Source organism: Alloalcanivorax marinus (assembly GCF_016785095.1).
Taxonomy (GTDB): Bacteria; Pseudomonadota; Gammaproteobacteria; order Pseudomonadales; family Alcanivoracaceae; genus Alloalcanivorax; species Alloalcanivorax marinus_A.
Genome location: NZ_JAEKJB010000009.1, coordinates 171,128 through 228,798, shown reverse-complemented (window position 1 = coordinate 228,798; position 57,671 = coordinate 171,128). Strand labels below are relative to the sequence as shown.

General features: G+C 65.1%; 47 protein-coding genes and 1 pseudogene (2 of these 48 running past the window's edge). 27 read left to right on the top strand and 21 right to left on the bottom strand.

Annotated elements, in window-relative coordinates; translation table 11 throughout:
- From JF515_RS12735 to JF515_RS12725, 3 genes are all read right to left on the bottom strand, one after another.
- On the bottom strand, nt 1-245 hold the beginning of the coding sequence (locus JF515_RS12735) for a c-type cytochrome (RefSeq protein WP_203104813.1). The gene continues 1,363 nt to the left of window position 1, outside the view; the window shows 245 of its 1,608 coding nt (coding positions 1-245); its start codon is at nt 243-245; its stop codon lies beyond the left edge, outside the window.
- Nucleotides 246-348: 103 nt separating this feature from the next.
- Nucleotides 349-1,878: an AMP-binding protein gene (locus tag JF515_RS12730; protein WP_203104812.1), complete on the bottom strand. Its 1,530-nt coding sequence runs from the start codon at nt 1,876-1,878 to the stop codon at nt 349-351.
- A gap of 48 nt (nt 1,879-1,926) precedes the next feature.
- Nucleotides 1,927-2,706, bottom strand: coding sequence for a crotonase/enoyl-CoA hydratase family protein (locus JF515_RS12725; RefSeq protein WP_203104811.1), 780 nt, complete (start codon nt 2,704-2,706; stop codon nt 1,927-1,929).
- 83 nt (nt 2,707-2,789) lie between these two features.
- Between JF515_RS12725 and JF515_RS12720 the strand changes: the two genes are divergently transcribed.
- The 3 genes from JF515_RS12720 (at nt 2,790) to JF515_RS12710 (ending at nt 13,180) form a co-directional block, all read left to right on the top strand.
- Nucleotides 2,790-3,659: a PaaX family transcriptional regulator C-terminal domain-containing protein gene (locus JF515_RS12720; RefSeq protein ID WP_203104810.1), complete on the top strand. Its 870-nt coding sequence runs from the start codon at nt 2,790-2,792 to the stop codon at nt 3,657-3,659.
- A gap of 168 nt (nt 3,660-3,827) precedes the next feature.
- Nucleotides 3,828-10,061 carry a carboxypeptidase regulatory-like domain-containing protein gene (locus JF515_RS12715; RefSeq protein WP_203104809.1) on the top strand — a complete coding sequence of 2,078 codons (6,234 nt, stop codon included), beginning with the start codon at nt 3,828-3,830 and terminating at the stop codon, nt 10,059-10,061.
- Between the two features lie 23 nt (nt 10,062-10,084).
- Nucleotides 10,085-13,180, top strand: coding sequence for a transglutaminase-like domain-containing protein (locus JF515_RS12710; RefSeq protein WP_203104808.1), 3,096 nt, complete (start codon nt 10,085-10,087; stop codon nt 13,178-13,180).
- Nucleotides 13,181-13,808: 628 nt separating this feature from the next.
- Here JF515_RS12710 and JF515_RS12705 read toward each other — a convergent pair.
- Nucleotides 13,809-14,240: a PaaI family thioesterase gene (locus JF515_RS12705; RefSeq protein WP_203104807.1), complete on the bottom strand. Its 432-nt coding sequence runs from the start codon at nt 14,238-14,240 to the stop codon at nt 13,809-13,811.
- On the bottom strand, nt 14,237-14,857 hold the full coding sequence (locus tag JF515_RS12700) for a TetR/AcrR family transcriptional regulator (protein WP_203104806.1): 621 nt from the start codon (nt 14,855-14,857) through the stop codon (nt 14,237-14,239). The genes JF515_RS12705 and JF515_RS12700 overlap by 4 nt, the downstream gene beginning before the upstream one ends.
- Nucleotides 14,858-15,095: 238 nt before the next feature.
- Here JF515_RS12700 and JF515_RS12695 point away from each other — a divergent pair, with 238 nt between their 5' ends.
- On the top strand, nt 15,096-15,479 hold the full coding sequence (locus tag JF515_RS12695; RefSeq protein ID WP_203104805.1) for a DoxX family protein: 384 nt from the start codon (nt 15,096-15,098) through the stop codon (nt 15,477-15,479).
- 137 nt (nt 15,480-15,616) lie between these two features.
- Here JF515_RS12695 and JF515_RS12690 read toward each other — a convergent pair whose 3' ends face one another.
- Together JF515_RS12690 and purT are read right to left on the bottom strand one after the other, a co-directional pair.
- On the bottom strand, nt 15,617-16,018 hold the full coding sequence (locus tag JF515_RS12690; protein WP_203104804.1) for an NINE protein: 402 nt from the start codon (nt 16,016-16,018) through the stop codon (nt 15,617-15,619).
- 50 nt (nt 16,019-16,068) lie between these two features.
- The gene (gene purT / locus JF515_RS12685) at nt 16,069-17,250 is read right to left on the bottom strand and encodes a formate-dependent phosphoribosylglycinamide formyltransferase (protein ID WP_203104803.1); all 1,182 of its coding nucleotides are present in this window, start codon (nt 17,248-17,250) and stop codon (nt 16,069-16,071) included.
- A 228-nt stretch (nt 17,251-17,478) separates the two neighbouring features.
- Here purT and tadA point away from each other — a divergent pair, with 228 nt between their 5' ends.
- Nucleotides 17,479-17,949, top strand: a complete 471-nt coding sequence (gene tadA / locus JF515_RS12680; protein ID WP_203104802.1) for a tRNA adenosine(34) deaminase TadA — start codon at nt 17,479-17,481, stop codon at nt 17,947-17,949.
- Between the two features lie 24 nt (nt 17,950-17,973).
- On the opposite strand, the gene mltF is transcribed toward tadA, so the two are convergent.
- A complete protein-coding gene (mltF, locus tag JF515_RS12675) occupies nt 17,974-19,395 on the bottom strand; it encodes a membrane-bound lytic murein transglycosylase MltF (RefSeq protein WP_203104801.1) in 1,422 nt (473 codons plus the stop codon).
- Nucleotides 19,396-19,657: 262 nt separating this feature from the next.
- Between mltF and purL the strand changes: the two genes are divergently transcribed.
- From purL to JF515_RS12660, 3 genes are all read left to right on the top strand, one after another.
- Complete coding sequence (gene purL / locus JF515_RS12670) at nt 19,658-23,560, top strand: phosphoribosylformylglycinamidine synthase (RefSeq protein ID WP_203104800.1); 3,903 nt, start codon at nt 19,658-19,660, stop codon at nt 23,558-23,560.
- On the top strand, nt 23,560-24,267 hold the full coding sequence (locus tag JF515_RS12665; protein WP_203104799.1) for a PaaI family thioesterase: 708 nt from the start codon (nt 23,560-23,562) through the stop codon (nt 24,265-24,267). Before purL ends, JF515_RS12665 begins: the two co-directional genes overlap by 1 nt.
- 117 nt (nt 24,268-24,384) lie before the next feature.
- Nucleotides 24,385-24,708: a YqfO family protein gene (locus JF515_RS12660; RefSeq protein WP_203104798.1), complete on the top strand. Its 324-nt coding sequence runs from the start codon at nt 24,385-24,387 to the stop codon at nt 24,706-24,708.
- A gap of 92 nt (nt 24,709-24,800) precedes the next feature.
- On the opposite strand, the gene JF515_RS19415 is transcribed toward JF515_RS12660, so the two are convergent.
- The 3 genes and pseudogenes from JF515_RS19415 to JF515_RS12650 all read right to left on the bottom strand — a co-directional run bounded on the left by JF515_RS19415 (nt 24,801) and on the right by JF515_RS12650 (nt 30,538).
- A complete protein-coding gene (locus tag JF515_RS19415) occupies nt 24,801-27,806 on the bottom strand; it encodes an InlB B-repeat-containing protein (protein WP_238401047.1) in 3,006 nt (1,001 codons plus the stop codon).
- A 1,641-nt stretch (nt 27,807-29,447) separates the two neighbouring features.
- Nucleotides 29,448-29,495: pseudogene (locus JF515_RS19730) on the bottom strand (hypothetical protein); the annotation flags it as partial.
- A 476-nt stretch (nt 29,496-29,971) separates the two neighbouring features.
- On the bottom strand, nt 29,972-30,538 hold the full coding sequence (locus JF515_RS12650; RefSeq protein ID WP_194298354.1) for an NUDIX hydrolase: 567 nt from the start codon (nt 30,536-30,538) through the stop codon (nt 29,972-29,974).
- Between the two features lie 196 nt (nt 30,539-30,734).
- Here JF515_RS12650 and JF515_RS12645 point away from each other — a divergent pair, with 196 nt between their 5' ends.
- From JF515_RS12645 to rssA, 4 genes are read left to right on the top strand one after another with little or no spacing between them, the layout of a single operon-like run.
- Complete coding sequence (locus JF515_RS12645) at nt 30,735-31,316, top strand: CoA pyrophosphatase (RefSeq protein WP_203104796.1); 582 nt, start codon at nt 30,735-30,737, stop codon at nt 31,314-31,316.
- Entirely contained in the window at nt 31,313-31,849 is a 537-nt protein-coding gene (locus JF515_RS12640; protein WP_203104795.1) for a gamma carbonic anhydrase family protein, read from the top strand. The genes JF515_RS12645 and JF515_RS12640 overlap by 4 nt, the downstream gene beginning before the upstream one ends.
- Entirely contained in the window at nt 31,830-32,051 is a 222-nt protein-coding gene (locus tag JF515_RS12635) for a DUF1289 domain-containing protein (protein ID WP_203104794.1), read from the top strand. Before JF515_RS12640 ends, JF515_RS12635 begins: the two co-directional genes overlap by 20 nt.
- The gene (gene rssA / locus JF515_RS12630) at nt 32,048-33,022 is read left to right on the top strand and encodes a patatin-like phospholipase RssA (RefSeq protein ID WP_203104793.1); all 975 of its coding nucleotides are present in this window, start codon (nt 32,048-32,050) and stop codon (nt 33,020-33,022) included. Before JF515_RS12635 ends, rssA begins: the two co-directional genes overlap by 4 nt.
- 45 nt (nt 33,023-33,067) lie before the next feature.
- Here rssA and JF515_RS12625 read toward each other — a convergent pair whose 3' ends face one another.
- The 3 genes from JF515_RS12625 to JF515_RS12615 form a co-directional block, all read right to left on the bottom strand.
- Nucleotides 33,068-34,348, bottom strand: coding sequence for an HlyC/CorC family transporter (locus tag JF515_RS12625; RefSeq protein ID WP_203104792.1), 1,281 nt, complete (start codon nt 34,346-34,348; stop codon nt 33,068-33,070).
- Between the two features lie 74 nt (nt 34,349-34,422).
- Nucleotides 34,423-35,202, bottom strand: a complete 780-nt coding sequence (locus JF515_RS12620) for a helix-turn-helix transcriptional regulator (protein WP_203104791.1) — start codon at nt 35,200-35,202, stop codon at nt 34,423-34,425.
- Nucleotides 35,199-36,002, bottom strand: a complete 804-nt coding sequence (locus JF515_RS12615; RefSeq protein ID WP_203104790.1) for a cytochrome C assembly family protein — start codon at nt 36,000-36,002, stop codon at nt 35,199-35,201. The genes JF515_RS12620 and JF515_RS12615 overlap by 4 nt, the downstream gene beginning before the upstream one ends.
- Before the next feature lie 164 nt (nt 36,003-36,166).
- Between JF515_RS12615 and ffh the strand changes: the two genes are divergently transcribed.
- From ffh to rplS, 5 genes are all read left to right on the top strand, one after another.
- A complete protein-coding gene (gene ffh / locus JF515_RS12610; RefSeq protein WP_203104789.1) occupies nt 36,167-37,615 on the top strand; it encodes a signal recognition particle protein in 1,449 nt (482 codons plus the stop codon).
- A gap of 150 nt (nt 37,616-37,765) precedes the next feature.
- Nucleotides 37,766-38,026, top strand: coding sequence for a 30S ribosomal protein S16 (rpsP, locus tag JF515_RS12605; protein ID WP_203104788.1), 261 nt, complete (start codon nt 37,766-37,768; stop codon nt 38,024-38,026).
- Between the two features lie 2 nt (nt 38,027-38,028).
- Nucleotides 38,029-38,559: a ribosome maturation factor RimM gene (rimM, locus tag JF515_RS12600; protein ID WP_203104787.1), complete on the top strand. Its 531-nt coding sequence runs from the start codon at nt 38,029-38,031 to the stop codon at nt 38,557-38,559.
- A complete protein-coding gene (gene trmD / locus JF515_RS12595; protein WP_203104786.1) occupies nt 38,559-39,344 on the top strand; it encodes a tRNA (guanosine(37)-N1)-methyltransferase TrmD in 786 nt (261 codons plus the stop codon). Before rimM ends, trmD begins: the two co-directional genes overlap by 1 nt.
- Before the next feature lie 14 nt (nt 39,345-39,358).
- On the top strand, nt 39,359-39,715 hold the full coding sequence (gene rplS / locus JF515_RS12590) for a 50S ribosomal protein L19 (protein ID WP_203104785.1): 357 nt from the start codon (nt 39,359-39,361) through the stop codon (nt 39,713-39,715).
- A gap of 168 nt (nt 39,716-39,883) precedes the next feature.
- Here the strand turns inward: rplS and JF515_RS12585 are convergent, their stop codons facing one another.
- The gene (locus tag JF515_RS12585) at nt 39,884-40,135 is read right to left on the bottom strand and encodes a GlsB/YeaQ/YmgE family stress response membrane protein (protein ID WP_203104784.1); all 252 of its coding nucleotides are present in this window, start codon (nt 40,133-40,135) and stop codon (nt 39,884-39,886) included.
- 129 nt (nt 40,136-40,264) lie between these two features.
- On the opposite strand from JF515_RS12585, the gene xerD reads away from it, so the two are divergent.
- From xerD to JF515_RS12550, 7 genes are all read left to right on the top strand, one after another.
- On the top strand, nt 40,265-41,191 hold the full coding sequence (xerD, locus tag JF515_RS12580; protein WP_203104783.1) for a site-specific tyrosine recombinase XerD: 927 nt from the start codon (nt 40,265-40,267) through the stop codon (nt 41,189-41,191).
- 67 nt (nt 41,192-41,258) lie between these two features.
- Nucleotides 41,259-41,996 (top strand): DsbC family protein, encoded by a 738-nt coding sequence (locus JF515_RS12575; RefSeq protein WP_203104782.1) that lies wholly within the window; start codon nt 41,259-41,261, stop codon nt 41,994-41,996.
- Nucleotides 41,997-42,125: 129 nt separating this feature from the next.
- Entirely contained in the window at nt 42,126-43,316 is a 1,191-nt protein-coding gene (gene alaC / locus JF515_RS12570) for an alanine transaminase (RefSeq protein WP_203104781.1), read from the top strand.
- 15 nt (nt 43,317-43,331) lie between these two features.
- Entirely contained in the window at nt 43,332-44,633 is a 1,302-nt protein-coding gene (locus tag JF515_RS12565) for a homoserine dehydrogenase (RefSeq protein ID WP_203104780.1), read from the top strand.
- A 21-nt stretch (nt 44,634-44,654) separates the two neighbouring features.
- A complete protein-coding gene (thrC, locus tag JF515_RS12560; protein ID WP_203104779.1) occupies nt 44,655-45,749 on the top strand; it encodes a threonine synthase in 1,095 nt (364 codons plus the stop codon).
- A gap of 244 nt (nt 45,750-45,993) precedes the next feature.
- A complete protein-coding gene (locus JF515_RS12555) occupies nt 45,994-47,127 on the top strand; it encodes a hypothetical protein (protein ID WP_203104778.1) in 1,134 nt (377 codons plus the stop codon).
- Nucleotides 47,128-47,305: 178 nt separating this feature from the next.
- Entirely contained in the window at nt 47,306-48,874 is a 1,569-nt protein-coding gene (locus JF515_RS12550; RefSeq protein WP_203104777.1) for a BCCT family transporter, read from the top strand.
- Between the two features lie 106 nt (nt 48,875-48,980).
- Here JF515_RS12550 and JF515_RS12545 read toward each other — a convergent pair whose 3' ends face one another.
- Nucleotides 48,981-50,207: a serine hydrolase domain-containing protein gene (locus JF515_RS12545; RefSeq protein WP_203104776.1), complete on the bottom strand. Its 1,227-nt coding sequence runs from the start codon at nt 50,205-50,207 to the stop codon at nt 48,981-48,983.
- A 134-nt stretch (nt 50,208-50,341) separates the two neighbouring features.
- On the opposite strand from JF515_RS12545, the gene JF515_RS12540 reads away from it, so the two are divergent.
- Both JF515_RS12540 and JF515_RS12535 read left to right on the top strand, forming a co-directional pair.
- Entirely contained in the window at nt 50,342-50,659 is a 318-nt protein-coding gene (locus JF515_RS12540; RefSeq protein WP_203104775.1) for a DUF962 domain-containing protein, read from the top strand.
- Nucleotides 50,656-51,084: a group III truncated hemoglobin gene (locus JF515_RS12535; RefSeq protein ID WP_338015217.1), complete on the top strand. Its 429-nt coding sequence runs from the start codon at nt 50,656-50,658 to the stop codon at nt 51,082-51,084. Before JF515_RS12540 ends, JF515_RS12535 begins: the two co-directional genes overlap by 4 nt.
- Before the next feature lie 110 nt (nt 51,085-51,194).
- On the opposite strand, the gene JF515_RS12530 is transcribed toward JF515_RS12535, so the two are convergent.
- The 3 genes from JF515_RS12530 to trmH all read right to left on the bottom strand — a co-directional run bounded on the left by JF515_RS12530 (nt 51,195) and on the right by trmH (nt 53,984).
- Nucleotides 51,195-52,565, bottom strand: a complete 1,371-nt coding sequence (locus JF515_RS12530; protein ID WP_203104774.1) for a DegQ family serine endoprotease — start codon at nt 52,563-52,565, stop codon at nt 51,195-51,197.
- A gap of 68 nt (nt 52,566-52,633) precedes the next feature.
- On the bottom strand, nt 52,634-53,299 hold the full coding sequence (locus tag JF515_RS12525) for a class I SAM-dependent methyltransferase (RefSeq protein WP_338015216.1): 666 nt from the start codon (nt 53,297-53,299) through the stop codon (nt 52,634-52,636).
- The gene (gene trmH, locus JF515_RS12520) at nt 53,283-53,984 is read right to left on the bottom strand and encodes a tRNA (guanosine(18)-2'-O)-methyltransferase TrmH (protein ID WP_203104773.1); all 702 of its coding nucleotides are present in this window, start codon (nt 53,982-53,984) and stop codon (nt 53,283-53,285) included. Before trmH ends, JF515_RS12525 begins: the two co-directional genes overlap by 17 nt.
- Before the next feature lie 164 nt (nt 53,985-54,148).
- Between trmH and JF515_RS12515 the strand changes: the two genes are divergently transcribed.
- The gene (locus JF515_RS12515) at nt 54,149-55,348 is read left to right on the top strand and encodes a CaiB/BaiF CoA transferase family protein (RefSeq protein ID WP_203104772.1); all 1,200 of its coding nucleotides are present in this window, start codon (nt 54,149-54,151) and stop codon (nt 55,346-55,348) included.
- On the opposite strand, the gene JF515_RS12510 is transcribed toward JF515_RS12515, so the two are convergent.
- Nucleotides 55,341-56,957, bottom strand: coding sequence for a hypothetical protein (locus JF515_RS12510; protein WP_203104771.1), 1,617 nt, complete (start codon nt 56,955-56,957; stop codon nt 55,341-55,343). The genes JF515_RS12515 and JF515_RS12510 overlap by 8 nt on opposite strands.
- Before the next feature lie 78 nt (nt 56,958-57,035).
- Nucleotides 57,036-57,671, bottom strand: the 3' portion of a protein-coding gene (locus JF515_RS12505; RefSeq protein ID WP_203104770.1) for a GMC family oxidoreductase. Its footprint extends 957 nt past the window's final position; 636 of the gene's 1,593 nt are visible here — the last part of the coding sequence; its start codon lies beyond the right edge, outside the window; it ends in the stop codon at nt 57,036-57,038.

Sequence of the window (57,671 nt, the reverse complement as noted above, 5' to 3'; positions counted from 1 at the left end):
GCCGCCAGATCGTGCATTTGCTTGGCCAGATAGCCCGCCGGCAGGCCGGCCAGGGACGGGAAGCCGGCGGCGTTGCCGTGGCCGTCCGGCCCGTGGCAGCTGGCACAGGGGGCCACGCCAGGGGCGCCCTGGTTGGCCAGGGTTTCGCCGGAGACGGCGGCGGTGGCGGTAAACGGCAGGCCGGCCAGCACGGCGGCGGCCAGCAGGGCCCGGAAGGTCAGCAGGAACAGGGTTGTTCTTTTCATTGGGTGGCTCCCTGACGCGGTGGTGGAAGGGGAGTTGCCTGCGGGCAATTTTGCGTCAAGGAGCCGTGAAGGTAAAGTTTGATTATATGCTTATTCTTATTGGTTATTTCCCTGCCTCGGCATATTGATCCCGCAGGGCCTTGCGGTTGAGCTTGCCCACGGCGGTCTTGGGGATGGCGTCGGTGAAGATCACCCGGCGCGGTTTCTTGTAGGACGCCACCTTTTCGGCCACGAAGGCGATCAGGGCGTTCTCGTCCATGCTCTGGCCGGGTTTGAGCGCCACCACGGCGGTCACCGCCTCCACCCATTTTGTGTCCTGGACGCCGATCACCGCGCACTCCGCCACCGCCGGGTGGGCCATCAGCACGTCCTCCACTTCCCGGGGGTACACGTTGTAGCCGCCGGTGATGATCATGTCCGAGGTGCGGTCCTTGAGGTGCAGGTAGCCGCGTTCGTCGAACGCCGCCACGTCCCGGGTGCGCAACCAGCCGCCCTCCATGAACATTTCCTGGTTCAAGGCCGGGGCGTTGTGGTAGCCGGCCATCATCGACGGCGCGCGCACCGCGATCTCGCCAGGCTCGCCGGCGGGCACGTCCTGGCCGGCCTCGTCCACCAGCCGGATTTCCACGTCCAGGGACGGCCGGCCGCAGGCGCCCAGCAGCTCGTCTTCGTGGTCCTCGGGGCGCAGCACCGCGATGGTCAGCGGGCACTCGGTCTGGCCGTAGTACTGCCAGAATTTCTCCCGGCCCCACAGTTGCATGGCCTGCTCGATCACCGGTCTTGGCATGGGCGAGGCGCCGTAGATCACCTGGCGCAAGTGGCTCACATCGGTGGTTATGAAGCGGGGATGGCCGAGCAGCATCTGCAGCATGGTGGGCACCATGTTCACGGCGGTGATGCGTTCCTTCTCGATCAGATCAAGGAAGGCGTCCGGGTCGAAGCCGGGCATGATCACGGTACGCGCGCCGCGCAGCCAGAACGGCAGCACGAACACGCCGGAAGCGTGAATCAGGGAGGCAGCGTGCAACATGGCGTCGTCGCGCTGCACATTGACCAGATTCAGCAGCACGTTACGACAGATGCCCGCGTAGGACGCCTGGGTGTGCTGGGCCGCCTTAAGGGTGCCGGTGGTGCCGGAGGTGAACAGCGTCAGGATCACGTCGTCCGGTTCCACTGTCACGTCCGGCGCCGCCGCGCTGCAGTGCGCGGCGGCGGCCAGCAGATCATCGCCCACGGCGTCGGCGCCGATGCCGTGGCACACCAACCCCGGGCGCGCCTCGCGCAAGGCCGCCGCCCGTTCCGCCAGGTCGGCGCCGTACAGCAGCACCCCGGCGCCGGTTTCCTCCAGCATGCGGGCGTGCTCCTCCAGGGACAGGCGGGCGTTCAACGGTACCCGGTTGATGCCCGCCTTCACGCAGGCGAAATCCACCGGCACGCTGTACAGGCCGTTGTTGAGCAGCAGGGCGACCCGGTCGCCCCGTTGTAGGCCCCGTTCGATCAGGGCATGGGCCAACTGGTTGCTCAGCGCCTGGGTTTCGCCGAAGGTCAGGCTCTCGTTGCCGAACACGATGGCGGTGCGCCCCGGATTGTAGCCGGCGCCGCGATGAATCAGGTCCAGATAGGTGGTGCTCATCAGACTCTCCCCTTGTAGTTCTGCCCGTTGTTGTTCGGGATGGTGTCGTTATTCGAATTCGCCGTGGCGGCCGGCGCCCTTGGCGAAGCGGTCCGCGCCGGCGATGGCTTCCTCGAAGACGATCGGGTAGCCGCCGGCGCCTTCCCGGCGCAGCGCCTCCGCCAGATCGTGGTCCCACTGGCCGTAGGCGGAGGCCCGATCCGCCTTCATGCACTGTTGCGGGAAGCCGGCGATCTGGCGGGCCAGGGCCTCGGCGGCTTCAACAGCGGTGCCGTCGTCCACCACCCGGTTGGCCAGGCCCATTTGCAAGGCTTCCTCGGCGCCCACCGGGCGGCCGGTAAGAATCATGTCCAGGGCGCGGCCCTGGCCGACGATGCGCGGCAGGCGCACCGTGCCGCCGTCGATCAGCGGCACCCCCCAGCGCCGGCAGAACACGCCGAACACCGCCGAGCGTTCCGCCACGCGCAGATCGCACAGCAGCGAAAGTTCCAGACCGCCCGCCACCGCGTGGCCGGACACCGCCGCGATCACCGGCTTGCTCAGCATCATGCGGCTGGGCCCCATGGGGCCCGGGCCGGTACCCTGGGGCTCCACCTCGTTGCGCCGCTCCGGATCGCCCAGGGCGGCCAGGTCGGCGCCGGCGCAGAAGGTGCCGCCGGCACCGGCCAGCACCGCCACCCGCGCTTCTTCGTCGGCCTCGAAGGCCTCGAAGGCGGCGCGCAGCGCGGTGGCGGTGGGCCGGTCCACCGCATTGCGTTTCTCCGGGCGGTTGATGATGATCGTGCGCACCGGGCCGTTGGTGCGGGTCAGAACAAGGGATGCGGACACGGCGGACTCCTCGCGACCGGGTCGGATACCCGGTTTATTACATGTTTTGTCTATTTGTTCCAAATTAGGATATATTTCAAAGAATGTCCAGATCAGACAGTTCAAGTTATAAAAAGATCGGTACGAAAACCGGCCAAAAAGCCGGTGCACGGAGCCGGGCCGCCGATCCTCCCCTCGCCGCTGGCGACCTGGTACTGGACCTGCTCTCCACCCACGACGCCCACCAACTGACCGTGGCTGCCCTGTGCCACGCCGCGGAAATCTGCGGCGTGCGCCCTCAGAACGTGCGTGTCGCGCTCAACCGCCTGTTGGCTCAGGGCAAGCTGGACAGCCCGGAACGAGGCCTCTACCGGCTCGACACCGGCGGCAGCGGGCTATTCGCGGAAGTGGCCAACTGGCTGCGCCGTGAGCAGCAAGCGGTGCCCTGGCGGGGAGGCTGGGCGGCGGTGCTCGACAGCGCCGTGCCGCGCGGTGAAAAAACCGCCTGGCGCCGGCACGAACGGGCCCTCACCTTGCGCGGCCTGCGCAAACTCGGTGACACCGGCCTGCGCCTGCGCCCGGACAACCTGACCGGCGGCATCGACGGCCTGCGCCACGATCTGCGGCGACTGGGCCTGGCCGACGGCGCCCGGGTGTTCCGCGCCGCCGACTTCGACGCCACCGACGAACAAGCCGCCCGCGGCCTGTGGGATACCGCCGCCCTTGGCCGTCAGTACCGCGACATGGAAAAGCGCCTCGCCACCAGCCACCGCAAGCTGGCCCGCCAGGCACCGGAACAGGCCGCCCGCGACAGCCTGCTCCTCGGCCGCGCCGCCATCCGCTGCATCCTCCACGACCCGCTGCTCCCCGACGAACTCATGGGCCAGGCCCCGCGCCACCGCCTGATCGAGCGCATGGGGGCCTACCAGCGTGATGCCAAGGCGATCTGGATGACGTTGCTTGACGCGGTTTGACGAGGTTCACGTTTTCGCCCAAAAACCGTTAAGACGCGCTTTTTTCCTACAGCGGCCTTAAGAGATTTCTTACAAGCGCGGCGCCGTTCCGTTGCTAACCTCCCGGGTGCAAATGTTTGCTTTCTGTCCACTGGGGGACGGAGGGCCAGGACAATCTGGGGGAAAGGCATGGAAACGCCGCTGGCCAGCCATGGAGGCTGGTTTCGTCTTGTCGTCTGTTTTTGTTTTTTGTTCATCCTGCCGCTGAACGGGCAGGCCGGTCCCGCCGAGGGGCGGCAATGGCTGCTCGGCCAGATTCAGCAGGATGGGTCGCTGAACAGTGAGGCCACCCTGGCCACCGCGTTCCAGGCCACCACGGAGAGCGTGGAAACCTTTCGGATTCAGCCGGACGCGGAGCCCGGCGACCTCTCCGGCGTCGCCGCCTATCTGGCCGCCGCCGCGCCGGACCGGAGCGCCGAGAATCTGGCCCGGCGCCTGATCGCTTCGCACGCTCTGGGGCTGGATTTCAATGCCGATCGGCAGGCGCTGATGGCCAGGCAACGTGCCTATTCCGGTTTTGGCGCGTTTCCCGGCCACGATGCCGACGCGGTCAGTACCGCCTTCGCCTTGCGGGCCTTGCACCGGCTGGGCGTGACCCAGGAGCCCGCGGCGTATTCGCTTCAATACCTTCTCGACAGCCAGCTCGACAGCGGCGGCTGGGCACTGGACGGTGAGAATGCCCAGGTGCAGACCACCGCCCTGGCCATGCATGCGCTCTGGCTATACCGCAACCAGTACCAGGTGGCCGCCGCGCTCGACGCGGCCCAGTCGTTTTTGCTCGGTGAGCGTGTCGGAGACCTGTGGGCGGATACCGAACAATCGGCGCTGGCCTTGATCGCCCTTTTGTCCCGGGCCGTGGATCGTTCCCCCTATGAACCGGCGTTACAGGCTCTGGCGAACCGTCAGAATCCCGCCGGGGATTTCGATGGCGATGTCCACGCCACCGCGCTGGCCCTTCGGGTATTGGCGCTGGGATCGCTTCCTCCGCGGGATCTCACCCGGCTCACCGGCAGTCTGGTGGACGCGCAAACCGGCCAGCCCCTGGCGGATGGCCGGGTAAGTCTTTCCGGCAGTGATACCCGGGAAGCCCGGACCGGCGCCGATGGCGCCTTTCTGTTCGAGAACCTGCCCACCGGCCAGTATCGGATCGAGGCGGGCAAGGCCGGCTACGGTACCCTGGTGCTCAACACCGTGGTGCAAACCGGCGACAAGCGGGATCTGGGCAGTCTGGCTCTGGACGTACGGCAAACCGATCCCGACACCGGCGAACCGGTGTCCACCGGACTTCTTCGCGGGCGGGTGACCGCCAGCGAAGACGGCGCCGCCCTGGCCGGCGCCACCCTGACGTTGGGAGGCTCCGGTCGCTCCGTGACCACGGGCCCCGACGGCCGCTACGTGATCGGTGACATCGCCGCCGGTCCGGTCACGGTGACCGCCTCCGCGCCGGGTTATCGGACTGCCGTGGGCAGCGCCGAGATTCAGGCGGGGCAGACCCTGGTGTTCTCGCCGGCCTTGCGTGTCGCCGTGACGCTGGGTGTGAACGTGGAGGGCCGGGTCACGGCGCAGGCCTCCGGTGACGCGGTGGCCGGCGCGCTGGTTAGCGCCCGGGTCGGTGATACCACGAAATCCGTGAGCACGGACGCACAAGGCGATTATCGCCTGACCAGCTTGCCCGCCGGGGAGGTGGCGCTCACCGTCAACGCCGATGGCTATGCCTCCGTGTCTGGTCAGGCGCAAGCCGACGACGGCGATACCTTGTCATTCTCGCCACGGCTTGTCCCCGTGGGCGAGCCGCCGGTTTCCCTGCCCGGCGGTTTCCGTGGCGTGGTCGTGGACGGCATCACCGGGCGAGGTATCGAAGGCGCTGAAATCCGGGTGGAGTACGAAGGCGGCTCCGAGAGCCAGGTCACCGACGCCGACGGTCACTTCCTCATCGATACGCTGAGCGCGGGGGACGTCGGTTTGATCATCAGTGGCCCGGGCCATGCATCGGTCAGCGCGACGGCGCGGGTGGAAGCCGGCTTCATCAGCGATGTGGGCGAGGTGGAACTCACTCCCCTGGACGAGGCGGTGAACAGTGTCGCCGGCCGGGTGGTGGATGTGCGTACCGGCGAGCCACTGGAAGGCGTGCTGGCCCAGGTTAAATCGGGGGCCTCCTCATCCACGGTGGTGGCCGAGGCTCTCAGTGGTCCGGACGGCGGTTTCGAAGTGCTTGGATTGCGTCTGGACGACTATGTTCTGGTGCTGTCGCTCACCGATTACCAGGATCTCTCGGTTCCCTTCCTGATCGCTTCCGGCGGTGTACTGGAAATGGGCGAGCTGCGCATGCGGCCGCCCGGTATCGATGCCCTGCTGCCGGATCTGGCCATACAGAGCACCGCGACCGGTGGCCTCTCTTCCGACCCGGATACCTTCGCGGCCAGTGGCGATCTGGACGTGGTGGTCATTAACCGCGGTAACACGGCGCTGGATCAGAGTTTCCGCGTGTTGGCCTTCAGTGACCGGGATCGCGATGGCGCCTTCGACCCGGACACGGATGTAGCGCTCGGGGAACAGATCGTCGACGGGGCGCTTGATGTGGATACCACCCGACTGATCTCCATTGCCGTGGACGGGCCTCTCCCGTTCCGCGATGCACCGATCACGGTGATGCTTGACGCCGATGAAGCGATCTCCGAACTGTCCGAGACCAACAATCTGGAAAGTACCGCCGGGGAGTGTGTGAACAACCAGAAGCCGTATCTGGATCTGGCCTTGTGCCTGGATGCGTCCGGCAGCGTCAGCCGTTCCGAGTTCCAACTGCAATTGGAAGGCACGGCCCGGGCCATCGAGAACCCGGATATCGTGCCACGTGACGGTTCGGTGCGGCTTTCCCTTCTGCAGTTCAGCAGCTCGGATCGCCTGGAAATCAACCCGACGCTTGTCGAGGAAGATAATGTGGCCGATCTGGCGGATGCCATCCGGGCGGTGCCGAAAATGGGCGGCGGCACTTCCATCCATCAGTGTATTGATGGCGCCGCCAACACCATCACCCAGACCACGCCGGCGGCGGCGCTGCGAGTGATTGACGTCTCCACCGACGGCCAGTCCAGCCAATCCTCCGCCGTGGCCGCCGCCAATCGCGCCCGTGATGGCGGCGTGGATGTGCTCAATGCCATTGGCGTGGGCAGTGGCGCCAACGAAAACCTGCTCAACGCCATCGTTTTCCCCGAACCGGTGGGCGGCGACCGTGGCTTCGTGCTGATGGTCGACAGCTACGAGGAATACATTGAGGGCATCGCCGGCAAGATCGCCAAGGAAACCCGTATTCCCGATCTTACCGTGGGCGGCCTGAAACTGGTGGATCACGGAACCGGCGAACCGGTCAGTGTGGAAGTAGTGGTCGGCAACGCCGGCTCCGCGGCGATCACCGAGGACATTACCGTCACGTTCTTCGACGGCGACGCCAACACCGGCGAGGTAATCGGAGAGGTCACGTTGCAAGAAGGCATCGAAGCCGGCGCTTTCCGCACCGTCGGCCTGGACGATGTGCCGGTGGCGGCCCTGCACAATGGCACCGTGCGCGCCGCTGCTGAAATCGCCGGCAACGTGTCGGAGTGCAATACCGGCAACAACGGTGTGAACATCCCGGTCACCGTGCAGCGGGGTGAAGTGTCCCTGGGACTGTCGTCCAGCGCGCCGTCACCCATGGAATTGCTAGGGATTGATGCTCTGGTCGGCAATATCGGCGCGGTGGCCGGCGACTATCGGGTAACGCTGCGTATCGAGGATACCAATGGGGTGTTGGTGGCGGACCTTGGAGAGCACGCCGTCGACGAACTGGCCGCCGGCCAGCAGTACCAACACACCGAGGAATGGGATACCGGTGTCACGCTGACCGGTGCTTATCGGGCCGTGGCCGACCTCTATAACGCCTCGGGCCGTCTGCTGGACAGTGACCAGGCCGCTTTCCGGATCACCGAGGAGGGGGACCCGTTCGATCCGGTGGCGGCGGTCCGGGTTGGCGCGGACCGGGCCGAATACCGTCTCGGTGATACCGTGATGATCGAGAGTTCGCTGAGCAACACCAGCCTCGGCACACCGATCCCGGCCCCCCGTTATCGCCTTGTGGTGGCCGGCCCTGACGGGCAGGTGGTGCTGAGCGAGGAGACCACGTTGAGCGGCCTGGCCATTGGCCAGGTGCTGACCCTGCCGGACCGGCTTACTCTGGCTGACCTTCCGGTCGGTGACTACGCGGTAACCGGTACCCTGTTCGCCAGTAACGACCAGGTGCTCGCCCGGGACCAGGCCGGTTTCTCGGTCGCCGCCGATCCGCTCCGTGCCTTGCAGGGCGGTGTCTCCGTCGAAGCAGAGTCGGTCTTCCTGGGCGATGCCCAGAGCTGCCACTTCCGACTGCGTAACAGCGGTGAACAGGTCCTGGAAGACATCGGCGTGCGGCGGGCGCGTGTCGACCTGGATAACCAGATCGAGCTTGCGGATGAAGACGCCACGGTGACCCTGGCGCCTGGTGAGGAAAGGACCTTCACGGATACCTTCAGCACCGCCGGGTTCAATCTTACCCGCCACGCCTGCGTGCTTCAGGTCGCCCACGACGGCGAAAGCCGGGATCTCGGCAACGCCACCTTCCAGATCACCGAACCGCCCGTGTCCCTGGAGGCCGGCCTTAGCCTGAGTGGTGGCCCCCGCCTGCTGGTGTTGGTGGATAAGAAGGTGTCCACCTGCATGGCGGTCAGGACCCTGACTCTCGAAGCCGTTTTCCCGGAGACCTTGTCGCCCTTCGCTCTGGTTCACGCCAAGGTGCTCGGTCGGCATTTCCGGATAGAGGACATGGAGTCCGCCACGCCCCGTTTCTTCGATGGTCCGGTGAACCATGGTGATGGCCACAATGTGGATCTTACTTTGATGGATCTTGACCGGGAGCGGTTGACGGTACGGCTGCAAGGCGAGGGTCTGGTCGACGGTGACTATTCCCTTAAAGCGTTCTATCCGGCCTTCCTGTTCCTGCACAAAGACCTGGATAGTGGCGAAGTTCACTTTGAATGCGGTGAGCCTCCGCGACCGGGTGACGTGCTGGGCGATTTCAAGGTCACCGAGGTGGAGCTGGTGGAAAAATTGCGCCGGGACGGCGGTGAGCCGGAAGTGCCCGTGATCGCCGCGCAACGCCAATGGCTTGATGACACCCTGGCCGAGCGGGATTACACCCTGGTGGACTCCCTGGATGCCTTCGGAGCGGCGGTACGCTCTGGCGATTATCAACAATACCTGCTGTTGGCTGACCGTATACCGGTGGAGCACTGGACCGCCAAACAACTCCGGGAGGCGGTGAATCGTGGCGAAGGGCTGGTTTACGCCGCCGGCAATCTGCCCGAGGCCCGCCCGCTGCATGAAGCCTTGGGTATCCAACCTCACCGTGAACGGCACGGGTTCGGCTGGCACCACCATCATGAGCCGCGCCAGGGCGATTACGCCGACGGCGTGTTGATGGAGCGCTCGCCGCTGGGCGATGCCGGTGTCCTGCCGTTTGCTCTCAACCGTGAGCTGGCGCTGGTGCATCGCGGGAACAGCCACGTGGCCGGTCATTACCAGAACCTGCGTCTGGGCGGCGGCCATGGCCGTGGCCGTCACTGCCCGTTGTACCCCGTCGAGCATCCGGCGGTGACGTATCGGGATTACGGCCAGGGCCGGACCGTGTTCGCCGGCTTCGACCTCGCCGCGGAAGGCACCGCCGAGCCCTCCACGCAGCGCTATGCCGAGTTGCTCGACGGCATGCTCGCCTTCACCGAAACCGACCTGACCATCACGCGCTCCGGCGCCGTGGTGCCGGTCACCCTGACGGTGGAGAACAACGGGCCGGCGGTGGCCGTGGAAGCGCGCCTGACGCTGGAAGACGGCGGCGAGGTACTGACGACGCTGCCGCGAACCGGCAATGGCCAACCGGTCTGGCAATTCGAGCTGGCGGAGAGAGAAACGCGCTCCCTGCGTGCCTGGGTACGCCCGGATTATCGGCAGGGCGTGAGCGACCTTTCCGCAACGTTGCAAGCGAGCGCGCCAAGCGGTGCCGCCAAGACCTTTGAAGAGGCCCTGCGCATCGAACTGCGCGCGGACGCCCCCGAGACCCTGCCAGCGATTGAATCCTCGGTTCGTCAGGCGCTCTGGCAAGCACCCTGGGACCTGGCTCTGAAACACGCGGCGCTGAGCCTGCATCAAGCCGGCCACGCCCGGGAGCATGGCCGAACCGGGGATGCGATCAAACTGGCGCTTAAAGCCACCACGTCGTTGCAGGCATCCCGGCACCGGGATGCCGATGAATTGCGACGTCGCCTGGACTGGGTGATCTGGGCTCTCAACAAGGAAGGGAACTAGGGGGAATCATGCAAGGACGACAAATGAACACCACGATGACGGATCGCAACAGTTCCGAAAGCCACGCGACGCCAGCCATGGAGCGGATGCGATACGCTCGGCGGTTCTGTCGAACCACCGCTCTGGTCGCGGTGATGATGCTGCTTAACGCGGTGATCTGGCCCTCCTGGGCGGTGGCCGTGGAAGTGGGACGCCAGAAAGAAGCGCAGGCGCAAGCCAGCTGGGAGGCACGCCATCAGTCCCTGGAGCAGGTTCTCCTTGGTATCCGCCAGGAAGCCAGGGACGGGCGCTCTATGATGGCGGATACCCTCGCCGAACAAAATCAGGGGTTCCTGGGCAAGGCCCGTTCGCTGTTTGGTATCGAACAGGCGCCCGCCGAGGCGCTGCCTCGTCTTCAATGGCTATCACAGCGGGCGGCCAACCTGCACGAGCAAGCCCTGGCCTCCTTCGATGAAACCGAGGCGCATCTGCGCAAGAAGGATCTGCCGCGGCGTATTCTCGACCGCAATGATCGCGCCCGCGAAGAATACCAACAGGCTTATGCCACCATGCGGGAAACGCTGGATCAGGCCCTCGATTCCGGTTCGCTCGAAGAGCAGGAAGAGGCCATGGCGGCGTTGGTCGACTTCATGGACCGTTTCACCCTGGACAAGCCCCGCGACCCCTTCGACCCGAACAAACTGCCCTGGCGCACCCCGGACCCGGACAAGACGCCGACCCCGGCGCGTTCCGCCGAGGCCCTTAGCCAGCGCACTGGTTTGCCGCTATTTGAGCAAGGGCTTGAACTCGCCAGCCTGAATAACAACGCCGCCCTGAGCGTGGCGCCGGGCGCCCCCACGGACGAGGCCCTGGCCGCTACCCTGGACGCGCCGCAAACGCCGGCCATGCAGGCCAAAGCCGCCGAACTCGACCACGACCCGGTTCGCATCTACCAATGGGTGCGCAACAACATCGAGTTCATCCCCAGCTACGGCTCCATTCAAGGCGCCGAGTACACCCTGGAACTGGGTAAAGGCAATGCCTTCGACACCGCCAGCCTGCTCATCGCCTTGCTGCGCGCCTCCGATATCCCGGCCCGCTACGCCATGGGCACCGTGCGCATCCCCGCCGACCAGGTCATGAACTGGGTTGGCGGCGTCAACGTGCCCAGCGCCGCCGGCAACTTGATGGGGCAGGGTGGCATCCCCAACACCGGCCTGACCCGGGGAGGCCAGATCAGCCACTTCGAACTGGAACACATCTGGGTGGAAGCCTGGATCGACTTCCACCCCAGCCGCGGCGCCGATCACCGCACCGGTGATACCTGGGTACCCATGGATGCCAGCTTCAAGCAGTACCAATACAGCGAAGGCATGGACCTGCAGGACCAGGTCCCCTTCGACGCCGAAGGCCTGGCCCGCACCATCGAACAGGAAAGCACCATCAACGAAGAGGAAGGCTGGGTGCAGGGTGTGCCGGGCACCGCCATCGAGGAAAGGCTGGAAGATTATCGCGCGGAGTTACAAGCGTACATCGACAATCAGGCCCCGGAAGCCACGGTCGGCGAGGTACTGGGCACCAAGACCATCAAGGACGTCATCCATCAACAACTGACAGCGTCTTTGCCCTACGACCTCGTTACGCGGCAACTCACGACCAACGAGCTCTCCGATTCAGTGCGCTGGAAATTCAGGTACCGACTGCATACCAGCACCAACGGCTATAAGGGCTCTGAATTACTGACCATCGAAGAACCCACCGTGGCCCTAGCGGGGAAAAGCCTCTCACTCTCCTTCTCCCCGGCGACCCAGGAGGATGAAGACACCCTGGCCAGCTATCTTCCCGACGCCGACGAGGACGGTGAGCTGGACCCGGGCGAGCTTCCGGACACGCTGCCCGGTCATCTCATCAATCTGAAAGCACGATTCTCAATCGGATCGGAAACCGTTGCGAACCCGGAACAAGAACTGGCCATGGGCTCGGGCCTCGCCTCTGAAATGGGCTATTGGCAACCGGGTCGCGGATGGGACACCTCCGAGAACAAGCCCATCGCCGGTGAATTCCGCGCGCTTGCTCTGGATCTGCAAGGCATAAGCGGGCCGGCGGCGGAAAAGCTGCAGACCGACCTCGAAACCACCCAGGCTAAGCTAGAGGACGAGGAATACAGCGGCCTCACCAAACAGCAATTGGTTGGGGATATGCTTTACAGCACCATTCTGAGCTACTTTGCATTTAACGACATGCAGGACCGTATCAATGAGCGTCAGATGAATAGTGTTGGGTACCGGGCGCCTAGTTACGGCTTATTTAAAACCAGTCTGCAGCCGCGCTACTGGTTCGGCATACCAAGAAACGTTACGGCTGGCGGTCTTACCATGGATGTGGATAACGTCCTCGCCATCCAGGTGGATAAGGATAATGATCGCAAGCGTTGGATAGCTAGAAACCTGGCGATTGGCGCACGCCTCTCCGCCATGGAGCATTCATTGCCGGAGCAAATGTACAGCACCGAAGATAATTCCGCCCATGGCATCAGCGCGGTCAAGGCGCTACAACTTGCCACAGCCGAAGGGCAGAAAATCTGGACCATCACTCGGAAGAACCTCAACCAGGCCCTGGCTGCCCTTGATTTGGGCCTCGCTGAGGAAGCTGATATCCGCAACGCCGTTCTTGCCGGTAAGGAGGTGACCGCCCATGAACGACCGGTCAATTTTCACGGTCGTGCCTCCGTGGGCTATACCGTGCTTGACCCAGATACCGGCGCGGGGGCGTATCTGATCGCTAGCGGTGAGAATGGTGGGGATCTCATCGATGAATACCTTTCCACCTTGCTTGCATTGGTCGGGACTCTGGTATCTGAAATAAAGGCGGGTTGGGCCGGGGTTGCCGGAAAAGCGTTAGGAGGGCTTGGTGTTCTGGTCGACTTTTTCTCGAATCTGTCAAGCTGTGGCTGGGGTGTTTCCGCCTTTATTGCGATAACGATGTTCATCTATACGGCAATGCTTGCGATTGTCTTTTCGTCTATTTTTGCCATATTTGCAGTTGGTGCGGTTATGCTTAGTATTGTGCCAGCCATTATGGCTTCTATTGCTGGTTTGATGTTTGGACGGATGATCAAGGAGTCTGCGTGCGAAGGCTGATTTTATGATATTGGCAAAAATGTGTGTGTATGGTTTGTTGTCGGTTATTTTGATGTCGAGCGCGTATGATGCGCGAGGTATGGGGGCTGTTTTTTTATGGTTTTCTGGTGGTGTCGGTGTGCTGGTTTTTGGTATGTATTTTTGGGAGTTGAGGGATTCGGATGATTACGAGTCATATATTGAAAATAATATAAACTGGAGGCCATTGGGGGTGGGGGTTTTCTGGGTGACAATTTTTTTGAGTAGTGTGTTCGTGCTTTTCGGGTGGGTGGGGCGATAATGAGTGGCGATATTTTCAATGATTATCTTTGCGGCGGGGGATATAGCTTGACCTGGAGCCAGGTTGTATTGTGATGGTTTTGACTGGTAATGCTTTTCTGGAGAACGGTTTTAGTCGTGCCGGTTGTGATGCTGCTTTTGTAATGCTTGCTTTAACCGCTCAGTGGGATCTGGTCATGGCTTTTGGGCGCGGTGGACTGTCAGGGGAATACCATCACTAGACATACCATTACTACACACAGCCGGGTCGCTGTCGCTTTAGAAAAAGTCCGGTGATCCGAAGGCGCCGGGCGGGGAGAGCGTCGCCGGCGCTGGGGGTGGATCACCGGAGGTGAAGCTTGGTGGCGGGTTAGAGCAGAATCAGCGTGGAGGTGGCGCTGGCGTAGAGGGTGCCGTCGGCGCCGGTGAGGCGGGCTTCGGTGAAGGCCAGCCGGCGGCCTCGGGAGAGGATCTTGCCTTCGGCGCGGACCGGTCCGGTGTTCTTGGTCATGGCCTTGTGATAGGCGACTTTCAGTTCGGCGGTGCTGTAGCCCTGGCCGGCGGCGAGGGTGGAGTGCACGGCGCAGCCGCAGGCCGAATCCAGCAGGGTGGCGGCGTAACCACCGTGGACGGTGCCGATGGGGTTGTAGACCTTTTCCGAGGGCGTGCCTTCGAACACCACCCGGCCTTCTTCCAGTTCGACCAGGGTGAATTCCATGGTGCGGCCGATGCCCGGACGGTCGTCATTGTCCAGGGCGTATTGCAGGGCTTGCAGGCCGGTCATTTCCGCGAGATTGCTCATTGGGTTTCCTTGGAATGGTTTGCTTCAGGTTGGGTTGAGGCGGATGCTCGGGCGCCGGGCAGTTCGGCGGCCACCGCCTGGAGGAATTCGTTGGAGAGGGCGTCGTCGTCCACGGCGCGGGCCAGGATCAGGCCGCCGACCATGGCGGCGGTGGCGGCCAGGGCCTGGCGCCGCTTGCGCGCTGCCCGGTGACCGGGCAGGGCGCTTTCCACCAGGGCGATGAGGCGCCGCACGCTGCCGGTCATGGCGGCGCGCACTGGCGCGCTCTGGCGTGGGGCGTCGCTGGCCAGGGCGGCCACCACGCAGCCGGCGCCGGGATGGTCCCGGTGGGCGCGGGACAGGTAACGGTCGGCGACGGTGTCCATGGAGAGCGCGCCGTGTCGCTCGCGGGCTTCGTCCCAGCCCTGGCCGGCGGTGTTGATGGCGTGTTCACAGGCTTCGGCCATCAGTTGCTCCTTGGAGTCGAAGTGACCATAGAAGCCGCCGTGGGTGAGCCCGGCCTGTTTCATCAGGGCGGCCACTCCGACGCCGTCGAAACCCCGTTCCCGGAACAGCCGGGCGGCTTCCTCGACGATGCGTTCCCGATTGGCGGCGGCCCGTGCCTTACTGACGCGCATGCCGGTCTCCTGGCTTTTTTTGATGATGGTCGTCATTTATATATTGATGATGATCATCATGTAAATGGCTGCCCTGGAGAAACGGTGAATCCGGACACCCTCCGGGTGGAAACCGACATGGGCGTCAATCGTGCATAAAACCCGCAAGCGTTAAGGACTGGCTTTCCTTTTGTGGGGGGACATCGTTCAATAGAGCGCGTTTGGTGGCTTAGGTCTGGTAAGGAAGGGAGAAACAGCGATGCAAAACGCCGATATTGGCAAACTGGTTCTGCGCCTGGCGCTGGGGATCATGATTCTGCTGCACGGCATTCATAAGCTGCAGCACGGCGTCAGCGGTATTGCCGGGATGGTGGAAAGCGTGGGCTTGCCCGGCTTTCTGGCTTACGGGGTGTTCATCGGCGAGGTGATCGCGCCGATCATGGTGATCATCGGTTATCACACGCGCATCGGCGCGGCGCTGATGGTGGGGAACATGCTGGTGGCCATTGCCCTGGCGCACCTCGGTGATCTGTTCGCGTTGGGGGGCATGGGCGGTTGGGCCCTCGAACTACAGGGCATGTTCCTGTTCTCCGCCGTGGCGCTGTGTTTCCTGGGCAGTGGCCGGTACGCGATGAAGAACTGAGAAGAGGAAAGGCGCGATACAGGATGAAGGATGAAGGATGCAGGATACAGGCGCGGGCAAGGCTATGTAGACGCCGAGCGCCGTGCCCGCGCTTTTCCTGAGTCCTGAATCCTGCACCCTGTATCGCGGCGTAGCCGCTACAGCGAGCCCTGCATCATGTTCTTGGCGCTGACCTGGCCGTTCAAGGTCCAGTAATCGTAGAGGATGCCGAGCAAGAACAGGCCCCCGGTGAACAAGTAAATAATACCGGTGATCCACTTGCCCATGTAGAAGCGGTGCAGGCCGAACACGCCCAGGAAAGTAAGCAGAATCCAGGCGATGTTGTAGTCGGTGGGGCCGGAGCGGTAACGCAGGTCGGCGTCGCGGTCCATTCCCGGGATCAGGAACAGGTCGATGATCCAGCCAATGAAGAACAGGCCCAGGGTGAAGAACCAGATGGTGCCGGTGATCTGCCGACCATAATAGAAACGGTGCGCGCCCATGAAGCCGAAGATCCAGAGGCAGTAGCCGATGACCTTGCTGTGGGTGTCCCGATACATGAATAACCTCTCCTTGCGTTAAACCACGGCCCCGAAGGGAAGGGTGGACCTTACAGGTCCACCTGGATGCCGGCGATGATCTTGTTCGCTTTGGCGCGAGCTTTTTCCACGCTGTCGGCGCGGGCCAGGGCCACCCCCAGGCGCCGGCTGCCGCTTACCTCGGGCTTGCCGAACAGGCGCAGGTCGGTGTCCGGTTGCTCCAGGCCCTTCTCCAGGCCGCTGTAGCGCATGTTGGTGGAGTCGCCCTTGACCAGCAGCACCGAAGAGGCGCTGGGGCCACGTTGCTCGATGAGCGGTACCGGCAGGCCGAGGATGGCCCGGGCATGCAGGGCGAACTCGGACAGATCCTGGGACATCAGCGTTACCAGCCCGGTGTCGTGGGGGCGCGGTGACACCTCGCTGAACCACACCTGGTCGCCTTTGATGAACAGCTCCACGCCGAAGATGCCGCGCCCGCCCAGGGCGTCGGTGATGGCGCGGGCCTGGCGTTCCGCTTCCACCAGGGCGGCGTCGTTCATCGGCTGCGGCTGCCAGGATTCCCGGTAATCGCCGTCTTCCTGGCGGTGGCCGATGGGCGCGCAGAAGGCGGTGCCGCCCACGTGGCGCACGGTGAGCAGGGTGATTTCGTATTCGAAATCGACGAAGCCTTCCACGATCACCCGGCCCTGGCCGGCGCGACCACCGGACTGGGCGTAGTCCCAGGCAGCGTCGATCTGATCCTCGCTTTTCACCAGGCTCTGGCCCTTGCCGGAGGACGACATCACCGGTTTGATCACGCACGGCAGGCCCACGTCCTTGATCGCCGCCAGGTACTCGTCCTTGTCGCCGGCGAAGCGGTAGGGCGAGGTGGGCAGGCCCAGCTCCTCCGCGGCCAGCCGGCGGATGCCTTCCCGGTTCATGGTCAGGCGGGCGGCGCGGGCGGTGGGCACCACGTTGAAGCCTTCCTCCTCCAGCTTGATCAGCTCGTCGGTGGCGATGGCCTCGATCTCGGGCACGATGTAATGGGGTTGCTCCTGCTCCACCACGGCGCGTAGCGCGGCGGCGTCGAGCATATTGATCACATGCCGGCGGTGCGCCACCTGCATGGCCGGGGCGTTGTCGTAACGGTCCACGGCGATCACTTCACAACCCAGACGGGTCAGCTCGATGGTGACTTCCTTGCCCAGTTCCCCGGAACCCAGCAGCAATACGCGGGTGGCGCCGGCGGCGTAGGGGGTGCCCAGAGTCGTCATGGTGGCGGCTCCTCAATTTCACAACGGTGTGCCGCGGGCGTGCGGCGGGTGAGGCACGATTGTAGCGGAAAGCGGGGACGAAGCGGCAAGCTTCGAAGGTTCCGTGGCAGCGGCTTCAGCCGCGAAAGCGGGAAAGCGCTTTGATCGCGGCTGAAGCCGCTCCTACTATGACCCGGGTCTATGGCCCGGGTCGAACATATGGCCCGCGTTGAACGAGGAAACGAATTAATGGGTGACGACGAGTACTGGATGGACCGGGCGCTGGCGCTGGCGGAGCGGGCCGGCGCCGAGGGCGAGGTGCCGGTGGGGGCGCTGGTGGTACGCAATGGCGAGGTGCTGGGCGAGGGCTGGAACCGGCCGATCGGCGCCCACGACCCCACCGGTCATGCCGAGGTCAATGCCCTGCGCGCCGCCGCCGCCCGCGAGGGCAATTACCGGCTGCCAGGCGCCACCCTGTACGTCACCATCGAGCCTTGCACGATGTGCTTCGGGGCCTTGATGCACGCCCGCATCGCGCGGCTGGTGTACGGCGCCCGCGAGCCCCGGGCCGGCGTTTGTGAAAGCCAGCTCGGGTTGCCGGAGCGGAGCTTCTACAACCATCGCGTGGAGGTGGTGGGGGGCGTGGCGGCGGAGCGGGCGGCCGCGCTGTTGCGGGATTTCTTTCGGCAAAGGCGGGACCGGGGCGCGGATCGCGGCTGAAGCCGCGCTCTTCGTCCGGAGGGATTATTCGCTGGTGGCGAGCAGAGTCTGGCCGTGGCGCTCGGAATTGTCGGCGCGCACCAGCAGATCGTAGTAGTGGCGGATATGCCGCACGTATACCGCCGCCTGGCCGCCGGGGGCGGCGCCGTAGCGGAGCTGGTTCACGTAGCCCGGGTCGTCGAGCAGGGTGAGTCGGGTTTTCACGTCCTGCCAGCGGTCCGGATTGTCGCCCTGGCGCTGGGTCAGCACGCGGGCGTCTTCCAGGTGCCCCATGCCCATGTTGTAGGCGGCCAGGGCCATCCAGGTGCGGTCCGGTTCCTGGATGCGCTCGGGAATACGGTTGTGGAGCTGGCGCAGATAGCCGGCGCCGGCGCGGATGCTCTGGGCCGGGTCGGTGCGGTCGCTGATGCCCATTTCCCGGGCGGTGCGCGTGGTCAGCATCATCAGGCCCTCGACCCCGGTGGGAGAGATGGCCTGGGCGTCCCAGAGCGATTCCTGGTAGGCCATGGCGGCCAGCAGGCGCCAGTCGAAGCCGGCGCTGTCGGCGGCCTGACGGAAGTCGGCGGTGTAGTTGGGCAGCCGGTCGTCCAGGTGTTGGATGAAGCTGCGCGCGGCGTACAGATCAAACTGATCCAGGTGTCCGTAGAAACGGTCCACCAGGCGCTCGGCGGTGCCGTCCGCCTTGATCCGGGTGAGATAGCGCTGGGCAGCCAGGTACAGGCTCTGGTCGTCGCGGGCGTCGAAGGCCCAGGCCAGCCCCTGGTCGCGGTTCAGCGTGAAGCCGGAGGCCAGATCCGGGAACAGGGCCCGATGCATGACATAGGCATTGGAGTTGATCAGGGCGTAGTCGGCGTCCCCTTGTTCGATGGTGGCCAGCACCTGCTCGGCGGAGGACTTCTCTTCCACGGTGAACACCAGCCCGGGGTTGCTGGCCCGTGCATCGGCGAGCATGTCCGCGTGCCGGCTGCCGGCGCGCACCACCAGGGTCTTGCCGGCCAGATCGGCCAGGCTGGTGGGCCGCGCGCCACCCAGGCGGTACATCACCAGGGTGTCCACGTTCTGGTAGGGGGTGCTGTAGCGCAGACCCCGTTGCTCATCCTCGCCGGCGAGCAGCGCGGCGGCGGCCAGGTCGGCCTTGCCGCGGCGTACCGCCTGGCGAAGGGCGTCATTGCTGTCCAGTTTGAGCAGTTCGAGCTTCACGCCCAGGCGGTCGGCGAAGCCCTTGGCGAGTTCGTACTCCATGCCGGTGAGGCCGTTGGAATCCCGGTACACGGTGGTCAGGGACGGACGCGTGGCCACCACCAGCTCGCCCCGCGCCTGGATGCGTTCCAGGGCGGTGGGGGTGGGGCGCAGGGCCAGGGTGGCGCACACCACCGCCAGCAGTGCCAGCGGGGCAAGAAGGTGCCTGGCCAGGCCGTGTCGGCTTGGTTTGAACAGCGTCGTCATGTCCGTGGGGGCTCCGTTTGTGATCCCGATCACGTAATGCGGGCGCAATTTTGCCGGCGGATTGCTTAAAAATCCAGCAAATTTACCCGGGTAAGGGGTAACGAAAGATGTATTGGCCCCATTGGCGCAGCCTATGACCGCCACCACCGCCGGCGGTTCTGCGAATAGGAATTCCGACCTCCATCCCGTATCATTGCGGGCCTTGGAGCCCGTGGCTCCGTCGTCTCCCCCGTACAGTCACTCGATGGAAAAAGCCGTTCCTATGCTGATCCTCCCAGGTAGCCCGGCGCTGTCCGCCTTTCGTAAGGAAAAACTGCTCGAAGCCCTGCCCAACGTGGCGGCGCTGTCGGCCCGATACGTGCATTTCGTGGAGCTGGAGGCCGAACTCGACGAGCGTGAGCAGCGGGTTCTCGAAAGCCTGCTGGAATACGGCCCCACCCTGGAGGAGACGCCGGTGGACGGCGATCTCTATGTGGTGGTGCCGCGCCCGGGCACGGTATCGCCCTGGTCGTCCAAGGCCACCGACATCTGCCACAACGCCGGCCTGGACAAGGTGGCGCGGGTGGAGCGCGGTATCGAATACCGCCTGAGCATGGACGCCCCGGCGGAGCGCCGGGAGCTGGCCGCCGCCCTGCACGACCGCATGGTGGAAGCGGTACTGGAGCGGCTCGAGGACGCCGACCGGCTGTTCACCCACCACCAGCCGCGCCCGCTCACCACCGTGGATGTGATCGGCGGCGGTCGCGAGGCCCTGGCCGAAGCCAATGGCGAGCTGGGGCTGGCCCTGGCCGACGACGAGATCGACTACCTGGTGGAGCGCTTCACCGCCCTGGGTCGCAACCCCTCGGACGCCGAGCTGATGATGTTCGCCCAGGCCAATTCCGAGCACTGCCGCCACAAGATCTTCAACGCCGACTGGACCATCGACGGCGAGGCGCAGGATCTGAGCCTGTTCGCGATGATCCGCAACACCCACAAACAGGCACCGGACGGCGTGCTCAGCGCCTACAGTGACAACGCGGCGGTGGTGCAAGGCCCGGTGGCGGACCGCTTTTTCCCCGCCGAAGACAGTGGCGCCCAGGTGTACCGCTACGTCAACGAGCCGGTGCACATGCTGATGAAGGTGGAGACTCACAACCATCCCACCGCTATCGCCCCGCACCCGGGCGCGGCCACCGGCGCCGGCGGCGAGATTCGTGACGAGGGCGCCACCGGCCGGGGCGGCAAACCCAAGGCCGGGCTCACCGGCTTCTCGGTGTCCAACCTGCGCATTCCCGGCTTCGAGCAGCCCTGGGAAGACGACTACGGCCGCCCGGACCGTATCGCCTCGCCGCTGGACATCATGATCGAGGGCCCCCTGGGCGGCGCCGCTTTCAACAACGAATTCGGCCGCCCCAACCTGTGCGGTTACTTCCGAACCCTGGAACTGCAGGCTCCGGGCATCAACGGCGAGGAACGGCGTGGCTACCACAAGCCGATCATGATCGCCGGTGGCCTGGGCAACGTGCGCGACGGCCATGTGCACAAGAACGAGATTCCCGACGGCGCCAAGGTGATCGTGCTGGGCGGCCCGGCCATGCTGATCGGCCTGGGCGGCGGCGCCGCCAGTTCCATGGCCAGCGGTGAATCCGACGAGACCCTGGATTTCGCCTCGGTGCAGCGCGACAACCCGGAGATCGAGCGCCGGGTGCAGGAAGTGATCGACCGCTGCTGGGCCCTGGGCGACGACAACCCGATCGTGTCGGTGCACGACGTGGGCGCCGGCGGCCTGTCCAACGCGTTGCCGGAACTGGTCCACGACCATGACCGGGGCGCGCGGTTGGAACTGCGCAAAATCCCCAGCGCCGAGCCCGGCATGAGCCCGGTGGAAATCTGGTGCAACGAGGCCCAGGAGCGCTACGTACTGGCGGTGCTGCCCGAGGACCTGGAGCGCTTCAGCGCCCTGTGCGAGCGCGAGCGCGCGCCGTTCGCGGTGCTCGGCGAGGCCACCAGCGAGGAGCACCTGCGGGTGGGCGACGAACATTTCGGCGACGCGCCCGTGGATCTGCCCATGGACGTGCTGTTCGGCAAGGCGCCGAAGATGCAACGCGCCTTTGACCGCGAGGACTTCGAGCGCCGACCGTTCAGCACTGACGGCATCGAACTCAAGGACGCCATCGAGCGGGTCATGCGCCTGCCCACGGTGGCCTCCAAAAGCTTCCTGATCACCATCGGCGACCGCTCGGTGACTGGCCTGGTGCACCGCGACCAGATGGTCGGCCCCTGGCAGGTGCCGGTGGCCGATTGCGCGGTCACCGCCACCGGCTACAACCAGCGCACCGGTGAGGCCATGGCCATGGGCGAGCGCACCCCGGCGGCCCTGGTCAACGCCGCCGCGGCCGGCCGCATGGCGGTGGCCGAGACGCTCACCAACCTGGCCGCCGCCCACATCGGCGCCCTGGGCAACATCCGCCTGTCCGCCAACTGGATGGCCGCCGCCGGCCATCCCGGCGAGGACCAGGCCCTGTTTGATACCGTCAAGGCGGTGGGCATGGAGCTGTGCCCGGCGCTGGGCATCGCCATTCCGGTGGGCAAGGACTCCTTGTCCATGCGCACCCTGTGGCAGGAACGCGGCCTGGAGAAAAGCGTCACCGCGCCGCTGTCGCTGATCGTGTCCGGTTTCGCCACCGTCACCGACATCGGCCTCACCGCCACTCCGCAGATCCGCACCGGCATGGACAGCGAGTTGCTGCTCATCGACCTGGGCCGGGGCCAGAACCGCCTGGGCGGTTCCGCCCTGGCCCAGGTGTACGGCCAGGTGGGCGCCGAGGCGCCGGATCTGGATGATGCCAACGACCTGGTGGCGTTCTTCGAAGTGACCCAGGCGCTGCTCGCCGAGGGCCGCCTGCTGGCCTATCACGACCGCTCGGACGGCGGCCTGTTCACCACCCTGGCGGAGATGGCCTTCGCCGGCCGGGTGGGCATCGACATCGTGCTCGATAACATCGCCGGTGACGGCCCGGAAGCGGTGGCGGCGCTGTTCGCCGAGGAGGCCGGCGCGGTGATCCAGGTGCGGGCCGAGGAGGTGGAGGCGGTGCGTCAGCGCTATCAGGACGCCGGCCTGGCCGGTTGCGTGCATCACGTGGGTACCCCCAACGACGACGACATCATGCGTCTGCGCCTGGGCGGCGCGGTGTTGCGCGAGCGCCCGCGCTGGGGCCTGCAACGGCTGTGGTCGGAAACCAGCTATCGCATCCAGGCCCTGCGCGACAACCCGGATTGCGCGCGCCAGGAATTCGACGCCGTGCCCGACTCCAATGATCCGGGCCTGAACGTGCGCCTCACCTTCGACATGAGCGAGGACGTGGCCGCGCCCTATCTCAACGCGCCTTACATAAACACAGGTGCGAGACCCTCCATCGCCGTGCTCCGCGAGCAGGGCGTCAACGGCCATATGGAGATGGCCGCCGCCTTCGACCGGGCCGGCTTCCGCGCCGTGGATGTGCACATGAGTGACCTGCTCGCCGGTCGGGTGGATCTGGCCGACATGAAAGGGCTGGTGGCCTGTGGCGGTTTCTCCTACGGCGACGTGCTCGGCGCCGGCGAGGGCTGGGCCAAGACGGTGCTCTACAACGAACGTCTGCGCGAAGCCTTCAACCGCTTTTTCTTCCGCGACGACACCTTTGCCCTGGGCGTGTGCAACGGCTGCCAGATGCTGTCCAACCTCAAGGATCTGATCCCCGGGGCGGAGCACTGGCCGCGCTTCGTGCGCAACCTGAGCGAGCAGTTCGAGGCGCGCACTTCCCTGGTGGAAGTGCAGGATTCGCCGTCCATTCTGCTTAAGGACATGGCCGGCACCCGCCTGCCCATCGCCGTGGCCCACGGCGAAGGCCGGGTGGAAATCAGCGATGACGCCCTGCGCCGCAACGAGGAGGACCGTCTGCTGGCGATGCGCTTCGTGGACGGCCTGGGCAACCCGGCGGAACAGTATCCGGCCAACCCCAACGGCTCCGCCCGGGGCGCCACCGGCTTCACCACCCGCGATGGCCGCGTCACCATCATGATGCCGCACCCGGAGCGGGTGTTCCGCGTGCTGCAGAACAGCTGGATTCCTGACGACTGGCACCGCTTCGAGAACGGCCCCTGGTACCGGCTGTTCGCCAACGCGCGCAAGTGGGTGGGTTGATGACCAACGAGACGTTTAATTATTTCGATCTGCCCATCGGCGAATCCCCCGAGCCGACCCCCGTGTCCGAGCAGCGCCGGGCGCTGGCCCGGGAGCTGCTGGCGATCAGCGAGCAGCTGGTACGGCTGGACGCGGATGAGGCGGCCCTGGCCGCCTACACCGAACAGGCCCGCGCCCTGCGCGAGCAACTGGAAGGCCATGGCCACCGGAGCATGCGCGACATTCTGGGCCGCCTGATCAGCGGGCAGGGCAGCCGCCAGGACGCCCTGGACATGGCCGAGTTCGAGATTCTGTCCGGCCCGGCCAGCCCGCTGTCGCCGCCCATGACCCTGTGGGTGGACGGCGACACCGTGCGCGGCAGCGCCACCTTCGGGCGGGTGTTCATGGGCCCGCCGGGCAAGGTGCACGGCGGTGTGCTGGCCCTGGCCCTGGACATGCTGATGGCCAAGACCCAGGATTTCGTCACCGGCCTGGGCATGACCGGCACCCTCAATATCCGCTACCTGGCGCCCACGCCGCTGAACACGGAAATCCGCTTCGAGGCGCGCGTGAATCGGCTGGAAGGGCGTAAGCTGTTCACCGAGGCGAAGGTGTTCGCCGGTGACACCCAGACCGTGGAGGCCACCGGCATCTGGATCTCCGCCCAGGGCGATTACCGCCTGCGCGACCGCTTCGCGCACCTGGCGGAGGCCAACCAGCCGGCTTGATGGGAATCGCGGCTAAAGCCGCTCCTACGAAAGATCTGTAGGAGCGGCCGGGCGGCGCACCGCTTCAGCCGCGATCCGGCCGCCACAATACGTCCACCCAACCGGAGACCGCGACCCATGATCGTCTACAAGCTGTGCTTCTACGTACCGGAAGACCACGCCGAGGCGGTCAAGACCGCCGTCTTCGAGGCCGGCGCCGGTCGCATCGGCAACTACGACCGTTGCAGCTTCCAGGTGCGCGGCCAGGGCCAGTTCCGGCCCCTGGAAGGCAGTAACCCCCATCTCGGCGAGCACGGTGAAATCGAGACCGTGGACGAATTCCGCGTCGAGATGATCTGCACCGACGACCACCTCAAGGCCGCCCTCAGCGCCCTGCGCCTGGCCCACCCCTACGAAGAACCCGCCATCGATCTGTGGCGCCTCGAGGACCTGCCCGGCTGATCGCCACTGAGGCGGTACGCCGCCCGGACGCTCCTACCGTGTTCATCGAGCCTGCCGTAGGAGCGGCTTCAGTGGCGATCAAGCCTTCCGTTTCAAGCGAGGCCCGGCCGCCGGCGCCGTAACGCCAGCAGACCGAGCAGAGCCACCATCAGACCACCGCTGGCGCCACCTTTACCCCACAGGTCCTCGGGGCGTTCGCCCTGTTCCGCGCGTGGCACGGCCAGGGTGCCCGGGTCGCGGATCACGGCGTCGGCCCGGCCATCGGCGTCGTTGGGGCCGCCGTCCTGGATGGACAGACGCACGCAGGCATCGCCCTCGCTGAGCCCCGGCGTCCAACCGTCCGAGGACACCGCCGGGCATCGGCCCAGGCCGTTTTTCGGCGCGCTGTGCAACTGGTTGAGCTCATCCTCGAGGAATAGATGCCAGCCACCGTTCTGGTACTTCCGCCATGCCGCGTCGGCGGGGATCACCGTATCGCCGACCAGGGGGATGGCCACCGGCACCGTCTCGCCGGGTTGGTCGAGACTCTGGATCTCGAAATCGACGGCCACGCCGTGATGCAGGTAGGCGTCGTCCCGGGGTAGGGAAGCGTCGCTGACACCGAGGCCGAACTCGCCGCTGGCCCAGGATTGAGCGCCGCTGGTGCCGCCCAGGGCCAGACGGAAGGCGTTGGCGGTTTCCAGATACGCGCTGCTTTCGCCCTCGCAGAGCGTCACCCGACTGCCGGGGCACAGGGCCAGCCTGTGGTCGTTGCCAGCCTGGGGATTGGCCGGAGCGGGCACGCCCTGCAGCAGGCCGCCGCACCCTTCCAGCGGGCAAGCGTCCACCACCTGCAGGGTAAGCACGGCCACCCCGTCTGTGTCGGCGTTGCTGGCGGTTACGGTGAGCTGATAGGCGCCCGGGTCCAGCGTCTGCGGATCGAAGCCGGCCTGGTTGCCATTGGCGGTCAGTGTCAGCGCGGGCGCTTGCCAGTCATATTGATCGACCAGGGCGCCACCGGCGTCCACGGTAACCGTCACGGTGCCGTCGTAACGGCTCACCACCCGGGTGCCGGTGACGATGCCCTGGACCACGTCCAGAGCCAACGACAGCGGCAGCGGGTCGCTTTGCAGGGTCAGGGCCTGATTGACGGGGTTACCGGCCAGTGCGCCGGCCAGGTCGGTGAGTTCGAGGGCGGCGGTGTCGCCGCCGCCGGTGGGCACGGAGAAAGACCGCCGCAGCGCATCGCTCGCGGAGAGGCTGACGGCCTGGGACTCGAAATCCATGCCGCTACCATTCAGGGTGGCGGTCACCGGGTACTCGATCGGCTCGTCGCTGAGCCACAGGTTGATTACGCTGGCGTCGTCGCGCAGGGCGCGGCGATGGCTGCTGGCGAACGCCAGGTACGGCAGCACATCGATGGTTACCTCGGTGACCTCGCCGGACACCGCGTCGCTGAACAGCAGGGTATAGCGACCGGTGCGTTCGGCGATGAAAGTGTAGCTGCCGTCCTCGTTGAGGGTCAGCAGGGTATCCATCTGATCGCCGAACAACGGCGCGTCCACGCCGGATCGCATCAGATAGACGGACGACAGGGTTTTTTCGCCGGCACCACCCTGCAGGCGGAATCGCACGCTTTCGGCGCTGGCCAACGGACCTTCCTTGTCCTTCTCCGGCTGGGTGGAGGGGAAGATGCCAACCTGCACCGTGCAGTTGGCGGTGAGCGGCGCGGTGGTGATCAGGCCGCCAGCCAGGCTGGCGCCGCAGCCGTTCACGGTGACGTAGTCGTCGGGATCGTTGAGCGTCAGCGAGAACTGGGCGGACTGGGTCTCGTAGAGGGTCTGGCTGGCCGGGGTGACCTGGCCCTCACCCTGTACCACCACGGCGGCGGTGTAGCGACCGTATTCCTGCCAGACCGCCGTCAGCACCCGGTTCTCCGCGGGCATGGTGGCTGGCAGCGCCGGGCTCCACCCCTGGAAGACGTGGAATTCCCGCTGCGGCGCCGTAGGCGCGGTGATGGCGGTGCCGTAGTCCTGGGTCAGCGGCGCCACGGCGGTGCCGCCGGCGCTGTCGAAGGTGAGCGTGTAGGCGTTCACGGACCACTGGGCGGTGACGGTCAGGTCCCGGGCCGGCACGGTGGCGGGCAGGGCCGGGCTCCAGCCGGTGAACGCGTACCCTTCGCGGGTGGGGGCGGTGGGAGCGGTCACGGCGCTGCCATAATCCTGCGTCAGCGCACCGACCGCGCTACCGCCATCGCTGTCGAAGGTAATGGTGTACTGATTCACTTCCCACTGGGCGGTCAGGGTCAGGTTCTGGGCGGGCACGGTAGCCGGTACCGCCGGGCTCCAGCCGGTGAAGGTGTGCCCCTCGCGGGTCGGTGCGGCGGGAGTGGTCACGGCGCTGCCGTAATCCTGGGTCAGGGCGCCCACGGCGCTGCCGCCGTTACTGTCGAAGGTCAGAGTGTACTGGTTGACCTGCCACTGAGCCGTCAGGGTCAGGTTTTGCGCCGGCACGGTGGCCGGCACCGCCGGGCTCCAGCCGGTGAAAGTGTACCCCGCCAGGGTGGGTGCGGTGGGTGCGGTGATGGCGCTGCCGTAGTCCTGGGTGAGAGCGCCCACGGCGCTGCCGCCGTTGCTGTTGAAGGTCAGGGTGTACTGGTTGACCTGCCACTGCGCGGTCACGGCCAGATCGGTCTCGGGCATGGTGGCGGGCAGGGCGGGCTGCCAGCCGGTGAAGGTATAGCCTTCCCGTACCGGGGTCGGGGCGCTGAGGGCGGCGCCGGGCTCCAGTTCCAGATCGTCCAGAGCCTCGCCGCCGTCGGTGTCGAAACTGACCGTATAGACCTCCAGCCGCCATTGGGCATACAGGGTCTGGGCCATACTGCCCAGCGCCAGACTATCGGTGTACCCGGTGCCGCTGCCGTCGGAGGCGGTGTTCCAGCCCTCGAAGAGATAGCCGTCCCGCTGCGGCTGGGGCAGCGGAATGGTGGTGTCGGGGAAGTAACGGGTGGTCTCCGCCGCATCGCCGTTCCGGGCGTCCAGGGTCAGTGTCAGGTTCGGGATTAGACGCGCCAGATTCTGTGTGGGCTGACCGCCCGCGGAGGAAAAGGCGCCGGTCAAATAAAGGCTGTCGTCAGCAATATCTAATCCATTGATTAGCTGGTTAACACTCGTGTCAGGTTGTTGGAAAGTACCGTCTTTAAGAACGTATAAACCGCTATCGCTACCTAAGAACAACGTCTGCTTAAACGATTGCAAGGTTTTTCCAGAACCAACATCGCTGTCGCCAACATTAGACCATTGACTGCCATCCCAAGCCGCAACCCCACTCGCACTGATGCTCTCGTTCATGCGATAGATATTGCCGGTCACATACAGAACATCATCATGCACCGCCATGCTCAGAACCATACCAGTGACGGCATCAAGCTCTAGCGGGTACCACTGCTCGCCATCGAATGCGACGACTTTAAACAGCAGAAAGCCCTCCGGGTTATAGAAGCGACCGCTAACAACCACTTCACCCCGGTACTCGACAACATCAGTTGGCCCATAGTGAACTTGATAAGGAAAATCAACGCCTGACCATTGACTGCCATCCCAGCGCGCCATGCCAGTGGCAGACTCGCCATCTGCCACGCTAAAGTCGCCCAATACCCATAACTCGTTGTTGATCACTTTTACGCGATAAACGGTATTATTCACACCGGTCGCTAACGGCTGCCAGGTTTGCCCGTCGTTATCCCAACGCGCCACGTGCGCCACCGCGGAGCTACCGCTATGGTCGAATGTTCCGGCCGCATAGAGTTCACCTTGGTAACTCGCGATGGTCGTTACCGTACCGTTAAAACCATCCCCCATTGCGTGCCATTGCGAGCCGTCCCAGCGCGCAATCCTGTTTGCTGCAATACCTGAGATTTCGGTAAAGTCACCGCCAACAATGGTATCGCCATCATATTCCGCGACGACCTGTGTCGAACCGTCAAGGAAGGTCGATTGAAAACCTTGCCACTGGCTACCATTGTTCAAGCGCACTAAGTTAACAACGCCATTTTTATCGAGCAGACCGCCCAATACAATTTCGTTGTTGAACTTAGTGATGTGGTAGATACGAATCACCGTACCGGCGTAAAGCCCCAGACCATCACCAACGGCTTGCCAACTGCTGCCGTCCCAAGCGGCAATACCTAAACTGCTAATGCCGTCGGCCGTTTCAAATTGACCGCCAACATAAAGCTTATCGTTATCAGCATATAGCGAATAACCGGCACCGGATAAACCACCACCCACCGCTGACCATGCGCTGCCATCCCATACTGCTATGTATGGGGAAGCATGACCTCCAGAGTCAGTAAATTGACCGGTTGCATAGAGTTTGCCTTGGAACTCAACCGCATCGGTAACGGTGGTATTCAGACCTTCACCCAGATTGGACCATGAGCTACCGTCCCAACGGGTGATATAGTTATGGTTTTCACCATTGACCATGTAAAAAGAGCCCACCGCGATCAGATCGCCGTTGTATTCCGACAGCGAGTTAACGGTACCCTGGTCAGGACCACCCATGCCGTGCCAATTGCTACCGTCCCAGCGCGCAATGCGATTAACGCTTTGGCCCCCGGCGCTGGTGAAAATACCACCGGCGATCAGCTCGCCGTTGTAGACGGTCAGGTCCACCACGCTGGAATTGAGCCCGTCGCCCAGGGGCGCCCATTGCTCGCCGTCCCAACTGGCGATGCGCAAAGCGCTGACGCCGCTGGTGGTGGTGAAGGAGCCGCCGACGATCAGTTTGCCGTCGTACACGGTCATGGCGTAGACCGCGTTGTTGACCCCATCGCCCAGCTTCTCCCACCGGTAGCCGTTCCAGCGGGCCACGTAGTAGACCTGCTCGCCGCCGACCTGGGCGAAGGTGCCGCCGACGTACAGGTCGCCCTTGTACTCGGCCGTGGCACGTACCTGATTGTTGGGCGAGTCCGCGTTGAGGGCGGCGAAGGCCTCCCAGTTGGCGGCATTGAAGGTCTGGGCGGTGGCGGCCTGGGCGATCAGGCACGCGGCGGCAACCAACAACGCGGCCAGGCCGCGTCGGGCATAGGAAAAGGCGGTCAAGTTACGTTCCCCCGAACGGTGGCGTTTACACGCCGGTAACTATGGACGAGGGCGCCAGCCGCCCTGACAGTCCGATTTATGTTGTTATCGACTTATGAAGGGGCACTTTAACCTGATTTTGTGACGGAGTGTATACCGGTTGTATGAATTGCGTATTGGACGCGCTCTTTGGGGTGTTGCTAAAGAGCGTCGTCGAGGGACGGTTTGCGCTTCAGCGGCTGGATGTCCTGGGTGCGGATCGGGTAGTCGTTGCCGTTGGCGCGGTCCTGGATGTAGTACTTCAGGGTGCGCCCGATGGTGGGGAAGGCCAGTTGGTCCCAGGGGATCTCGTCCTCGCTGAACAGGCCGGCGTCGGCGCTCTCGTCGCCCACCCCATAGTCGCCGTTGACCATCTCGCCCAGGAAGAACATGTACACCTGGTTGATGTGCGGCAGGTTGAACACCGTGTACAGGTCGCCGATGGCCACGGTGGCGCAGGCTTCCTCCCAGGTTTCCCGGGCGGCGCCCTCCTGCAGGGTCTCGCCGTTTTCCATGTAGCCGGCGGGCAGGGTCCAGTAGCCGATGCGCGGTTCGATGGCCCGTTTGCAGAGCAGAAAGCGGCCTTCCCAGACCGGCACCGCACCAACCACGATTTTCGGGTTCTGGTAGTGGATCACGCCACAATGGTTGCACCAGTAGCGCGGACGGTTGTCGCCGTCGGGAACGGAGAACAGGACTTCGTTGCCGCAATGGCTGCAGTACTTCATAGGGGCTCTCGACAGGGGCTCTCGGCGGTTCAGGGGCCCGCCCGGTGGTGTGGCCCGGGCGGGGAAGGGCCAGACTACTGGCTCCGTGGGCCGGCGGCAATCTCGTGCGGGTGCCGATCGTGGCGGCCGAGGTTCGGCTTGCCCGCCGGGCGGCCTCTGGTCAAACTGTTGTTTGAAGTTACCTCGGGAGCAGTCAGTGTTGGATCAATTACGGCAGCGAATGGCGGCCTACCCCTACAACGATTTGCCGGTGAAATTGCCGGAAGCCGCCGTTCTCATGCCGTTCGTGGATCAGCCGGAGCCGGAGCTGATCCTCACGGTGCGGGCCCAGGGCCTGTCCACCCACGCTGGTCAGGTGGCCTTCCCCGGTGGCAAGCGGGACCCGGGGGACCGGGATCTCAAGGCCACCGCTCTGCGCGAGAGCCAGGAGGAGGTGGGGCTGCCCCACGATCAGGTGGAGGTGGTGGGACAGTTGTCGCCGGTACCCTCCCGGTTTGGCATCAAGGTGACCCCGTTCGTGGGGTTGGTGCGGCCGGGCGTGTCGCTGGTGGCCGAGCCGGGGGAAATTGACACCATTTTCCACGTGCCGCTTCACTTCTTCCTGGATCAGCCTCCGAGACTATCGGCGCCGGTGGAGTTCTACGGTCGCCGGCTGCGCATGCCGAGCTATCAGTTCGAGGGCAAGCGTATCTGGGGGCTGACCGCCTTCATGATTCTGGATCTGCTTAACCATGTGTACGACGCCAATGTGCGTTTCGACCTGACAGGTGAAGAATGATTTATAAATTGGGTGATCGCCGCGTGGAGCTGCGCGGCGGGGGTCAGTGGATCGCTCCCAATGCCACCGTGATTGGCTCGGTGGTGCTGGGGGAGAACGTCAGCGTCTGGTTCGGCGCGGTGATACGCGGCGACAACGACCTGATCGAGATCGGTGACAATTCCAATGTTCAGGAAAATTCCGTGCTGCACGTGGACCCGGGCGTGCCGATGAAGATCGGCAACGGCGTCACCATTGGCCACAAGGTCATGCTGCACGGCTGCACCATCGGTGATAACAGTCTGATCGGCATTAACGCGGTGGTGCTCAACAAGGCCAGAATCGGCAATAACTGCATCATTGGCGCTCACGCGCTGGTGCCCGAGGGCATGGAAATTCCCGACAATTCCCTGGTGATGGGCGCGCCGGCCAAGGTGGTCAAGGAAATCTCCGATGGCCACAAGGCCATGCTGACCCTGAGCAGCCAGCACTATGCCGCCCATGCCCGTCATTTCGAGGAGCATCTGGAGATCGATGAGCGCTTCCAGGACTGAGCCGGTGGTGGTGTCGCCCTGCGTGTCGATCTGCGCCCTGGATGGCGACGACATCTGCGTGGGGTGCTTTCGCACTGGCCGTGAAATCAGCTACTGGGGCCGGCTGACACCGGCCTGGCAAAGGGAGGTGCTGGCTCGCTGCCAGCGCCGCATGGACGGCGATCCGGCCCCCTGCGCGGTGGCCGTGGCGGAGTTGACATGAACCTGCCGGGGCTTAAGAGCGACAAGAAGCCTGTCACCGAGGAGGCCGGCGACAAGCCGGAGGCTCCGGCGCCGCGTCGCCCTCGGGTGGGGCTGGCACTGGGCAGTGGCTCGGCGCGGGGCTGGGCGCACATCGGCATTATCCAGGCCCTCGAGGAGATGGGCGTGGAGATCGACGTGGTGGCCGGTACCTCGATCGGCGCTCTGGTGGGGGGTGCCTACGTCAGCGGCTCCCTGGCGGAATTCGGTGACTGGGTGAAGACCCTGACCACTCGGGACGTGTTCAGCCTCATGGATTTCACCTTCTCCGGGGGCGTGGTCAAGGGCGAGAAGTTGTTCGGTTTCTTCCAGGAGATGCACAGCAACCCCAACATCGAGGAGCTGGAGCAGCGCTTCGTGACCGTGGCCACGGACATGAAGAGCGGTCGGGAAGTGTGGATCAGCAAGGGGCCGGTGCTGGATGCGGCGCGGGCTTCCTGCGCGTTGCCCGGGTTGTTCTCGCCGTTTCAGCACCAGCAGCGCTGGATGCTGGATGGTGGCCTGGTGAATCCGGTGCCGGTGTCCGCGGCCCGCGCCTTCGGCGCCGATGTGGTGATCGCCGTGAATCTCAATGCCCAGCTGGTGGGCGCGCACCTCAACCGGCAGAGGCCGCCGGATACCGGCGATGGCCATGGCGAGGAGGACCGCAGCCTGTGGCAGAAGATGATGGGTTACTTCGCCGCCGGAGATGGCGAGGACCCCGGTTTCTTCGACGTTGTGGCCTCCAGCGTCAACATCATGCAGGACCGCATCACCCGCTCGCGCATGGCCGGCGACCCGCCGGAGGTGACGCTGATTCCGCTGCTCGAGGATTTCGCGCTGATGGATTTCCACCGCGCCAGCGAGGCCATCGACGAGGGCCGTCGCCTGGTGGACCGCCACGAGGGTGACATTCGCGCCTGGGTGGGGTCTCCCCACGCCGATCGGGTCTAGGAATCGCGGCTGAAGCCGCTCCTACGAGAATCCAGGGGCTAGGGTCTAGGGGCTGTCGGCTTCGGCCTGCTCGGAGGCGCGGCGCATGCGCGCCGCTTTCACCATATTGTCCTTCACCTGCAGGATCTCGATCAGATAGTCGTCCACGCGGATCGAGGTGTTGGCGTCCGGAATGTCCTGCAGGTGCTCCAGGATCAGGCCGTTCAGGGTGCGGGGACCGCCGGTGGGCAGGTCCCAGTCCAGGGAGCGGTTGATCTCGCGCAGGTGGGTGGCGCCGTCGATCACGTAGCTGCCGTCCTCCTGGGGGTGAATGTCCTGGCTGGTGGCCGCCAGGTCGGTGGTGAATTCGCCGACGATCTCCTCGAGGATGTCCTCCAGGGTCACCAGGCCGAGCACGTCACCATACTCATCCACGACGATGCCGATGCGTCGCTTGGCGTTCTGGAAGTTGATCAGCTGCCGGTTCAGGGAGGTGCCCTCGGGCACGAAGTAGGGCTCCACGGTGTACTGCATCAACTCCGCCTTGTTGATGTCCTCCTTGAGCAGCAGGCGGCTGAGCTTGCGCAGGTGCAGGGTGCCGAGCATGTTGTTCGGGTCGCCCCGGTACACCGGCAGGCGGGTGTGCTGGCTGGCGCGCAGGGTATTGAGGATTTCGTCCATGTCATCCTCCAGGTCCACGCCCACCATTTCGTTACGCGGAATCATGATGTCCTCGACGGTGACGCTCTCCAGGTCGAGGATGTTGAGCAGCATCTTCTGGTGTTTTTCCGGGATCAGGCCGCCGGCCTCGTTGACCACGGTGCGCAGTTCCTCCGGGCTCAGGTGATCCTCGTCATTCTGGCCCAGCGGCGAGCCCGCCAGGCGCAGGAACACCATGCTCACGCCATTGACCAGCCACACCAGCGGCGACAGCAGCAGTTGCAGGGGCTTGAGCACCACGCTGGCCGGGAAGGCGATGCGCTCCGGCTTGATCGCGGCGTAGGTTTTGGGCGTGATCTCGGCGAACACCAGCATCACCAGGGTGATCACCACCGGCGCCACCGCCGCGCCGGAATCCCCCAGCCAGCGGATCGCCAGAATGGTGGCCACGGTGGCGGCGAAGTTATTGACGAAGTTGTTGCCGATCAGGATCACCGACAACAGCCGGTCCGTGCGGCGCAGCAGCTCCTCCACCCGGGTGGCGGCCCGGTGGCCCTGGCGGGCCAGGTGACGCAGCCGGTAGCGGTTGATCGCCACCATGCCGGTCTCACTGCTGGAAAAGAAGGCGGAGCCGAAAATCAGGATGATCAGGGCGGTAAGCAGCCACCCGTCGGAAAAACTGTCCAAGAGGAAGTCGTTCTGTTGCTTATTGGCAGGCCATTGTTTGGGGGTGGCCGGGGGCTGTCAAGCGAAAGGCGGGGTCAGTCGTGGCCCAGCCAGAGGGCGGTGAGCTGGGCGCGGCTGCGCGCGTTGAACTTGCGAAACAGGGTTTTGACGTACTCGTGGGTGGTGTGGGGGCTCTGGCCCAGGGTATCGGCGATGGCTTTCTCGGCATGGCCGGCGAGCAAGTGCTTGAGCACCAGGCGTTCGGTGGGGGTGAGCGGTGCCTCGGCCATGAACTGGCCATGGCTGAGGTGAATCTGGCGATTCAGCCAGCTCAGGCTACGCAGGGCATAGCGGGCCACCTCCATATCCCGGGAGGTGAAATCCGCCTGGTCGCGCAGGCGGTCGAACACGAAAAAGCTCTCCAGATCCTGGTTCACCGGCATCACCACGAACAGGCGGTCGGTGATGCCCCGACCAAGATAATGGTGAATGTAATGATCGCCGCGATAAAACGCCGCTGAGACATGGTCGCGCAGCAGGGTGGCGCGGAAGCGTCCGGCCTGATGCACGTGGTTGCGGGTGGATTCGTCCGGGATGCCCTTGTCCAGACGCTTCACGGTGGCCACGTAGACTTCCTGGTCCGCCGGCAGCTCACCGAAGAACCGGATCGAGCGGGCGCGCCAGCCGAGCAGGGCGTCGCCGTCGTCATCGACGAGCCGGATCGAGCACAGCCAGTAACCGTGGTGGGAGTCGATCAGCCCGGCGATCCGGTTAAGCAGGAGGTCCAGGGCGGTATCCGGTTGCGAGGCGGGGAGTTCCGCCAGCTCATCCCAGAGAGCGTGGATGGCTGCTTGATCCGCCTCGCTGATATTCATCGGCGGCCAAGAACCACTTCCAGCACCAGTTGCGAGCCGAAAAACGCCACCAGCAGCACGGCGAAGCCGGCCAGGGTGAAGCGGATCGCGGTCAGGCCGCGCCAGCCGCGCAGGTGGCGGCCGGCCAGCAGCACCGCGAAGATCACCCAGGACGCCAGGGTCAACACGGTCTTGTGCACCAGGTGCTGGGCGAACAGGTCGTCCACGTACAGGAAGCCGAACAGGATCGCCACGGTGAGCAGTGCCTCGCCCAGCCAGATGGTGTCGAACAGCATCGACTCCATCACCTGGATCGGAGGGAACACCCGCATCACGCCGCGGATATGGCCATCCTTGAGCTGGCGATGCTGTATCAGCAGCAGGATCGCCTGGCAGGCGGAGATCACCAGCACCGAATAGGCCAGGATCGACAGCAGTACGTGCAGGCCGATGCCGTGCTCCAGGGGGTGCACCCGGTAGCCGGTGTTGATCCACAGGCTGGCGGGGATGATCAGCGCCGCGAACGGGAACACCAGGGCGCCGATCCACTGAAAGGGCCGGTACAGGCTGGAAACGATGACCAGGCCGGCGCCCACCGCCGACATGCACGAGGCCACCGGCAGCACGCCCAGCAGCAGCCCCTGGTCGGTGACCATGAGGAAATACAGCGATACCGCGTGCACCGCCGTCGCCACCGCGGCGGGGGCCAGCAACAGGGCGGTGGACGGCGCGCTCTGGGAGCGGAACTGCCGGAATACCAGCAGTGACGCCAGGGCGTAAAAGAAAGTGGCGGTCAGGCCAAGGGCCTCGGCAGGGCTCATAAGTCGAGATTTCTCCGGAAAAGCCGCCGAAGTCTGGCATAGGTGGGGGTGCTTTTGAAGCGTCCCGCCATGACGGATCGGGCCTTGGTGCCCTATAATCGGCCCCCTGTCGCTCAGGCCCCGGATTCCGGGCCGGGCGCCCGCAATTCTGGAGGTTGATGATCATGTTCGAGAATCTCACGGACCGTCTGGGTCAGTCGCTCAAGAGCCTGGCCGGTCAGGGGCAGCTCACCGAGGACAATATCCGCGACACCCTGCGCGAGGTGCGCAAGGCGCTGCTGGAGGCCGACGTGGCCCTGCCGGTGGTCAAGGAGTTCGTCGAGCAGGTGAAGGAAAAGGCGCTCGGGCAGGAAGTGCTCAAGAGCCTCAATCCGGGCCAGGCGTTCGTCAAGATCGTCAACGACGAGCTGGTGCACACCATGGGCGACGCCAACGACGCCCTGGATCTGTCGGTCAAGCCGCCGGCCATCATCCTGATGGCGGGTCTGCAGGGCGCCGGCAAGACCACCTCCGTGGCCAAGCTCGCCCGCTATCTGCAGGAACGCGAGAAGAAGAAGGTCATGGTGGTGTCCGCGGACGTGTACCGCCCGGCGGCCATCGACCAGCTCGAGACCCTGGCCGGCGAGGTGAAGGCGGAGTTCTTCCCCTCCAGCGGCGATCAGGACCCGGTGGACATCGCCAACGGTGCTCTGCAGGCGGCCCGCAACAAGTACATGGACGTGCTGATCGTGGACACCGCCGGTCGTCTCCACGTGGATGAGGACATGATGGCCGAGATCAAGCGCCTCAACAGCGCCATCTCGCCCACCGAGACCCTGTTCGTGGTGGACGCCATGACCGGCCAGGACGCCGCCAACACGGCGCGCGCCTTCAATGACGCCCTGCCGCTCACCGGCGTGATTCTCACCAAGGCGGACGGCGACTCCCGGGGCGGCGCGGCGCTGTCGGTGCGCCACCTCACCGGCAAGCCGATCAAGTTCATCGGCATGGGCGAGAAGACCGACGCCCTGGAACCGTTCCACCCGGACCGGATCGCCAGTCGCATCCTCGGCATGGGCGACGTGTTGTCCCTGGTGGAGCAGGCCGAGCGCACCCTGGACAAGAAGAAAGCCGACAAAATCGCCAAGAAGTTCAAGAAAGGCAAGGCGATGGACTTCGAGGATCTGAAGGATCAGTTCCAGCAGATGCGCAACATGGGCGGGCTGGGCAGCCTGCTCGACAAGCTGCCCGGCATGGGTTCCATGATGCAGGCCGCCCAGGACCCGGCGGCGCTGAAACAGATGAAACACATGGAAGCGCTGATCGACTCCATGACTCCCAAGGAGCGCCGTAATCCGGACGTCATCAAGGGCTCGCGCAAGAAGCGCATCGCCGCCGGGGCCGGCCTGGAGATCCAGGATCTCAACCGGCTCATGAAGCAGCAGAAAATGATGTCCAAGATGATGAAGAAGATGCGCACCAAGGGCGGCATGAAGAACATGATGCGCGGCATGGAAGGCATGATGGGCGGCGGCTCCGGCGGTGGCATGGGGGGCGGTGGCATGCCCCCGGGTGGCGGTATGCCGCCGATGGGCGGCGGCGGCGGTCTGCCCCCCATGGGCGGAGGCCGCTAGCCGGGCTTTATCTCGCCGGCGGATGGCCGTATAATCCGCCCCCTTCGCGACCCGTCCGGCCCTGGCGCCGGCGGGGTTTCAAGCGGATACGATGGCCCGGGGCGAAGCCCGCGGGCCGGGAAACCGGATTGAAAACAAGGTATTGCAACTATGGTAGTTATTCGTCTCGCCCGTGGTGGCTCCAAAAAACGCCCCTTCTACCGCATCGTGGCCGCCAACAGCCGCGACGCCCGTGATGGCCGTTTCATCGATAACCTGGGTTTCTTCAACCCCATCGCCCGTGGCGGTGAAGTGCGTCTGAAGCTGGACGTGGAAGCGGTTGAAGCCTGGATGGCCAAGGGTGCCCAGCCTTCCGAGCGCGTCAAGGCGCTGGTCAAGGAAGCTCGCCGGGAAGCCCAGCAGAGCGCCTGATCATGCTGACACCCGATGAGGTGTTGGTGGTGGGCCGCATTGTCTCGGTCCACGGCGTCAAAGGGTGGGTGAAGGTGTATTCCTTCACCGACCCGATGGAAAACATCTTCGATTACCAGCCCTGGCATTTGTTCGAGGACGGCGCCTGGAAACCGGTGAAGATCGCCGGCAAGCGCCGTCAGGGCAAGGGGCTGGTGGCAGGCCTGGACGGTTACGACGACCGTGACCGGGCCGCCCGCGAACTGGTGGGCCGGGAAATCGCCGTGCCCCGCTCGCAACTGCCCGAGGCCGGCGACGGTGAGTATTACTGGCGGGACCTGATCGGCCTGCGGGTAAAACTCGAGGACGGTCGCGACCTGGGCCGGGTGCACGAGCTGCTGGAAACCGGCGCCAATGACGTCCTGGTGGTGCGCGGCGACGCCGACAGCCTGGACCGCCAGGAGCGCCTGTTGCCCTGGACCCCCGATGAGGTGGTCCGCGCGGTGGACCTGGACGCCGGCGAGTTGCGGGTGGACTGGGACCCGGAGTTTTAGTGCGTATCACGCTGGTCAGCCTGTTCCCGGAGATGGCCCGCGCGGTCACCGACTTCGGTGTCACCCGGAGGGCGGTGGAAAACGGCCTGCTGACGCTGGACACGGTGAACCCCAGGGACTTCACCGAGGACCGGCACCGCACCGTGGACGACCGGCCCTTCGGCGGCGGCCCCGGCATGGTGATGAAGGTGGCGCCGCTGGAAAAGGCCCTGGCCGAGGCCCGGCGCCGCGCCGGGCCGGCGAAAACGATTTATCTGTCCCCCCAGGGACGGCCGCTGACCCAGGCGAAGGCGGCGGAATTGGCCGCCGAGCCCGGGTTGATCCTGCTGGCCGGGCGCTATGAGGGGGTGGACGAAAGGCTGATCGAGACCGAAGTGGATGAACAGGTGTCGATCGGTGATTACGTGCTCAGCGGCGGTGAGTTGCCGGCGCTGGTGCTGATCGACGCGGTCACGCGTTTGTTGCCCGGGGTGCTCGGGCATCAGGACTCGGCGGCCCAGGACTCGTTCTCCGGCGACATGGAGAACCTTCTGGACTGCCCGCACTACACGCGGCCCGAGATGTACCGGGATCGCGCCGTGCCTGAGGTGCTGCTCAGCGGGGATCATGAACGGATCCGTCGCTGGCGGCTCAAACAGGCACTGGGACGCACCTGGCGGTGGCGTCCCGACTTGCTCGAGGCGCGCCGCGCGCGGGGCTTGAGCAAGGAAGAGAGCGAGTTGCTCGACGATTACATCCGCGAATACCAGGCGGATGACGACGGGCGGCGATACAGCGACCAATAACCGAGGAGCGCGCCATGAGCGGCAAGAAACCCCTGATTCAGGAAATCGAACAGGCACAGTTGAAGACCGACGTGCCCGAGTTCGGCGCCGGTGACACCGTCACCGTGCAAGTGAAAGTAAAGGAAGGCAACCGGGAGCGTCTGCAGGCGTTCCAGGGCGTGGTCATCGCCCGTCGCAACCGCGGCCTGAACTCCGCCTTCACCGTGCGTAAGGTCTCCCACGGCGTGGGCGTTGAGCGGGTGTTCCAGCTGCACAGCCCGATCATCGATTCCATCGAAGTGAATCGTCGCGGTGACGTGCGTCGCGCCAAGCTGTACTTCCTGCGCGAGCGCTCCGGCAAGTCCGCGCGCATCAAGGAAAAAATCCGCTAAAACGGCGCGCGCCGCCAGGCCGGCCCGCGAGCCACGTCGCTTCAGCCTTTGCTGTAGGGCAATCGGAAGCGACCTCTGGACCGGGCCGGCTGGATTTCCGGATAAAAGAAGGGCCGCCCCTCGGGGCGGCCCTTCTTTTTGTCGGTGGTTCTGGCCGGGATCGTGCCGTTAACGGGCCACCGCCCGGAACACCACCAGCACCACCAGCGCGCCGATCACGGCGGTGACCAGGCCGCCCAGGCTGAAGGAGCTCACCGGGCCGCCAACGCCGGCCATGGAACCCAGCCAGCCGCCGACGATGGCGCCGATAATCCCCAGAATGGTGGTGATGATGAAGCCCCCGCCATCGCGGCCGGGCATGATCCACTTGGCGATGATCCCCGCCAGCAGACCCAGGACAATCCACGATAAAATACCCATAAGGTCCTCTCCTGCGCCGGTACATTATTCGCCTCCCCAGTATGCCAAGGGCATGCCGGCGTGCCGGGTAATAAAAGGTAAAACCGGGAACGTTTGAGTTTTATCCGGCCTTCGCCAATACTCCCGGCCATGAACGCCTCGCCCCCTTCCTCGCCGCCACCGCTGCCGGATGCCGATCAGGCCCTGATCGATGCCTGGCTGGATGCGCAATGGCTGGAACGCGGGTTGAGCCGTCACACCCTGGAAAGCTATGGTCGTGACCTGCGTCAGCTCGGCCAGTGGCTGGCGGCCCGGGGTGGCGGGCTGGCCCGCTGCCAGCGACTGGACATACTCGAGTATCTGGCCGACCGGGTGGGGGTGAGCGCCCGCTCCGTGGCCCGTCAGCTGTCCGCCATGAAAAGCTTTTTCCGCTGGATGAAGCGGGAAGGGCGTTTACGGGACGATCCCACGCTCAATGTGGACCGGCCGCGCACCGGCCGGCCCCTGCCCAAGACCCTCTCCGAGGCGGACGTGGAATCGCTGCTGGCGGCGCCGGATCTCGATGATGCCCTGGGCCTGCGCGACCGGGCCATGCTGGAAGTGCTCTACGCGTCCGGGTTGCGGGTGTCGGAACTGGTCGGGTTGACCCTGAGCCAGGTGAACCCGCGCCAGGGGCTGGTGCGGGTGGTGGGCAAGGGTGACAAGGAGCGGCTGGTCCCGCTGGGCGAGGAGGCGCTGCATTGGCTGGAGCGTTACCTGCGCGACGGCCGCCCGGCGCTGCTCGGCGAGGATCGGGAGGTGCTGTTCCCGAGCCGTCGTGGCACCCGCATGACACGCCAGACTTTCTGGCATCGCGTCAAGCAGCTCGCCACCCGCGCCGGCGTGCAAAAGTCCCTGTCGCCTCATACACTGAGGCATGCCTTCGCCACGCATCTGCTCAATCACGGCGCCGACCTGCGCGTGGTGCAGATGCTGCTTGGCCACAGTGATCTGTCCACCACCCAGATCTATACCCACGTGGCCCAGCACCGGCTGCGTGAAGTCTACGAGCGCCACCACCCGCGCTCGGGAACCTGAGTCTCGATCAAACGGTCGTATTGCATTCGCAGCCCCCGGGGGCGGACCACACGGACGGAGAACAACGATGAAAGCACTGACAGCCACCGCACTGGGCCTGCTGATGGCCGCCGCGGCCACCGTTCACGCCGACGGGGGAATGGATGAGAAGGCATTCCGCGCCGAATTCCAGGAGGCCTTTCCCCGCGCCCGCATCACCGCCATCAATCCGTCCCCGGCGGAAGGGCTGGTGGAAGTGGAACTGAATGGCCAGGAAATCGTGTACGCCTCCAAGAACGGCGAGTTGATCTTCACCGGCGATGTCATTCAGATGCGCGACGGCGAGGTGGTCAACCTGAAGGAGGAGCGCTATCGGAAGGTGCGCCGCGACGGGCTGGCCGCCGTCGACAAGGCCTCCATGATCACCTACCCGGCCGAGGGCGAGGAAAAGGCGGAGATTTACGCCTTCACCGACATCACCTGCGGCTACTGCCGCAAGCTGCATCGGCACATCGAGGAATACACCGGCGAAGGCATTACCGTGCATTACCTGGCCTTCCCGCGCGGCGGCCCCGATTCCCAGGCGGCCGAGGACATGCGACACATCTGGTGTGACGCCGACCCCCGCCAGGCGCTCACCGCCGCCAAGCTCAACGACAAGGTGTCCGACGCGAAGCTGGCCGACTGCGCCGACGCGGTCGATCGGGACTACCAGATGGGGCTCGACTTCGGCGTGCGTGGCACACCGGCCATCTACACCGCCGAGGGCGCTCAACTGGGTGGTTACGTGACCCCCGAACAGCTCAATCAGCGCCTCGGCCTGTAATCGCCCGGTGCCCTTCAAGGCCCCGTCTGGCGGCGGTTTGCGCCGCTCCGGCGGGGCCTTTTACATTGACGGCACCGGGCTGCGCCGTTAATGTGTCCGGCTTCCCAGTGACCCACCCAAGGTGATGCCGTGGACGCCGATTTTCAGCGCATCAAGCGCCTGCCCCCCTATGTCTTCAACATCGTCGGCGAGTTGAAGATGGCGGCGCGCGCGCGCGGCGAGGACATCATCGATTTCGGCATGGGCAACCCGGACCAGCCGACCCCCAAACACATCGTCGACAAGCTCACCGAAGCGGCCCAACGCGGCGATACCCACCGCTACTCCCAGTCGCGGGGCATTCCGCGCCTGCGCAAGGCGATCACCGACTGGTACCGGCGCCGCTATGAGGTGGAACTGGACCCGGCCTCCGAGGCCATCGTCACCATCGGCTCCAAGGAGGGGCTGGCGCACCTGGCCCTGGCCACCATGGGGCCCGGTGACACCGTGCTGGTGCCCAACCCTAGCTACCCGATCCACCCCTACGGGTTCGTGATCGCCAACGCCGACATCCGCCATGTGCCGCTGGTACCCGGCGTGGATTTCTTCGAGGAACTGGTGCGAGCCATCAAGGAAGCCTGGCCCAAGCCCAAGTTGCTGGTGTTGAATTTTCCCGGCAACCCCACCGCCCAGTGCGTGGACCTGGCGTTTTTCGAAAAGGTGGTGGCCATCGCCCGGGAGCACGGCATCTGGGTGGTGCATGATATCGCCTACGCGGACATCGTGTTCGACGGCTACAAGGCGCCGTCGATCCTGCAAGTGGAAGGCGCCCGGGACGTGGCGGTGGAGTTCTTCTCCCTGTCCAAGAGCTACAACATGCCCGGCTGGCGGGTCGGCTTCTGCTGCGGCAACAAAGAGCTGATTCACGCCCTGGCGCGCATCAAGTCCTACCTGGACTATGGCACCTTCACGCCGATCCAGGTGGCCGCCATCGCCGCCCTGGAGGGCGACCAGAGCTGCGTGGAGGAAATCCGCGACCTGTACGAGCGGCGCCGGGACGTACTTTGCGACGGCCTCAACGACCTGGGGTGGACGGTGGAAAAACCCCGCGCCACCATGTTCGTCTGGGCACCGCTCCCGGAGCCCTATCGGGAAATGGGCTCCCTGGAGTTCTCCAAGAAACTGCTGCGCGAGGCGGGCGTGGCGGTATCGCCGGGCATCGGTTTCGGCGACTACGGCGACGACCATGTACGCTTCGCCCTGATTGAGAATGAACAACGCACCCGGCAGGCGCTGCGCGGCATCAAGAAGATGTTCCGCGCCGACGGCCTGCTGGACTGATCGAGAGGAAAGCACGTGAATCCGGTAAAGGTCGGCATCGCGGGTCTGGGCACGGTGGGCTCGGGCACGGTTAACGTTCTGCAACGCAATGCCAGGGAAATCGCGCGGCGGGTGGGGCGTCCCATTGAGATCGCCCACATCGGCGCGCGCCGTGATAATCCGGACTGCGACATCAGCGGCATCCGCGTGTCCCGGGATATTTTCGCCGTGGCCACGGACCCGGAAGTGGACATTCTGGTGGAGCTGATCGGCGGCATCGACACCGCCCGCGAGCTGGTGCTCACCGCCATCAAGAACGGCAAGCACATCGTCACCGCCAACAAGGCCCTGATCGCCGAGCACGGCAACGAGATCTTCCAGGCCGCCCACGATATTGGCGTGGACGTGGCGTTCGAGGCGGCGGTGGCCGGCGGCATTCCGATTCTCAAATCCCTGGGCGAGGGCCTCGCCGCCAACCACATCAACTGGGTGGCGGGCATCATCAACGGCACCGGCAACTACATCCTCACCGAGATGGAGCAGGGTGGCCGGCCGTTCGCCGAGGTGCTCAAGGAAGCCCAGGAGCTGGGCTACGCCGAGGCCGACCCCACCTTCGACGTGGAAGGCGTGGACGCGGCCCATAAGCTCACCATCATCGCCTCCATCGCGTTCGGTATTCCGCTGCAGTTCTCCAAGGTGTACATGGAGGGCATCGGTCGCATCACCATCGAGGACGTGAAGAGCGCCGCCCAGTTCGGCTACCGCATCAAGCATCTGGGCATCGCCAAGGACACCGGCAACGGCATCGAACTGCGCGTGCATCCGACCCTGATTCCCACCGAAACCATGCTGTCGGCGGTAAACGGCGTGATGAACGCGATCATGATCGACGGCGATGCCGTGGGCCCGACCATGTATTATGGCGCCGGCGCCGGCGCCGAGCCCACCGCCTCGGCGGTGGTGGCGGACATCATCGAGATGGGCCGCGCACTGACCGTGGACCACGAGGAGCGGGTGCCCTACCTGGGCTTCCACGCCGACCAGATGTCCGACGAGCCCATTCTCACCATCGATGACGTGTCGTGCAGCTTTTACCTGCGCCTGCACGTGCAGGACAAGCCCGGCGTGCTGGCGGACATCACCCGCATCCTCAGCGATAACCGGGTCAGCATCGAGGCCATGGTGCAGAAGGAAACCGAGGAGGGCCTGGTGCCCATCGTGATGATGACCCACCGGGTGCTGGAAGGGGACATGAACGCCGCCCTGGCCCGCATCGCCGCCCTGGACACCGTGGACAAGAACATCATGCGCATCCGCGTGGAAACGCTGGACGCCTGAGACGCACAGAGAGACGACGACATGCCATTCCGTGACCGCTACACCGGCCTGATCAACCGCTACCGGGATCACCTGCCGGTGAACGACGACACCCCGATCATCAGCCTGGGCGAGGGCAACACCCCGCTGATCCGGCTCAAGAACATTCCGCGCCTGCTCGGCAAGGACGTGGATATCTACGTCAAGTACGAAGGCCTCAACCCCACCGGTTCCTTCAAGGACCGTGGCATGACCATGGCCGTCACCAAGGCGGTGGAAGAGGGCAGCAACGCCATCATCTGCGCCTCCACCGGCAACACCTCGGCGGCGGCGGCGGCCTACGCGTCGCGGGCCGGCATCACCGCCTTCGTGATCATTCCGGAAGGCAAGATCGCCATGGGCAAGCTGGCCCAGGCAATGATGTACGGCGCCGTGATCATGCAGATCCGCGGTAACTTCGACCAGGGCATGCAGCTGGTCAAGGAAGTGGCGGAGAAAGCGCCGGTGACCGTGGTTAACTCGGTCAACCCCTACCGGCTGCAGGGCCAGAAGACCGCCGCCTTCGAGATCATCGAGGAACTGGGCCGGGCTCCGGATTACCACTGCCTGCCGGTGGGCAACGCGGGCAACATCAGCGCGCATTGGATGGGCTACAGCGAGTACCACAAGAGCGGCGTGGTCAACGCCGCCCCCGCCATGGTCGGCTACCAGGCCAATGGCGCCGCGCCGTTCCTGCGCGGCGCGCCGGTGGAAAATCCGGAAACCGTGGCCACCGCGATCCGTATCGGTAACCCGCAGTCCTGGGATAAGGCCTGGAACGTGCAGAAGGAATCCGGTGGCTGGTTCGATGAACTGGCCGACGAGGAAATCCTGGCGGCGCAGAAAATGCTGGCCGAGAAGGAAGGCGTGTTCTGTGAGCCCGCTTCCGCCGCTTCCATCGGCGGCGCCATGCGTGATATTCGCGCCGGCAAGATCGCCGAGGGCAGTACCGTGGTCTGCACCCTCACCGGCAACGGTCTCAAGGACCCGGACACCGCCATCGAGCAATGCCGTGAAGACCTGCAAAAAGGCTCACGCATGGTCACCATCGATGCCGACCTGGACGCCGTGCGCGACGCCATCGTCAATAATATGTGATGTCAAGTCAGTTTACGTGAAAATAAAAAACGCGGCTTTCGGGCCGCGTTTTTTATTTGTTTTATCACGACAAAATTCCTCTACAAGGCTCGGGTTCCCGGCATTTTGCAATTTTTTTCCATTGCCGGAATCCCCGGTTTTTACAGCGTTTCGCTGCGCAAAGTCTGATCAAAAAAATGTCCGTGATTTGACATCGGCACACTGATCTTTAGGCTTTCGTCTACCTTCTGCTGGGGAGACGACAATGAGAAGTTCTATTATTAAAGTGCCCGCGATGGGCTTGATCGCGGCTTCCACGGCCCTTGTGCCCCTGACCGCGCAAGCCGGCGCCGAACTGAGCGCCGGTGTTTGGTGGGTTTATCAGAACGTCACCAAATCCGATTTTACGTCACCGGCTTTCAGCGAGGAGCTGGATGATGAAACCGGTGGTAATTTCGCCGACCCTTCCCTGGTAATTTACGCCGATGACGACGGCAGCTATGGCCCCTGGCATTTCAGCGCCGAAACCCGTTTCGGCACCGGTTCCTTCACCAACACCGCCAGCAATAACAGTGGCGACAATATTGTCGTTCACAAGGCCTGGATCGGTTACGACGTAACCGACAGCAGCAGCCTGAAAATCGGTAAGAGCCAGGTGCCCTTCGGCTGGAAAACCGCTAACTTCTGGCCCGGCGACGGCCTGGAAGGCGGTTACGGCGACCAGATGGACGTGGGCCTGAAATACAGCGCCGACGCCGCTGGCGGCCTTCATTATGACGTTGCTTATTTTCACCAGGACGACTGGGGTGAGGATTCCACCGATACCGTGGATGACAACGGCCACTGGGGTACCAGCGACACTTACCGCAAAATCAAAACCGGCGTGGTGAACCTGGACTGGAATTTCATGGAAGGCCACACCGTGGGGGTCTCCGCCCAGTATGGTCGCATGCAGGATCTGGCCGCCGCCGACGTCGCCAATCGTAACGATGAAGGCACCCACCAGGCCTACGATCTGCACTACATGTTCGAGAAGGGCAACTGGTCCGCCAAGTACCGCTTCATTCACGCCGAGCGTGATTTCAGCGGCATGGATGCCTTCCTGGCTTCCGCCTCCGCGCCGGCGGACGAGGAAGTGGAAACCCAGCGTCACGTGGCGGAACTGGGTTACACCCATGACAATTGGTTCTACTACGTGGATGCCGGTGTCGCCAGCACCGACACCACCGGCAACGATGCCGACGACGTGACCTTCTACGCACCGGGTGTGCGCTACCAGTACGGTCCTGGCTGGATCTATCTGGAATACCTGGGCTCCGACGGCGACATCGCCGCCTCCGGCGATATCTATGAGTCGGACTTCAACGCCCTTTACGTGGCGTTCGACTTTTACTTCTAAGCGACGGCACGTCGACCACCGGCCGGCCCTTCCCGGGCCGGCGTTCCGGGGTCCGGCGTGCACACCCATGGTTATCCTTCGGGGGTAATCATCGGTGTCCACTCCGGGCCGTTCCGTGCGGACCCTTCCATCTTGATATCCCGATCCGGTCCGCGCATGACGCAACAGGAGTCATGCCATGAGCGTGGAATACGAAACAGACTACGAAGTAGGACAGGATAATGTGCAGGTCCTGGGCATGGACATGCACAATCCGGTGTTCTTCATCAGTGCGGTGCTGATCCTGGCTTTCGTGATCGGCACCCTGATTTTCCCTGAAAGCGCGAACAGCGCCCTGGCCGGCGCCAAAGGCTGGACGATCGAAAACTTCGACTGGCTGTTCATGCTCGGCGCCAACATCTTCGTGGTGTTCTGCGTCGCCCTGATCTTCCTGCCGGTGGGGCGCATCCGCCTTGGCGGTCAGGACGCCAAACCCAGCTTCTCGACCCTGTCCTGGTTCGCGATGCTGTTCGCCGCCGGCATGGGCATCGGCCTGATGTTCTGGAGCGTGGCGGAGCCGGTGGGCTACTACACCGACTGGTTCGGCACGCCGCTGAACGTGGCCCCCAACACGCCCGAGGCACTGGACGCCGCGCTCGGCGCCACCATGTACCACTGGGGCCTGCACCCCTGGGCGATCTACGGCGTGGTGGCCCTGTCGCTGGCGTTCTTCGCCTACAACAAGGGCATGCCGCTGACCATCCGCTCCGCGTTCTACCCGATTCTCGGCGAGCGTTGCTGGGGCTGGGCCGGCCATATCATCGACATCCTGGCGGTGCTGGCCACCATCTTCGGTCTGGCCACCTCCCTGGGGCTGGGCGCCAAGCAGGCCGCCGGTGGTCTGCATTTCCTGTTCGATACGCCCAATGCCATCAACGTGCAGATCGCCATCATCACCGGTGTGACCGCCTGCGCGGTGCTGTCCGTGGTGCGTGGCCTGGACGGCGGCGTCAAGCTGCTCAGTAACATCAACATGGGCCTGGCCGCCCTGCTGTTGTTGTTCATCATGGTGACCGGGCCGACCCTGCTGATCTTCACGTCCATGGGGCAGACCGCGGTGGATTACGTGGCCAACTTGCTGCCGCTCAGTAACTGGGTCGGCCGCGAAGACCAGGGCTTCCTCCACGACTGGACCGTGTTCTACTGGGCCTGGTGGATTTCCTGGTCCCCGTTCGTGGGCATGTTCATCGCCCGGGTATCCTATGGCCGCACCGTGCGCGAGTTCCTCACCGCCGTGCTGATCGTACCGACCCTGGTAACCATGGTATGGATGGCGACTTTCGGGGGCAGCGGCCTGGACCAGGTGGTCAACGGCGTCGGGCAACTGGCGGATGGTATTGGCGAGTCTTCCCTGGCGCTGTTCCAGATGCTGGAGCAACTGCCGTTGGCGGGCATCAGTTCATTCCTGGCCATCGTGCTGGTGCTGGTGTTCTTCATCACCTCCTCGGACTCCGGTTCCCTGGTGATCGATTCCATCACCGCCGGCGGCAAGCTGGACGCGCCGGTGCCGCAGCGCATTTTCTGGGCGGTCATGGAAGGCCTGATCGCCGGCGCGCTGCTGTTCGGTGGCGGTAAGCAGGCCCTGGACGCGCTGCAGGCGGGGGCCATCACCACCGGTCTGCCGTTCACCGTGGTGTTGCTGCTGATGTGCGTGAGCCTCTACAAGGGGCTGGCCGCGGAGCGCAAGCTGCTCAAGGCGGCCGCCTGATCGGTCCTCCGAAGAGCATCAGGCAGCAATAGGCCGCACAAAGAAGGGCGCGTGAGAACGCGCCCTTTTTTTGTGCCGCCCAGCCGCTCCTACAAAAAATCCCAACCTACGAACGGCGGGTGGCGCGGTTGATGGTGTATTGCAGGTTCAGCAGCGCCGGCAGGTGCGGGCCGATCAGACCCTTTCCGGTGGTCAGCAGGGCGCCGCTCAGGGCCCGGTCCGGGTCCGCCCAGCAATAGATGCTGATAAAGCCCAGGTGGCCGAAGGCGCGTGGCGCGGCGGGGCCGAACAGGCCGATGCCCCGGTTGCCGAGCATGAAACCCGGCGAGAACGTCAGCGGCAACATCAGCGTGCGGTCCAGTCGTGGCCGCCGCGACGCCGGCGCCCGGGCGGCGGCCACGGTGTCCGGGTGAAACAGGCGCCGGCCCCGCCACTGGCCGCCGTCGAGCAGCATCTGGAAGAAGCGGCCCGCTTCCTCGGCGGTGGCGTAGAGATTGCCCGCCGGTACCGTCACGTCCTGGAAGCGGTCGTCGTTGGTGACCCGCACCACCTCGTCCAGGGTGCCGCCCACGGCGTGGTTGAGGAACAGATCCACCAGCTTCATCGGCACCCCGGTGCTCATATCCCGGGCGCGCTCCGGGCCGGTGCCGCCGAAGGTGAAATAACGCATTCCCAGGGGCTGGCGGATTACCCGGTCCAGGGTGGTGTTGAGCGGTTCTCCGGTGACTTTTTCCACCACCGCGCCGAGCACGAAGCCGGCGGTGATGGCGTGGTAGGCCTGGGTGCCCAGGGTGCTGGGCCGGGCCCGGCACAGGATGTCGAGAATGTCGTCCGGGCGATAGAGGATATCCGGGTCCACCGGCCGGTCCGGGCGCGGGATGCCGGCCCGGTGGGTGAGCATGTGGCGCACGGTGGTGCCGTGCTTGCCCTGGCGGCCATAGTCCGGCAGATAGCGGCTGACCGGATCGTCCAGGTTCAGCCGGCCGCTTTCGGCCAGGTGGTGCACCAGCATCGCGGTAATGGACTTCGAGGCGGAGAACAGACAAACCGGGGTGTCCGGGGTCAGCAGGCGCTCGCTCACGGGGTCCGCGTAGCCCAGGGTGCGGTTGATAACCACCCGGCCCTCGCGGCGCAGACACAGGGCGATGCCCGGGCTCATGCCGGTACGATACAGGCGCCGGGTGGCTCTCCAGATCGCCGCCACGTCTTCTTCCGACAGCCCCGCCTCGGCGGCCGGGACCTCCTCGCCGACGCGGGTAATCCGGTCCAGATCGCGGGGAATCGGCGTGCGGGTTTCACAAAGAAGACGATTGAGGCGGGGACGTAATACCATGGGACATCCTGTTTACCCGGAGCGGAGGGGCCATTGTCCGTGCCGGCCAAACGTGGACAATGGCCGAAAGGACTCGCGGTCGGTCAGCCGCGCCAGTCGCCCGAACGGGCCGTAACGAGAAGGGAGCAACCGCCATGAACAGCGTCAAGCAGTCCGACTTCGAGAGCTTCGAGGAGTTTTACCCCTACTACCTGCAGGAACACAGCGATCCCACCTGCCGCCGCCTGCACTTCTTCGGCACCCTGGGCCTGTTCGCGGTATTGCTGGGAGTCTTCATCACCGGCAACCCCTGGGGGCTGCTGCTGCTTCCGGTGGTGGGCTACGGGTTCGCCTGGGTGGGGCACTTCTTTTTCGAGAAGAACCGGCCGGCGACCTTCAAGCATCCCTGGTACAGCCTCGCCGGTGATTTCGTCATGTTCAAGGACATCCTGGCCGGGCGCATTCGCTGGTGAACGCGCCGCAACGCTTTATTCCCGGCCAGCCGCCGCGCCCCCGGGACCCTACCCGGCCCGACCTGGATTCCGCGGAGCGGATCGAGCGCATGGTGGCACTGTTCTACGAGCGGGTGCTGGCTGATCCATTGCTGGCGCCGGTGTTTCTGGAGGTGGCGCGCATCGATCTGGACGCGCACCTGCCGCTGATCGCCGCCTACTGGAAGAAGCTGCTGCTCGGCGAGCCCGGCTATGACCGGCACATGATGGCCAAACACCGGGCCGTGCATGATCGGGAGCCGCTCACCGGCGCCCATCATGAGCGTTGGCTGACGTTGTTCCATGCCAACCTGGACCAGCATTTCGACGGCCCGCAAACCGACCGCGCCCGGCTGATCAGCGCCCGGGTCATGCACAACCTTTACCACAACCTGTCGCGGTCTTGATCGCGGCTGAAGCCGCTCCTACAGCATTCTTGTCACACCGCAGGAGCGGCTTCAGCCGCGAGGCCCCTTTCCGTCACCGAAAAGAGGCCCTTGGCGAATGCCGTGACGGCTTATCGCACCACCACGAAGAAGATGCCGCCCTCGCGGTTCACGCGCAGCAGTAGTGGCGCGTCCTTGTCCTTCACCGCGCTGCTCAGTTCGTCCATGGACGCCACGTCCTGGCGGTTGGCATTGATGATCACGTCGCCGCCGCGCAAACCGGCCCGCCAGGCCGGCGAATTGCGCTCCACGTTTTCCACCAGCACGCCCCGGTCCACATGGCTCAGTTCGCCCTGGCGCAGGTCGCGCATGGCCGCGCCCTTGAGGTGGCTGGACACGGCATCGCCGTCGCCGGCCTGCTGGCTGGATTCGCTGATCACCGCGGTGACCCGGCGTTCCTTGCCATCGCGCAGAATGCTCAGGGTGATCTTCTCGCCCACCGGTGACAGTCCCACCTTGTTGCGCAGGTCGGAGGCCCGGTTCACCGGCTGACCATCCACCGCCCGAACCACGTCGCCGGCCTTGAGCCCGGCCTCGGCGGCGGCGCTGTCTTCCAGCACATTGGTGATCACCACGCCCTTGCGGGCTTCCACGTCCAGGGCCTCGGCCAGTTCATCGCTGAGATCCTGCACGGTGACGCCAAGCACGCCGCGGCGCACCTCGCCATGTTCGATCAACTGGGTCATCACGTTTTCGGCCATGTTGGTGGGGATGGCGAAGCCGATGCCCACGTTGCCGCCGGACGGCGCCAGAATGGCGGTGTTGATGCCCACCAGTTCGCCCTTCAGGTTGACCAGGGCGCCGCCGGAGTTGCCCGGGTTGATGGAAGCGTCGGTCTGGATGAAGTTCTCATAGCCCTCGATGCCCAGGCCGGTACGGCCCAGCGCCGAGACGATGCCGGAGGTCACGGTCTGGCCGAGGCCGAAGGGGTTGCCGATGGCGACCACGAAATCACCCACGCGCAGGGACGAGGAATCCGCCAGCTTCACCTGGGTCAGGTCCTCGGCTTTCTCCAGCTTGAGCACCGCCAGATCCACTTCCTGATCCAGGCCCACCAGCTCCGCGGACAGCTCGCGGCCGTCCTTCAGGGTCACCTCGATCTTGTCGGCGTTACGCGCCACATGGGCATTGGTAAGTACGTAGCCCTTGTCGGCGTCGACGATCACGCCGGAACCGGCGGCCACCGCGCGGCGCGTGGGCGCCTGCTCGGGCAGATCGAAGAATCGTCGGAAGAAGGGGTCCTGCATGAGCGGGTTCTGAGCCTGGCGCACCTGCGCCTCGATGGCGATGTTGACCACCGCCGGGGATACGTCCTCGATCATGGGCGCCAGGGAGGGCAGGGCGCCGCCGTCCGGCGTTCGGTCCGGCAGGGCGGCGCCGGCGGTTTGGCTGAAGGCCAGCAAAACGGCGCCGGCCCAGGCGAACAGTGCGTGCTGTTTCATCGCTGCATACAAGGGTCAATCCTCCTGTACCACATGGATAACACGAGGGGTTCGACCGAAAAGTGTGATCAGGGTTCCAGTTCGAAAATTCTTACCCGGTTGTAGTCGCTGGATTCCCCCAAATCCGGCCAGGTGGTGGCGTGCCAGTGGCCCAGCAGATGGAAGCCGGGCGGGTCCAGATCGGGAATGCGTGAATCCGCCAGCCACATGGGCAGGCCGGCGGCCTGGAAGCGCGCCAGCAGCGGCAGGTTGTCCCGGTCATAGAGAATGTCCGCGGCGGTGAGCCGGTCGGCCCGCGCCAGGCTCGCCTCGAGATCGTCGCTGAGCGTCACGGATACGCCATTGAGTCGGGCGTTGGCCTCGGTGGCGGCCAGGGCGTCCGGGTCCAGGTCGCAGGCGATAACCTCGGCGGCGCCGGCGCGGGCGGCGGCGATGGCCACCACCCCGGAGCCGGGGCCCACGTCCACCAGGCAGCGGCCGCGCACCCATTCCGGCCGGGCCAGCAGGTGGCGCGCCAGCACCTGGCCGGAGGCCCAGCACAGCGCCCAGTAGGGCGGCGCTTCCATGAGCGCGTTGGCCACTTCCTGGTCGAGGCGTTCGTCCACCAGCTTGTCCAGCAGCCACAGGGAAAGCTCGGGTACCAGAGGCAACGGCGTGGCCACCAGGCGGATATCCGGCAGCAGCCGGTTGAGGCGCGCCTGCAGTTCGGTGGGCGGGTCAGTCCTGTTCGCCACGGCGGATCGCCTCGCTGAGCAGAAAGTTGAAGCGCTTGGGATCGGCCAGTTCGCCGTCCTCCCGCAGCGCCGGGTAGGGCACGCCGAAGCGTTGGCAATGCTGCGCCAGTTTCGGGTGCGCCCATTGGAAAAAGGTGTCGCGGTGCTGGGCCTCGCTCAGCCGCGAGCGGTCGTAGAGCCCGGCGGCGCGACGTTGCTCGCAGGCCTCGGCCAAAATGATCGCCGCCGCCACGCTGACATTGAACGACGACACCATGCCCATCATCGGAATGAACACATGCTGGTCCGCCGCCGCCGCGCTGGTGGCGTTGACGCCGGTGCGCTCGGTGCCCAGCAGCAGGGCGGTGGGGCGGGTGTAGTCCACCTCACGGTAGGGCACCGCCCGTTCCGACCAGTGCGCCGCAAGCACCTGCAAGCCGCGCTCGCGGGCCGCGCGGATGGCCTCCTCGCCATCGTGGTGCTCGCGCACGTTCACCCAGCGCTGCGAGCCCAGAGCGGTGCGCACCGTGTCGCGGGCCCGGTTGTTGGGCAGCGCGGCGTGCAGTTCCAGCACCCCCACCGCGTCGCAGGTGCGCACCACGGCGGCGATGTTGTGCGGCTTGTGCACGCCGTCCATGATCACGCTCAGGTCCGGCTGGCGGCGGGCCAGCGTCGCCCGCAGGCGCCGCAGACGTTCCGGGGTCATTCTCTCTCCGATGTCCGGCAAAGGGCGATTGTAGCAAACGCCGCCGTTGATCGCGGCTGAAGCCGCTCCTACAAAAACGTGTGGGAGCGGCTTCAGCCGCGATGCATGGACGACGGCGGGAACAGCCCGGACAATAGCGGCCCTGGCGAAGCAAAGGAACGGACATGAGCGAACGCGCGCTGCCCCTGGCCGGGGTCAAGGTAGTGGAACTGGGTCAATTGATCGCCGGCCCGTTCGCCGGCACCCTGCTGGCGTACTTCGGCGCCGAGGTGATCAAGGTGGAGCCGCCCGGCGGCGACCCGATCCGTGGCTGGCGTAAGCTGGACCAGTCCGGCACCTCTTTCTGGTGGCGCAGCATCGGCCGCAACAAGCGCTCCGTGACCCTGGATTTGAAGAGCGACGCCGGTCGCGATCTGGCGGCGCGGCTGATCGACGGCGCCGATGTGCTGATCGAGAACTTCCGCCCCGGCACCCTGGAAAACTGGGGCCTGGGGCCGGATCGTTTCAGCGACAGCAACCCGGGGCTGATCTACACGCGCATTTCCGGCTACGGCCAGGACGGCCCCTACGCGGACAAGCCCGGCTACGCCTCGGTGTGCGAAGGCATCGGCGGGCTGCGTTACGTGAACGGTTTCCCCGGCGAACGACCGGTGCGGCCCAATCTGTCCCTGGGCGATACCGTGGCCGGCCTGCACGCCGCCCTGGGCATTTTGCTGGCGCTGTTCGAGCGGCGCGGCAGCGGCCAGGGGCAGGTGGTGGACGTGGCGCTCTATGAAACCGTCTTCAATCTGCTGGAGGCGGTGATCCCTGAGTTCGACGGCGCCGGGCTGATCCGCGAGCCCGCCGGGTCCACGGTCACCGGCATCGTGCCCACCAACACCTACCGCTGCGCCGACGGCAAGTACGTGATCATCGGCGGCAACGGGGATTCCATCTTCAAGCGGCTGATGGTTACCGCCGGCCGCGCCGATCTCGCCGAGGACCCGCGTTTGGCCCACAACGCCGGCCGGGTGGAACACGAAGAGGAAGTGGACGGTGCCATCGAGGCCTGGTGCGCCACCCTGGACAGCGCCGAGGTGCTGCGTTTGCTGGAGGACGCCCGGGTGCCCTGCGGGCCGATCTACAGCGCCGCCGACATGATGGCCGACCCGCACTTCCAGGCCCGTGGTCTGTTCCAGAAGGTGGAGATCAACGGCAAACCGTTGAAGATTCCCGCCATTGCCCCGCGCCTGGCCGGCACCCCCGGCGGCACTCGCTGGCCCGGCGGCGAGGCCGGCGCCCACACCGAGGCGGTGCTGCGAGAGGAACTGGGCCTCTCCGAGGAAGAATTCCGCCGGCTGCGCGCCGACGGCGTGATCAATTGAGCGGGAAGTCGGTCCAGCCGTCGGTCCACACCCGGGCGGCGCCGGGCCGCACCGCGCCCAGATAGAGCGCGGTTTCGTCCCAGAATTCCCCCTGCGGCGGCGTGCTGGCGCCGTTCTTCAGCGGCGAGGCGCTGGCCGGCGTGTAATCCGGGCGCGCCAGATCCACGGCATTGCGCGGCAGCAGCGGGTCCTCGCCGAAACGCAGGCCCGGCAGGCCCTGGAAGTAGCGGCGCTCATCCAGGCCCGCGTCATCGTCGCCTTTCCCGCTTTCGTCCTCGAACCAGGTCAATCCCCGGGCGCCGATGTTGTGCACCAGCACCGCGTCGAAGGTCAGGGTGCCATCGTTCAGGTTGGCCACCGTGCTGGCGTCGCGGATATCCAGGGTTTCCCCGGAGAAACCGCTGATCAGCATGTTGTGAAAGTGGCCGCCGGTACCCTCGCGCAGGGTCATGGCACGCTGGTGCTGGGCATGGCTGCGCGGGCTGATCAGCGACACGTTGTACATCACCGGTTCGGAACGCGGGCGGGCATCGTGGCGGTCGCCGTTGTTGTCCGCCTCGAAGGCATTGTCGCCGTTGCTGCTGTACTGCTGGGCGATCAGGAATTGCACCCGGCCACGCCAGCCCCAGTCCCAGTCCAGGGAATCGTCGCCGGCGCCGGTGATCAGAATATGGCGCAGGTCGGCGCTGCCGCCGAACAGCTCGATGCCGTCGTCCAGAGCCCGATGGACCTGCACATGCCGCACGATGGTGCCGCTGCCGCAACCGCCCAGGGTGAGGCCGTTGAGTTCGTTGTTGGCGTACACCTCGAAGCCGGCGAACTCGATGCGCGCGTACTCCAGCACGCCGCAACTGCCCGCCGCGTTGTCGCCGCCGAAGGCACCGCGCGGATCGTCCTCCGGCACGCCCTCGATCTGGGCGTCGATCTGGTTCACCGGTGCATCGCCGAGCAGCACCACGCCACCCCAGTCGCCGGCCTGTCGGGTACCGTCCGCCTGATTGCTGGTGAACACCACCGGTGCGTCGGCGCGACCGGCGGCGTGCAGGCGCGCCGCCCGGGTCACCACCAGGGCGGAGCCGGGGCGGCCCTCGATGCGCGTGCCGGGCTCGATGGTGAGCTGGCCGCTTTCCACATAGACAATGCCGTCCAGTATCCAGGTGCGGTCGGCGCCCCAGTGCCGGTCGCCATCGAGGCTGCCGCTGACCACCTGTTCGCCGGCGAGCATCACCCGCAGCGGTCGGTACAGCAGTACCCCGGCGGCAATCAATAGCACCACGGCGAGGGTCGCCAGCCATGGCCAGGGCGGGCCGCCTCGGGGCGATTCGGCGGACGCCGCCGGCGGGGTTCGCGCGGGCGCGCCCTGGCCGGGCTGACGACCGAGCAGCACTCCCTGGCGGTTGGCGGTTTTGAGCTGGCGGCCCAGGTCGCGGATGCGCGGGTTGTCGCTGGTCAGGGCCTGCTCGATGATCTCGGCCCGGTATTCGGAGTCGTTGAGCAGGGTGTTGAAATGAATGAAGCGAAGCCCGCCGCCGCCTTCGCGGTCATAGCTCTGTTTCAATTGCCACAACAGCTCCACCAACCGCGCGCGCGGCGAAGACTCGGCGCTCATGCTCGACCCCCTCCGAAAATGTTCTATCGTTCGGAAGTCTGAGGATCGGGCATGACCGCTTTATGAAGAGGGCGGGGCCTATTCGGCGAGGATCTTGTCGGCGGCTTTCTCGGCGATCATCACCGTGGGCGCGTTGGTGTTGCCGCCAATCAGCGTCGGCATGATGGAGGCATCCACCACCCGCAGCCCTTCCAGCCCGTGCACCTTGAGGTCCGGGTCCACCACCGCCTGATCGTCGACACCCATCTTGCAGGTGCCCACCGGGTGGTAGATGTTGTCGCACTTCCGGCGCAGGAAGTCGCGGATCTGTTCGTCGCTTTGCACGCCGTCGCCGGGCAGGATCTCGGCGCCGCGCCAGGGGGCCAGGGCATCCTGGGCCATGATGGCGCGCATCGCCTTGACGCCGCGCACCATGCCTTCCATATCGTCCGGGTGGCTCAGGAAGCGCGGGTCGATCAGTGCCGGTGAGCGCGGGTTGGCGTCCGCCAGGCCGATGCCGCCACGGCTCTTGGGGCGCAGAATGCAGACGTGGCCGGAGTAACCGTGGCCGAAACTGAACAGCCAGTTCAACCCGTGGTTGTCGAGTTTGGCGGCGGTCAGATGCAGCTGCAGGTCCGGGCGCGGTTCCTCCGACCGGGATTTGATGAAGCCGCCGGCTTCCGCCACGTTGGAGGTGAGTTGGCCATTGCGGTGCACGAAGAAATCCCACAGTGC

What these genes read in the sequence shown, in the direction of transcription:
- thrC (WP_203104779.1), top strand. Translation starts at nt 44,655, where the DNA reads ATGCCATTCCGTGACCGCTACACCGGCCTGATCAACCGCTACCGGGAT.
- xerD (WP_203104783.1), top strand. Translation starts at nt 40,265, where the DNA reads ATGAACGCCTCGCCCCCTTCCTCGCCGCCACCGCTGCCGGATGCCGAT.
- JF515_RS12695 (WP_203104805.1), top strand. Translation starts at nt 15,096, where the DNA reads ATGCAAAACGCCGATATTGGCAAACTGGTTCTGCGCCTGGCGCTGGGG.
- JF515_RS12620 (WP_203104791.1), bottom strand. Translation starts at nt 35,202, where the DNA reads ATGAATATCAGCGAGGCGGATCAAGCAGCCATCCACGCTCTCTGGGAT.
- tadA (WP_203104802.1), top strand. Translation starts at nt 17,479, where the DNA reads ATGGGTGACGACGAGTACTGGATGGACCGGGCGCTGGCGCTGGCGGAG.
- JF515_RS12705 (WP_203104807.1), bottom strand. Translation starts at nt 14,240, where the DNA reads ATGAGCAATCTCGCGGAAATGACCGGCCTGCAAGCCCTGCAATACGCC.
- rimM (WP_203104787.1), top strand. Translation starts at nt 38,029, where the DNA reads ATGCTGACACCCGATGAGGTGTTGGTGGTGGGCCGCATTGTCTCGGTC.
- JF515_RS12510 (WP_203104771.1), bottom strand. Translation starts at nt 56,957, where the DNA reads ATGAGCGCCGAGTCTTCGCCGCGCGCGCGGTTGGTGGAGCTGTTGTGG.
- JF515_RS12530 (WP_203104774.1), bottom strand. Translation starts at nt 52,565, where the DNA reads ATGAAACAGCACGCACTGTTCGCCTGGGCCGGCGCCGTTTTGCTGGCC.
- JF515_RS12585 (WP_203104784.1), bottom strand. Translation starts at nt 40,135, where the DNA reads ATGGGTATTTTATCGTGGATTGTCCTGGGTCTGCTGGCGGGGATCATC.
- rplS (WP_203104785.1), top strand. Translation starts at nt 39,359, where the DNA reads ATGAGCGGCAAGAAACCCCTGATTCAGGAAATCGAACAGGCACAGTTG.
- JF515_RS12540 (WP_203104775.1), top strand. Translation starts at nt 50,342, where the DNA reads ATGAACAGCGTCAAGCAGTCCGACTTCGAGAGCTTCGAGGAGTTTTAC.
- JF515_RS12715 (WP_203104809.1), top strand. Translation starts at nt 3,828, where the DNA reads ATGGAAACGCCGCTGGCCAGCCATGGAGGCTGGTTTCGTCTTGTCGTC.
- JF515_RS12635 (WP_203104794.1), top strand. Translation starts at nt 31,830, where the DNA reads ATGAGCGCTTCCAGGACTGAGCCGGTGGTGGTGTCGCCCTGCGTGTCG.
- JF515_RS12660 (WP_203104798.1), top strand. Translation starts at nt 24,385, where the DNA reads ATGATCGTCTACAAGCTGTGCTTCTACGTACCGGAAGACCACGCCGAG.
- JF515_RS12690 (WP_203104804.1), bottom strand. Translation starts at nt 16,018, where the DNA reads ATGTATCGGGACACCCACAGCAAGGTCATCGGCTACTGCCTCTGGATC.
- purL (WP_203104800.1), top strand. Translation starts at nt 19,658, where the DNA reads ATGCTGATCCTCCCAGGTAGCCCGGCGCTGTCCGCCTTTCGTAAGGAA.
- JF515_RS12575 (WP_203104782.1), top strand. Translation starts at nt 41,259, where the DNA reads ATGAAAGCACTGACAGCCACCGCACTGGGCCTGCTGATGGCCGCCGCG.
- JF515_RS12615 (WP_203104790.1), bottom strand. Translation starts at nt 36,002, where the DNA reads ATGAGCCCTGCCGAGGCCCTTGGCCTGACCGCCACTTTCTTTTACGCC.
- ffh (WP_203104789.1), top strand. Translation starts at nt 36,167, where the DNA reads ATGTTCGAGAATCTCACGGACCGTCTGGGTCAGTCGCTCAAGAGCCTG.
- JF515_RS12545 (WP_203104776.1), bottom strand. Translation starts at nt 50,207, where the DNA reads ATGGTATTACGTCCCCGCCTCAATCGTCTTCTTTGTGAAACCCGCACG.
- trmH (WP_203104773.1), bottom strand. Translation starts at nt 53,984, where the DNA reads ATGACCCCGGAACGTCTGCGGCGCCTGCGGGCGACGCTGGCCCGCCGC.
- JF515_RS12720 (WP_203104810.1), top strand. Translation starts at nt 2,790, where the DNA reads ATGTCCAGATCAGACAGTTCAAGTTATAAAAAGATCGGTACGAAAACC.
- JF515_RS12700 (WP_203104806.1), bottom strand. Translation starts at nt 14,857, where the DNA reads ATGCGCGTCAGTAAGGCACGGGCCGCCGCCAATCGGGAACGCATCGTC.
- JF515_RS12665 (WP_203104799.1), top strand. Translation starts at nt 23,560, where the DNA reads ATGACCAACGAGACGTTTAATTATTTCGATCTGCCCATCGGCGAATCC.
- JF515_RS12710 (WP_203104808.1), top strand. Translation starts at nt 10,085, where the DNA reads ATGAACACCACGATGACGGATCGCAACAGTTCCGAAAGCCACGCGACG.
- JF515_RS12515 (WP_203104772.1), top strand. Translation starts at nt 54,149, where the DNA reads ATGAGCGAACGCGCGCTGCCCCTGGCCGGGGTCAAGGTAGTGGAACTG.
- rpsP (WP_203104788.1), top strand. Translation starts at nt 37,766, where the DNA reads ATGGTAGTTATTCGTCTCGCCCGTGGTGGCTCCAAAAAACGCCCCTTC.
- JF515_RS12640 (WP_203104795.1), top strand. Translation starts at nt 31,313, where the DNA reads ATGATTTATAAATTGGGTGATCGCCGCGTGGAGCTGCGCGGCGGGGGT.
- mltF (WP_203104801.1), bottom strand. Translation starts at nt 19,395, where the DNA reads ATGACGACGCTGTTCAAACCAAGCCGACACGGCCTGGCCAGGCACCTT.
- JF515_RS12650 (WP_194298354.1), bottom strand. Translation starts at nt 30,538, where the DNA reads ATGAAGTACTGCAGCCATTGCGGCAACGAAGTCCTGTTCTCCGTTCCC.
- JF515_RS12550 (WP_203104777.1), top strand. Translation starts at nt 47,306, where the DNA reads ATGAGCGTGGAATACGAAACAGACTACGAAGTAGGACAGGATAATGTG.
- JF515_RS12730 (WP_203104812.1), bottom strand. Translation starts at nt 1,878, where the DNA reads ATGAGCACCACCTATCTGGACCTGATTCATCGCGGCGCCGGCTACAAT.
- purT (WP_203104803.1), bottom strand. Translation starts at nt 17,250, where the DNA reads ATGACGACTCTGGGCACCCCCTACGCCGCCGGCGCCACCCGCGTATTG.
- JF515_RS12555 (WP_203104778.1), top strand. Translation starts at nt 45,994, where the DNA reads ATGAGAAGTTCTATTATTAAAGTGCCCGCGATGGGCTTGATCGCGGCT.
- rssA (WP_203104793.1), top strand. Translation starts at nt 32,048, where the DNA reads ATGAACCTGCCGGGGCTTAAGAGCGACAAGAAGCCTGTCACCGAGGAG.